Here is a 57,671-nt window from a genome sequence, read left to right as displayed (position 1 = left end):
CGACGGCGTTGTAAATAAATTTGATATTCGTTTTTGCCAGCCAAACAAACAAGCAATGAAGCCGGACGTTATTCATACGCTAGAGCATTTATTAGCTTTTAATATTCGTACTCATGTAGAAAAATACGATCACTTTGATATTATTGATATTTCGCCTATGGGATGTCAAACAGGGTACTATTTAGTAGTGAGCGGTGAGCCGACTGTACGTGAAATTATTGATTTGTTAGACGATACGTTAAAAGATGCAATTAACATTACTGAAATTCCAGCAGCAAATGAAAAGCAGTGCGGCCAAGCGAAACTTCACGATTTAGAAGGAGCAAAACGCTTGATGAAGTTCTGGCTAGAACAGGACAAAGAAGATTTAGAAAAAGTATTTGGCTAAAAATAAGCAGTCCGCTGGGCTGCTTATTTTATTTGAAAAAAGAGGAAGAAGTTTCTCTAAGTCTAAAGAAAGGGAAATGTCTCTTTTTATGAAAAAAATGTTTTAATCAACTAAAAAAGGGTACAACTATATTATACAAAGAGTTCACAAAGGAGCGAAAAACATGGCAGTAAATGTAAATGAAATCGTTAATAAACAAGTAGCGAATTTTAGTGTAATGTACATAAAACTTCATAACTTTCACTGGTACGTAAAAGGTGAACAATTCTTCACTCTTCATGAAAAGTTTGAAGAGCTGTATACGGAAACAGCTACAATTATTGATGACCTTGCAGAACGCCTTTTAGCATTAGAAGGAAAACCTGTGGCAACAATGAAAGAATCGTTAGAACTTTCTTCTATTAAAGAAGCGGATGGAAGCGAAACGGCTAAAGATATGGTTGCTTCTTTAGTAAGCGATTTTGATACGCTAACTGCTGAATTAAAAGAAGGAATGGACGCAGCCGGTGAAGCGGGCGACGAAACAACAGGAGACATGCTGTTAGCCATTCATCAAAGCTTAGAAAAGCATACGTGGATGTTAAAATCATTCCTAGGCAAGTGATTAAAACCTGCGAGTAATCGCAGGTTTTTTTATGATAAGATGGACGAACACTTTTTTTTCACCGGCATATACTGTAGGGATATGACTGCTGAAAGGGTGAAAAAAGTGGATATGCAGAAGCTTTCTGTCTTGATAATCTCAAGTTTAGGTTCACTGGCTTTTTTTTTATTTGGAGAGTGGGACTATTTACTAATGGCTTTAGTAGCATTAGTGACAATGGATTATTTGACAGGCACGATTGCAGCTTTTATAAATAAACGTTTATCTAGCAAAGTAGGTTTTAAAGGAATTGCCAAAAAGATTTTTATTTTTGCCATGATTGCTGTAGCAAACTTTATCGATTCTGTATTTTGGGAAAACGGTCATATTATTCGAGATGGAGCTATTTTATTCTATATTTTAAACGAAATGATTTCAATTACAGAAAACGCAAGAATTGTAGGGGTTCCGATTCCAGAGCCGTTAAAAAAAGCAATAGCGATTTTAAAAGACCGCTTTAAATCTTAGAGTGTATAAAAAAAGAATAAGATACAAATAAGAAAGATAAGTTGGCACTAGAAAGAAGGAGCTGAATATCTTTCATGACAAAAAAATATTATGTATCTCTGAGTTCAGGGGAAATCAATCAGTCAAATACTGCTTCAGACTGGAATTATGCCATTGAAGCAACAGATGAAGAAGTGGAGCAGCTGAGAACCTATTTAGATCAGCGCGCTTCAAGCGATTGGTCAAGCTTTTGGCGATCACATATTCCGTATCTGGAGTATCATCATGATTCTCAAAATGATATGTACGATAAAACAACAGTTGACATATATGCCATGCTTTATAAGCTGGGAGACGATGAAACAAAATCACATATCAAACAGATGAATATTTTATCTTCAGATAGAATGGAATAAGGGGTAAAAAGCAAATAAAAAAAGTACGAGCATACTTTTCTTATCAGGTATGGCCGTAATGTATGATAAAATAAGGGAAAAATCAAATGGAGTTTGAGTCGACCATGTACACATTTAAGGATGCATATCATAATCAAGTATTTTTATCATTTGAAAAAAATCCATTCTCGAAAACTCCACGTCATGTTTGGGTCGTATGCAGGTATGAAAATCAATGGTTGCTAACGAATCACTCAAAACGAGGTTTAGAATTTCCCGGAGGAAAACTAGAAGGCAATGAAGTACCAGAAGAAGCAGCGGTTCGAGAAGTATTTGAAGAAACAGGCGGAGAAGTCTCTTCTTTGACTTATATTGGTCAGTACAAAGTAGTAAGTAAAGGAAAGACCATTATTAAAAATATTTATTTTGCTACTATTGGAAATGTAATTAAAAAAGAAGACTACATGGAAACAGATGGTCCCGTAATGATTGATCAACTACCTTCGGGCATTCAACAAGATGATGCATACAGCTTCATCATGAAAGATAATGTTTTACAATATGTAATGAAATATGTAAAGCGAACATTTTTGTAAAAGCATCGTATTAATAAAAATCCCCCCGTTTGTACGGGGGGATTTTTTATGAGCGTCGGATCAATTTCTTTTCTAAATAAGCAACGCCTTGGTACATAATCGTAGCGAAAATGGCAATTAATAATAAGCTGAGAAGAACAAGAGTAAAGTTGAAGACTTGGAAACCATAAATAATCATATATCCAAGCCCTTTTGAAGAAACTAAAAATTCTCCTACGATGACGCCTACCCAAGATAAGCCGACATTTACTTTAAATGTGGAAATAATGGCAGGCATGGAAGCTGGAAGAATAGCTTCTTTAAAACAACGGGTTTTCGTTGCCCCGAAGCTTTTTAGTAATTTAATATAGTTTGGATCAACTTCTTTAAAGGCTGTGTAAACGACGATGGATGTAATGATAACGGATATAATTGCTCCCATCGTTAAAATTGAGAAAAATCCTGGCCCGATTGCTACAATTAAAATAGGGCCCAGCGCTACTTTAGGCATGGCGTTTAAAATAACGAGGTAAGGATCTAATATATGTGCAAGCCTAGTTGAATACCAAAGGGCCGTTGCAAGTAAAATACCTAGTAATGTGCCTAGAATGAAGCCGAGAACCGTTTCAAATAATGTAAAACCAATATGTTCTGCCAGCGAGCCGTCAGCAAGTTTAATTAGAAATAAATTCCATACTTTAGTAGGGGAACTGAAAATTAAAGGGTCAATCCACTTTAAACGAGAAGCCAGTTCCCAGAAGCTAAAAAAGGCTAAGAACATGATCAGCTGCACGCTCAGTACTAATCGTTTTTCGCCTCGAACCTTGCGAAGGTAGCTTTCGTGAAGAGTATCTAGGGAGCTAGTGGGTTTCAAGTTGATCAAGCTCCTTCCATATGTCCATAAATAAATCGTTATAGACCGGATGCTGTCGTGCTTCAAACGGAGAAAGGGTTCGTAAAATAGAAGGAACCGTGAATGTTTTTGCAATTTTTCCCGGCTTGGCTGAGAATAAAAAGATTCGGCTGCTCATAGCAATGGCTTCGCCAATATCGTGCGTGACCAAAACAGCCGTTTTTTGATAAGTCATCAGTGTTTTGGAAACAAGTTCTTCAAGCTTGAGTTTTGTTTGAAAATCAAGTGCTGAAAAAGGTTCATCCAAGAGTAAAATAGCGGGGTCAATGGCAAGTGTTCGGACTAAAGCGACGCGTTGTCTCATGCCTCCGGATAACTGGTGTGGATATAGGTCATCTACGCCCTGTAAACCAATTTCTTTTAGGAGTAACAGTGCTTTACTCTCTGTTTTATCTGTTAGCTGTCCTCGAATTTCAAGCCCAAGTAAAATATTTTCTTTAATAGTTTTCCATGGAAACAAATAATCTTGTTGAAGCATATAACCGATGTTTGGGACTGATGTTCCAATATTTTCACCGTCTATTGTGACAAAGCCGGACGTTGGTTCAATCAAGCCTGCAATAATCGATAGAAGCGTCGTTTTTCCACATCCGCTTGGGCCGAGAAAGGAAACAAATTCTCCTTCTTCAATAGACAAATTAATATGTTCAAGTGCAGTGGTAGCGGACTTTGTCGTAAGATACATATGTTGAACATCTTGAATGTGAAGTTTTGTCATATTACTCACTCATTGCATCTTTTGCGAATTTTGTGTTGACTAGCTTGCTGTGATCGATGTGTCTTGGAAGTTCTCCAGATTCGTCCATGATTTTTTGTAAATGATCCCACTCTTTTTGATCTAATAAAGGGTTAGTTGCAAAGGATTTTTGGGATTTATAGCGGTCAATAACAGTTTTCAGCGTTTCTTTAGGTGTATCTTCAAAATACGGTGCAACCACTTCAGCAATTTCATCTGTGTTATGTGTATTTACCCATTTTTGTGCTTTGTAAATAGCTCGAGTAAATTTAGCTGCTGCTTCAGGGTTATCTGTTAAATAGCTTTCTTTGGCCATAAATGTTGTATAAGGAACTGTTCCTGATTCTTTTCCGAAGGAAGCAACGATATGTCCTTTTCCTTGTTTCTCTAAAATACTAGCCGTTGGCTCAAATAATTGAACGTAATCTCCAGTACCAGAAGCAAAAGCATTCGCAACGTTAGCAAAATCAATGTTTTGAATGAGTTTTACATCTTTTTTAGGATCAATATTATGCTGTTTCAACACATATTCTCCTACCATTTGCGGCATGCCGCCTTTGCGTTGACCAAGAAACGTTTTGCCTTTAAGCTGATCCCATGAGAAGTGATCGACTTTTTTACGTGCTACTAGAAATGTTCCGTCGGTTTGGGTTAGTTGTGCAAAGTTGATGACGGGATCACTAGACCCCTGTGCATATACGTAGATTGAAGTTTCCGAGCCGACTAAGGCTACGTCGATGCCGTCAGATAAAAGTGACGTCATTGTCTTATCTCCGCCCCACGTTGTTTTTAAATCCACCTTTAGTCCTTCTTCTTCAAAAAAGCCTTTTGAAATAGCGACGTACTGGGGAACATAAAAGATAGAGCGAGTTACTTCGCCGACACGAACCGTTTGTACAGATGTTGTTTTGCTGCAGCTAATTAGTGGAATGAGTAAAATCATAATAGCAAGCAAAGAAAAAAGCCATTTGATTTGTTTCATAAAGCAAACCTCCTTAAAAGAATAAAATATTTTATGATAATGTATGTAAGAAAGTAGAAGAAGGTGAGTGCCTATATAACTATGTGTAAAATCAAAGAAGTATTAGCCAACAATTGAAAGTACACCTTAGCGGGAGAAAGCAGGCTAGTTATATAAAGAATGGAGGAAAAAAATGAAAGATGGAACAATTCTTCATAAACAGCGTTTCCCATCATCAAACCCTCGTGTGGCGCTGTGGGTGATTACATATGCATGTCAAGGGCTTAAGATTAAAGGAATGCTCGCAGAGCCAAAAGAAAAAGGAATGTATGACGGCTTTTTATACTTAAGAGGAGGTATTAAGAACGTAGGAACGGTTCGTCCTGCTCGACTTATTCAATTTGCTTCTCAAGGTTTTATTGTGATGGCTCCGTTCTATAGGGGAAATCAAGGAGGCGAAGGAAACGAAGATTTTGCAGGAGATGATCGTTACGATGCTTTTGCTGCTTACGATTTACTGAAACAGCTCCCTAACGTCTACCGTGACCGCATTCATATTTTTGGGTTTTCAAGAGGGGGAGTGATGGCTTTACTCACAGCCATTGAAAAAAACGACAGCCGCTCTCTTGTGTTATGGGGAGGCGTCACGGATATGGTGCTGACATATGAAGAAAGAGAAGATTTAAGAAGAATGATGAAGCGGGTGATTGGAGGAACTCCTTCTAAATATCCTGAAAGATACGAATGGAGGACACCTTTGCACCGTGCTCATCTCGTCGAGCCGCCGGTCTTGCTTATTCATGGTTTAGAAGATAAAAACGTATCGATTGATCATTCCTATCAGCTCGAATCTAAACTAAAGAAGTCCAATAAAAAAGTTACCAGCTGGTATTTCGAAAACTTTCCACATGCTTTTCCACCAAAAGAAAACCGAGAAACGGTGAAGAAGTTAACGAAGTGGATGAAAGCGCAATAAAAGATATGCTACGATAGAGAAAACAAGTAGAATAACAGTGAGGAGTGAGAAAAAATGGGGATGCCGCTAGAATTAAATACAATGATTGTGACAAAAGGCAACGAAAAGCGTGTAACGGATAACATTTTTCAAATTGAGAAAAAAGGATATCGCTTGTATCCGTTAGATATTCCATTAAACATTCACAAAACGAAAACTGGAGAATGTATTGGAACTGCTATTGTGCGTAAGGTAGAAATGGAACAGGAAAAAACCATTGTCACATATGAACTGACAAAATTACATTCGACTAATTAAAAAACCGATCGTCTCTAAGACGATCGGTTTTTTATTAGACCCTAGGTCCGCCTAATGTTGAAATGTCAGATGCTACATCATTAAAACGCTTGAAATTAGCTTTGAATTTAGCAGCAAGCTCAGTTGCTTTTTGATTATAAGCTGTTGCATCGTTCCATGCTTTAGAAGGCTGAAGCACTTCATCAGGAACTCCCGGAACATGAGTTGGAATTGATAAACCAAAAATAGCGTCTGTTACTGTTTCGGTATTAGCTAGTTCTCCTTCAAGGGCTGCTTGAACCATAGCTCGAGTGTAACTTAACTTCATTCGTTCTCCCACGCCGTATTCACCGCCGGTCCATCCAGTATTTACAAGGTAGACATTTACATTATGTTCATCGATTTTCTTTCCTAGCATTTCTGCATAAGTTGTTGGAGCAAGAGGTAAGAAAGGCTCACCAAAGCATGTAGAGAAAGTAGCCTGTGGCGATGTTACGCCGCGCTCTGTTCCAGCTAACTTACTAGTGTATCCGCTCAGAAAATGGTACATCGCTTGTTCTTTTGTAAGCTTGCTGATTGGAGGCAAGACGCCAAAAGCATCGGCAGTTAAAAAGACAATAGCTGTAGGGTGCCCGGCAACGCTTGGTAATACTGTATTATCAATAGAGTCAATTGAATAAGCGGCACGAGTATTCTCTGTTAAACTATTATCATTATAATCTGCTACTTTCGTATTTTGATTTAACACTACATTTTCCAGTACGGCGCCGAAGCGAATTGCATTGAAAATTTGCGGTTCTTTTTCTTCGGAAAGCTGAATGCACTTCGCGTAGCATCCTCCTTCAATATTAAATACACCAGAGCTTGACCAACCGTGCTCGTCATCTCCGATTAAACGACGGTTTGCATCAGCAGAAAGCGTTGTTTTACCCGTTCCAGATAAACCAAAGAATAATGCAACGTCACCTTCTTCTCCTACGTTAGCAGAACAGTGCATGGATAGAATATTGTTTTGAGGAAGCAAGAAGTTCATCACTGAGAAAATAGATTTTTTCATTTCACCAGCGTATTCAGTTCCTCCAATTAGCACAATACGTCGCTCTAACGAAAGAATAATGAAGGTTTCAGAGTTCGTCCCGTCTGTTTCAGGATCAGCTTTGAACGTTGGAGCTGCTACAATTGTAAACGGCTTCACATCATCATTTGTTTTGTGTTCGGCTGAAGGGCGAATGAATAACTGCTGAGCGAATAGGTTGTGCCATGCAAATTCATTAACTACTTGAATTGGTAACTGATACTTTTTATCAGCTCCAGCATATCCATTAAAAACAAAAAGTTCATCCTGCTTCTTTAAGTGAGTTAAGACTTTTTTGTATAGCGCATCGAATCGCTGAGCAGAAATTGGCTGATTGACAGGTCCCCATTCAACCGTTTTTGAAGACACAGCATCGCTTACAATAAATTTATCTAAAGGAGAGCGACCTGTATATTTTCCGGTTTCGACTGACACAGCACCTGTAGAAGTCAGCGTTCCTTCGCGTCGAGCTAGAATTTTTTCAACAAGTTGTGGAACAGATAATTGGTGTTTTGTTGTTTTTAATTGAAGCAAACCATTTAATTCGATAGACATATCAACAGTACTCATGTGCACTACCTTCCTTTTTTAGCTATTATTTATTCATTAATGTTTGAAATTTATAATTAGTATAACACATTTATTTAATTATTCTATACTATTTAACTAAAAATGTTTGTGTATTATAAAAAAATGTACGTTATACCTATTTTAGACACATGTATATGTGCTAGAAGCGAAAAAAGTGAAGCTGTTTTAAGTAAAAGCCTCATTTTGATCTGTCTTATTAACCAAACTTAGTGATAATTCTTAATAAGATGTACTATTTCAGAATTTGAGTATGTTACATTAAAACAGATTCAAACATAAAGAGATGATTTCCATTTGAATGTTGTTGACAGTGAAGCGCTTTTTCATGTATTATATGTCCTTGAACGGATACTCTCTTATCCCGAGCTGGTGGAGGGACAGGCCCTATGAAACCCAGCAACCATCGTCATTTTTTTGTGTAGACGATAAGGTGCTAACCTGATGCAAGGGCACAACCTTGATCGATAAGAGTGAAAGGCTTATGTAGAATTTGATACCTTTCCTCGATACAAGGAAAGGTTTTTTTATATTTTTTAACGTGTAATGAAAATAAGGGAATGAGTACCGTATCACAATGTATCGTATTTATAAGGAGGAAAACTGATGTCAACACAACGTCGTCTGTTCACGTCAGAATCTGTTACAGAGGGACATCCCGATAAAATTTGTGACCAAATTTCTGACTCAATTCTTGATGCTATCCTAGCAAAGGATCCAAATGCTCGTGTTGCTTGTGAAACAAGCGTAACAACTGGTTTAGTTTTAGTAAGTGGTGAAATTACAACTTCTACTTACGTGGATATTCCTAAAACAGTTCGTGAAACAATTAAAGGAATTGGCTATACTCGTGCAAAATACGGATTTGATGCTGAAACTTGTGCAGTATTAACATCTATCGACGAGCAGTCAGCTGATATCGCTGCTGGTGTAGACCAAGCGTTAGAAGCACGTGAAGGTCAAATGTCAGATGAAGAAATCGAAGCAATCGGAGCTGGAGACCAAGGGTTAATGTTTGGTTATGCATGTAACGAAACAAAAGAATTAATGCCTCTTCCAATTTCATTAGCTCATAAACTTGCTCGCCGTCTAACAGAAGTACGTAAAGAAGAAATTCTTCCTTACCTTCGCCCGGATGGTAAAACACAAGTAACAGTTGAATATGATGAAAACAACAAACCTGTTCGCATCGATACAATTGTTATTTCAACTCAGCATCACCCAGAAGTAACGTTAGAGCAAATTCAACGTAACTTAAAAGAATATGTTATTAATCCAGTTGTTCCAAACGAGTTAATTGATGAAAATACAAAGTATTTCATTAACCCAACAGGACGTTTCGTAATCGGCGGTCCTCAAGGAGATGCTGGTTTAACTGGTCGTAAAATTATCGTTGATACTTACGGCGGATATGCTCGTCACGGCGGCGGTGCATTCTCTGGTAAGGACGCAACAAAAGTAGACCGTTCAGCAGCTTATGCAGCTCGTTATGTTGCGAAAAACATTGTAGCAGCTGATCTTGCTGATAAATGTGAAGTACAACTAGCATATGCAATTGGTGTTGCACAACCAGTATCTATTTCAATTGATACATTCGGTACAGGAAAAGTTTCTGAAGAAGTACTAGTAGACGTAGTACGCAAAAACTTTGACCTACGTCCAGCAGGCATCATTAAAATGCTTGATTTACGTCGCCCAATTTATAAGCAAACAGCAGCTTACGGCCACTTTGGTCGTACGGATGTGGAGCTTCCTTGGGAGTTCACAGACAAAGCGGAAGCATTAAAAACTCAAGCTTTAGCTAAATAATAAAAAAATCTCCGTGAAAACGGAGATTTTTTTTATGCCCATTGAATACCTGCAGCAGATTTTTCTACGACACCTTCATATTCTGAAAGCAAATGCTGAAAAATGGCGTCCCATGATTGAGTAAGAGCGTATTGCCTCGCTGCATGGCCAAAGTGAAGCCGCTGATGCAAATCATCGAGTAAATCTGTAATAGCCGAACTGAATTCTTCTAAGGAGTGAGGTTTGCAAAGGTAGCCGTTTCGCCCGTGTTGAACCATCTGTTTAACTCCTCCTGCATTTGCTGCCACTACAGGAGTTCCAGAAGCAAGAGACTCCAGTACAACATTTCCGAAGGTTTCTGTTTCTGAAGGAAAAACAAACAAATCAGATGATGAATAGATATGAGCAAGTTGCTTACCTTCAAGGAAGCCTGTAAATGTCATATGCTCAGATGCTTGCTGCTGCATTTGTTCTTTTAAAGGGCCGTCTCCTACAATAACCCAGTGAATTTGATGCCGGATATGATCCGGTAGAGATCGTGCGATTTTTATTAAAAAATCAGCGTTCTTTTCTTTAGCTAATCTTCCTACATACGTTAAAATGTAGGGCTTTTTAATATTATATTTAATACGAATATCAAAGCGGTCATAGTGGGGATGAAATAATTTATGATTTACTCCTCGCGACCAAATAGCTACGTTGTGAAACCCTTGTTCTTCTAGCTGCTGTTTGGTCACTTCAGAGGGAGCGAATATTTTTTGTACAGGTTTATAAAACCATTTCATATATTTTTGCAGTGGTACACGCATTTTTTCAAGTTCATAGTGAGATAAATAATCATCAAAATTGGTATGATAAGAGCCGACAAGAGGAACACCTAATCTTTTCCCGTAATAGGAGCCGCAAAGCCCCATTGTAAAAGGAGTGGCCAAATGAATAATAGAAGGATTGAATTCCTGCAGCTGCTTTTTAATTTTTAGAACATTTGGCAATGAAAAGCGGCTGTTTGGATAAAGAAAAAACGGCATGCTGGGCGAACGGTGAACATACGTTGAAAATGACTGATCATGAGCAAATTCAGGAGCAAATACCTGGATGGGAATTTGCTTTGATTTGACGTACTGAGTAAATTGATAAAGTGTTTTAGCAGCTCCGTTAACTTCTGGAGCAAATGTATCCGTAAATAAAGCAATTCTCATTAGTACTCCTCCTATCAATTAAGTTAAAAATATGTTCAGTGAAACAGCACCTGAAAAGATGCCCAGTATCAGGCCTACCATGACATCCGTCGGATAGTGCAGACCGAGATAAATTCTTGAAATCCCTACCGTTACTGCAAGAGGCAAAAGAACAGCAGCGAAGGCTGGATAAACAATCATAAGAGGGGTAACCAACGAAAAAATAGCTGTTGTATGCCCAGATGGAAATGAATGATCTTTTAATGGATTTTCTAATACTTTTGTATGTTTTAATTGAATATAAGGTCGTTTTCTCGGATATAGTTTTTTAGCAATGGCCACAGGAATATGACTAACGGCTAGAGAAAACGCACAAGCGTAAGCGACGGATGAAGGATGCAGAAATAACAGCAAGCACGCTATCACAATGGTAAACGTGGCTCCGCCGGCGTGAGTGAGTAAACGTAAAAATCTATTTAAGTGCTTTCGATCAAAATGTTGGTTTACGCTTTTGAATAATCGGCATTCGGCATCGTATACATACTGAATTAACTTGGCTTTCATAGAGTCGCTCCCTTTTCAATAAATACGTCTTTATTATTCAGTTTAATCTTTAATTGTGGAGGCAGTACTAAAACGATGTAAATTAATATGGAAATTTCTTTACAATTGTGGAGAGAATAGAACATGATTGGAGAGTTTGTGGAGATACTAAAAAAATTCCCTCAGTATGACTTTCTGAGGGAACGTTTCCTTTATAATGAAGAATCAGATTTCTTAATAGACTTATAATACTGCCCTTTTTCTACATATTCTGTACGAATGCGCTGCATATCTTTTAAATCCTCTTCTGTAAGAGTTCGGATCACTTTAGCAGGTCGGCCGAGTGCGAGAGTATTAGGCGGTATTTTTTTACCGGGAGGCACTAAGCTTCCAGCACCTATAAAAGCACCTTCACCAATTTCCGCACCGTCTAAAATAATAGAACCCATGCCAATGAGCGCGCGTTTGCGGATGATGGAGCTATGTAAAATAACTTGATGTCCTACTGTTACATCATCCTCAATAAGCAAAGGAGCATTTGGGCTTTGATGGAGTGTTGATTGATCTTGTATATTTACTCGTTTACCAATAATCGTAGGTGAAACATCTCCCCTAATAACAGTGTTAAACCAAATGCTGCTTTCTTCACCAATGGTGACATCTCCAGTAATCGTGACATAGTCTGCGATGAAGCAGCTGGGTGCAATGGTAGGCATTTTTTCTTTATACGGATAAATCATCAAATCATCTCCCTTTATTAGTTGAAAAAAAGTAGTAAATCTTCTAATGTAAGTGTACAAAGGTTTTTTAAGCAGGTAAACAAAAAAAGGAAGAAGGAGTAACTCAAATGCATAAATGGGAAGCAGTAAATCCAAAAGGCGTTATTGTCATGGTCCATGGAGCAGCGGAGCATCACGGACGCTATCGCTGGCTGATTGAGATGTGGCGTTCGGTTGGAATGCACGTAATTATGGGAGACCTTCCTGGCCAAGGCTTAACAACAAGAAGAAGAGGACATATCCTATCCTTTGATGAATATGTGTATGAAGTGGAAGAATGGGTACGTGAAGCGCAAAAATATGATTTGCCTATTTTCCTGTTAGGTCACAGTATGGGAGGACTAGCGGTTATTCGTACGCTCCAGACAAAAAACCTCCCTATATGGGGTGCGATTCTTTCCTCTCCTTGTTTAGGATTAAAAGAGCAAGTACCGGCTTATTTAGATATGCTATCTAAAGGGTTAAATAAAGTCATGCCGAACAAACTTTTCGATTTAGGTCTCACTGTTGAAAAAGCAACAAGAAACCAAGAAGTTCGAGATGAAGATGAAAATGACTCACTGTATGTTACAAAAGTTTCTGTAAGATGGTACCGGGAATTGATCCAAGCTGTCAACTTAGCTTTTAAAGATATCGATCGTTTGCCTGATGTCCCGCTTCTTGTGATGCAGGCAGGAGAAGATAAAATTATTGAAAAGCTGATTGTTAGGCAGTGGTTTGATGAAATAGAGCTAAGTGAAAAAATCTACAAAGAATGGTCTCAGCTGTATCACGAAATCTTTAATGAGCCTGAAAGAGAATACGTTTTTACATATGCGAAAAGTTTTGTCGATCTTCACATTTAATAAGTGCGGTAAGAAATTGAGGTGAAAATAAATGAAGATTCCGTCTCATCCTATTTCATTAATGAGAAAAATTTATCGAGAAGTGTTTCCTGTCGTTCATCATGAGCTTAATCATTGGCGTGAACGAGCAAAAGAGATTCCTAATAAAGAATTGCGTACTCAAGCATTGGCAAGTATCGATACAAAAACTTTTCATTGTGAAGGAGGCGGTATCCTATCGATTTTAGCGAAAGAAAACATGATTGAATGCGTGAAATTTATTGTTGCCTATCAAACAATCAGCGATTACTTAGATAACTTATGTGACCGCAGCAATTCGCTAGACCCTAAAGATTTTGCCGCCTTGCATGAATCGATGCCAGATGCGTTGACTCCTCATGCACCTCTTGGAGATTACTATCGTTTTCGAGCGGATAAAGACGACGGAGGATACTTAGCCGGACTTGTCCAGACTTGTCAGCAGTCCTTGCGAAAAGCTTGTAATTACCATATAGTCTCTTCACATTTATTAGAACTAGCTAATTATTATTGTGATTTGCAAATACATAAGCATGTTGAAATCAAGGAAAGAGTTCCACGATTAGAGAATTGGTTCGATGCTCACCGGCACAGTGTTCCTGAAATGGAGTGGTATGAATTTTCAGCGTGCTCTGGTTCAACGTTAGGAATTTTTTGTTTAGTTGCCTATAGCTTTCAAGAAGAGATGACTGAAGAAATGACGCGGAAAATAAAAGCAGGATATTTTCCTTATATTCAAGGCTTACATATTTTACTCGATTATTTAATTGACCAAGAAGAAGATAAAGCAGGAGGAGATTTGAACTTTTGTTTTTATTATCCTCATTATCAGCAAATGATGGATCGCTTTTTGCATTTTATCGTAAAAGCGGACGAATATGCTAAAAAACTGCCCGATTATCACTTTCACTGCTTTATCTATAAAGGACTCTTGGGCGTTTATTTGTCGGATCAAAAAGTGCGGGCACAAAAACATGTTCATGTGAATGCACGTAGGTTAATAAAAGCGGGGGGAGCCCTCAGCTACTTTTTCTATATCAACGGACGCTTGTACCGAATGTTAAAAAGATAAGCCATATACGGCTTATCTTTTTTCAATAGCAATGATGAAGGGAGGGTTGTTTTGCTGATTCATGAAACGATATTGTAAAACGTGAACGTCTTTTTGATCAAGATTTTGGACATATGTTAGTAAATCGTCTCTTTCTTGTTTCCCTTGTTCGTGTCCATGATAAATAACGAGCACAATCACTCCTTCAGGTGCTAGCAAATCAAGTAACTGCTCAATTGCAGAGATTGTTGTTTCAGAAGTGGTGACAATGTCTTTATCTCCACCTGGTAAATAACCTAAATTAAAGACAGCGCCCGTGACTCGTCCTTTAATAGAACGAGGAAGCATGTTTATATTGCTGTGGCTTTCTTGGATAAGTGTTACTCTGTTTTCTACATGGTGTTCGGTCAATCGCTGCTGAGTTGCTTGAATAGCTTGAGGTTGAATATCAAATCCATATACATGACCTGTATCTCCGACTAAGTTAGCTAAGAACAATGTATCATGTCCATTTCCTGCTGTGGCATCAATCGCGACATCTCCTTCGGCCACAGCATTAGTGAGCAATGTGCGGGCAAAAGGCAGGATACGTTCTATTTTCATCTTTCCATCAACTCTTTTTCGTAATATTTTCCTTGATAGCTTTGGCGACGTTGGAGCTCTTGGTCAATGGCATTTAATACGCTCCACTTATTTACGCTCCACATCGGTCCAACCATGAGGTCTATCGGTCCATCGCCTGTAATACGATGAACAATCATCTCAGGAGGGATTACTTCGAGCTGATCGCATACAAGCTTTACGTATTCTTCAAATGAAAGAAATTCAACAAGGCCCTTTTCATACTGTTTGACCATAGGAGTTCCTTTTAGTAAATGAAGCAGATGAATCTTAATTCCTTGAACGTCTAATTTTGCTACTTCACGTACGGTTTTCATCATCATATCAGGTGTTTCTAAAGGCAAACCATTAATGATGTGAGAACAAACGCGAATACCGTGTTTTCGAAGCTTTGCTACCCCATCTACATAGCATTGATGATCGTGTGCCCGGTTAATAAGCAGTGAAGTTCGTTCATGAACAGTTTGCAGTCCAAGTTCTACCCATAGATAAGTTCGTTCATTTAATTCAGCCAAGTATTCCACCACATCGTCGGGGAGACAGTCAGGGCGCGTGGCGATAGAAAGCCCAACAACTCCGGGAAGCTTTAAGACGGCTTCATATTTTTCACGAAGCTCCTCGACAGGAGCATGAGTATTAGTAAATGCTTGAAAGTAAGCAACGTATTTTCCGTCTTTCCATTTATGATGCATTTTTTTACGGATTTCATTAAATTGTGTCACGAGGTCATCCGCTCTGTTTCCGGCAAAATCCCCTGAGCCGGCAGCGCTGCAAAACGTACAGCCGCCGTGAGCTACCGTGCCGTCTCTGTTTGGACAATCAAATCCTCCATCTAAGGCTACTTTAAATACCTTATGGCCAAAGTGGTTACGTAAGTGGTAATTCCAGGTGTGATAACGTTTGTTTTCAGATTTATACGGAAATGGGTTTGTCTGACTCAAATCAGCAACCTCCTTTTTACATGCAATATACATCAACAAATTGTATCAAAAACGTGAAAAAGTGCCAAACAAATTTAAGGATGCTTATATTTAACAGGTTCTTCTTGTCGTAAAGGGAAGTAAAGTTGCGCAAAATAAGACAGAAATGAACGAATAGGAGGAATAGAGAATGACAACTCGTCAAGCAGTGGATCAACTTATGCAACAGTGTGAAGATGCTATTCGCTTTGGACAAGGTCAGTTGCAGGAAGGCATGAAGCAAGAACATTATAACGACACTGAATATACAAAAGCACAGGAAAAATTAGAAAATGCTTATAAAGAAATTGAAGAGTTTTCTCACAGTGCAAATGCACAGCAAAGAGAGCAGCTATATCGCATGCGCCTGCAAGTTCAGCAGCTGCAAAATAAATTGATCACAACTCAGCATTAAGGAGAGGATTTTATGGCAACGCGTTCAAATCAAAATAATCCGGAACAAAAAACAAAAAACGGGATCAACAGCAATGACATTGAGCTAGGAAAAGATTTTGATCCGGTAAAAGAATTAAAAGCACGAAACAGCAAGCGTGCACAGCCGGTTCGTTCGAAGCGAAAATAAGCGATAAAAAGGTGGTTTTGCATGATATTGTCATGTGAAATCACCTTTTTAAATAGTCAGCGAATTTCAAATAAATTGTCTATATGTAAAAGCATTGCGAACCCTTTAAGAAAAGACTAGAATGTACGTTGGCATTCGAATAGATAGGGGGGAGATCAATGCCCAAATCACTTTGGTTTTTGATTATTGGTATGCTTGTAAACGTAACGGGAGCTTCATTTTTATGGCCTCTCAATACAATTTATATAAATGAACATTTAGGAAAGTCGTTATCCGTCGCAGGAGTGGTTCTTATGCTGAATTCTGCGGCAAGCGTAGTAGGAAATTTGCTTGGAGGAACGCTTTTTGACAAAATCGGAGGATATAAATCCATTTTATCAGGAATTATTATTACTCTTATTGCATTAGTGGGACTCGTGTTTTTCCATGGTTGGCCTACATACGTTGTTCTCTTGGTTGTTGTAGGGTTTGGATCTGGTATTGTGTTTCCGTCTATGTATGCAATGGCAGGGTCCGTTTGGCCACAAGGCGGAAGAAAAGCATTTAATGCGATGTACGTTGCTCAAAATGCAGGAGTAGCTATTGGCGCCGCGGTAGGGGGCATTGTAGCGTCTTATTCATTTACGTATATTTTCTTAGCTAATACAATTTTATACGTTATTTTTCTGCTTATTGCTATTTTTTCATATCGTCATATTTCGGTTACCGTTGGACAAACGAATGTCCTTAATGAAGCAGGGAGCATTGGGCATAAAACGAAGCTGACTGCTCTTCTTATTTTATGTACGGGGTATGTCTTATGCTGGGTGGCGTATGTTCAGTGGCAAACAACGATTGCTACGCATACGCGTGAGCTGAATATACCTCTTTCTAGCTACAGTTTGCTTTGGACGATTAACGGGATTTTAATTGTAGTCGGTCAGCCTTTGATTGTACCCATCATTCAAAAAGTAGCAAAAACATTAAAAGTACAGGTCCTAATTGGAACGGTTATTTTTGTGGCTTCTTTTGTTATCGTGGTGAATGCTACAACATTTCCGCAGTTCTTAACAGCAATGATTGTGTTAACAATTGGAGAAATGTTCGTTTGGCCAGCCATTCCGGCTGTTGCAAGTCAGTTGGCTCCATCTGGAAAAGAAGGATTTTATCAAGGTGTAGTTAACAGCATGGCTACTGCAGGTAAAATGATTGGTCCTCTCTTTGGAGGCGTTATTTTCGATGCGTTTAATATGTCTACGCTGTGCTATTTATTAATTGCTCTATTGTTATTCAGCATGTGTACAACATGGATATACGATTATAAATTAAAAGAAAAACGTCAGCGTCCATTAACCATCTCTAAATAAATAGAGATGGTTTTATTTTTGATGGCTTAATAAACGTAGGAATGTCTTCAGTATTCCTTTAATAATATAGTAAGGGTCGTGACAAGCAAAGGAAGGAGTATATACCTGTAAAAATGTAAGCGTTTTCTAATTATATGACTTCATGGGGGGCTAAACATGCTTAGTATGATTGGATTAATTGGAGGATTATTGCTGCTCATTGTATTAACGATGAGAGGCATGAATTTATTTATAGCAGGTCCGCTCAGTGCTTTAGTTGTTGCGTTAACAAGCGGAATGCCTTTATTTCCACAGCTGGTGAAAGAAGGAGAAGTAAATTTTGTTGGAAATTACATGTCTGGTTTCACAGGATTTATTGCTTCTTGGTATTTAATGTTTCTATTGGGCGCCGTCTTTGGAAAAGTGATGGAAGACAGCGGGGCTGCTGATAGTGTTTCTCGCTGGATTGTCAGTAAACTAGGAATGAAAAGAGCAGTGTTGGCGATTGTACTTGCCTGTGCGGTCTTAACATACGGAGGAGTCAGTCTGTTTGTAGTAGCATTCTCTGTCTATCCAATGGCTTTGAGCTTATTCAAACAAGCCGATTTGCCGAGGCGGTTTATTCCTGCTGCTTTAGCATTTGGTTCGGTTACGTTTACGATGACCTCGGCTGGGTCGCCTGAAATCCAAAACTGGATTCCAATTGAATATTTGAAGACTAGTCCGTATGCAGGATGGGAAGTTAGTTTAGTTGTAGCAGTAGTGATGGCTGTATTCGGCTACTGGTGGTTAAAGCGCTTGATTTCAAAAGCAGTTAAAAATGGAGAGCGTTTTATATCACGCGAGAAAGATCCAGCAGTAACGGAAAATCAGTCTCTTCCTAATCCTTTATTAAGTTTGCTTCCGCTTGTGGTCGTGCTCATTATTTCTTTTGCACTTCATAAGCCACTTCAGCAATCTGCGCTGATTGTCGCACTTTTAAGCGGGATCATTGTCACTTATATTGTGAACCGAAAGCATTTTAAAGGATTTTGGAATGCGGCTTCAGAAGGAACGCTGGGTGCGTTAATTGCTATTGGGAATACAGCCGCTGTCGTAGGTTTTGGAGGAGTTGCTAAGGCTGTTCCCGCGTTTGGAGTGGCTGTAGATGCCATGACGCATATTCCAGGAAGTCCGTTGATCGGAGGAGCTATTGCCGTGAGCGTTATCGCGGGGATGACAGGTTCTGCTTCAGGAGGTCAGGCGATTGCTTTGCCAATTTTAGCACCTCATTATCTAGATGCTGGCGTAAATCCAGAAGCTCTCCATCGCGTAGTCGCTATTTCCTCTGGAGTACTAGATTCCTTACCTCATAATGGTTATGTCGTAACAACCATTAATTCTATTTGCGGAGAAACTCATAAAGATGCGTATGGATCAGTTGCAGCAATGACGGTGATTGTGCCGCTTGTTGGTCTTGTACTTGCGATCATCCTGTTTTCTTTTGGATTTGGCATTTAATAATAGCAGCTAAAGAAAGCAGGGACTGGGATAAAAGTATTTTAGTTGAAGGAAGATCCGAACGATGAATCGTTCGGATCTTTTCATGTTTATGGTGAACGTAGATTTCATTTGTTTAGGTGCTTCTAGCTGCGGAGTGGAGGGCAAGACAAAGACTCCTGAAATAGGTGAGACCCCGCATGAGTGTAAGCAACGAGGAGGCTCATCGGCTGCCAGCGGAAAGAGAAGTCTTGCACGGAGATCAACAGCGGTGTAACCAAGAGATTCATACTAGCGCATTTATTCTATTTGTTCGTCTTTAAATTGGATTGATTCAATTATGTCTCAATCCCTTTTTTGTTTGGCCGTTGATGTATGTTTTTGGGAGAAGTTGTTCATATATAAGAATGAAAGAGAGGATTTAGCAACAAAGCAGTGCTGCATTGCAGAAACTTTTACAAAATCCCTTGAACAACTTGCAGTTTACGAACATATTATTTACAATACAAGGTAGTATGATGTAAAAACTATGAAAAGGAATAGTAGTGAACGAAGCGAGCTAAGAGAGCTGACGGGTGGTGCGAGTCAGCAAACGAGCGTTCATGAACTCACCTTGGAGTTGTAAATGTGAAGTAAAGTAACATTTGCCGTCTATCCGCGTTAAGGAAAATGAGTGAGTACATAATTGTGCTAATTTGGGTGGTACCGCGGGAAGTTTATTCAACCTCTCGTCCCTTTGTTTGAGGGATGAGGGGTTTTTTAGTTTAATTAAATACAGCTGGAGCGTACAAGGAGGATTATGTATGGCTTTTAATCATGAAAAGATCGAACAAAAATGGCAAAAAGTTTGGGAAGAAAATAAAACATTTAAAACAACAGAAGATGAAGGAAAGCGTAAATTTTACGCATTAGATATGTTCCCTTATCCATCTGGCGCTGGTTTACACGTTGGGCATCCAGAAGGTTATACAGCAACGGATATTTTATCTCGTATGAAGCGTATGCAAGGATACAATGTACTTCATCCGATGGGATGGGATGCATTCGGATTACCTGCTGAACAGTATGCATTAGATACAGGAAACGACCCGGCTGAATTCACTGAACTTAACATTAATAATTTCCGTCGTCAAATCAAATCATTAGGTTTCTCTTACGATTGGGAGCGAGAAATTAATACAACTGATCCAAACTACTACAAATGGACGCAGTGGATTTTCTTACAGCTATATAAAAACGGCTTAGCTTATGTGGATGAAGTAGCTGTTAACTGGTGTCCTGCTCTAGGAACAGTACTTGCAAACGAAGAAGTTATTGACGGCAAAAGTGAGCGTGGGGGACATCCGGTTGAGCGTCGTCCAATGAAGCAGTGGATGCTTAAAATCACAGCTTATGCAGATCGTTTACTAGAAGATTTAGATGAGCTTGATTGGCCAGAAAGTATTAAAGAAATGCAGCGCAACTGGATTGGCCGCTCTGAAGGAGCTCACGTGCACTTCACAATCGATGGATACGAGGACACATTTACTGTGTTTACAACGCGTCCTGACACGCTATTTGGGGCAACGTATGCCGTTTTAGCACCTGAACATCCGTTTGTAGAAAAAATTACAACAGCCGAACAAAAAGAAGCGGTAGAAGCGTATTTAGATCAAATTAAAAGCAAAAGCGATTTAGAACGTACAGACTTAGCTAAAGACAAAACTGGCGTATTCACTGGTGCTTATGCAATTAACCCTGTAAACGGCGAGAGAATGCCAATTTGGATTGCTGACTATGTTCTAATGAGCTATGGCACCGGTGCAATTATGGCTGTTCCGGCTCACGATGAGCGTGATTATGAATTTGCGGTTAAATTTGAACTGCCGATTAAAGAAGTGGTAGCCGGCGGAGACGTTTCAAAAGAAGCTTATACAGGCGACGGCGAGCACGTTAATTCAGACTTCTTAAATGGTTTAGATAAAGAAGAAGCAATTTCAAATATGATTCAGTGGCTTCAAGCAAATGAAAAAGGTGAAAAACAAGTAACATACCGTCTGCGTGACTGGTTATTCAGCCGTCAGCGCTACTGGGGTGAACCAATTCCTGTTATTCACTGGGAAGATGGCACAACAACGGCAGTTCCTGAAGATCAGCTTCCGCTTGTGTTACCAAAAACGACTGAAATCAAACCGTCAGGCACAGGTGAATCTCCGTTAGCAAACATTGATGACTGGGTGAACGTTGTAGATCCGGAAACAGGCAAAAAAGGGCGCCGAGAAACAAATACAATGCCTCAATGGGCAGGCAGCTGCTGGTATTACTTACGCTACATTGATCCAACAAACAGTGAAGCGTTAGCAGATGCAGATAAATTAAAAGAATGGTTGCCGGTTGATATTTATATCGGTGGAGCTGAACACGCTGTTCTTCACTTATTATATGCTCGTTTCTGGCATAAGTTTTTATATGATATCGGCGTAGTTCCAACAAAAGAGCCGTTCCAAAAACTGTTTAACCAAGGTATGATTCTTGGAGAAAACAACGAAAAAATGAGTAAGTCAAAAGGTAACGTTGTAAACCCAGACGAAATCGTAGAAAGCCACGGTGCAGATACGCTTCGCCTTTACGAAATGTTTATGGGACCTTTAGATGCATCAATCGCTTGGTCAACAAAAGGGCTTGATGGTGCACGCCGTTTCTTAGATCGTGTATGGCGCTTACTTGTTGACGATAACGGTGAATTAAGCAGCAAGGTTCAAGAAAGCAATGACACTACGCTTGAACGCGTGTATCACCAAACGGTGAAAAAAGTAACGGAAGATTACGAAGGCCTCCGTTTTAATACAGGTATCTCTCAGCTTATGGTATTCATCAATGATGCATACAAAGTTGACGTGCTGCCAAAGCAATACGTAGAAGGATTTGTGAAGCTATTAGCACCAATTTGTCCTCATACGACTGAGGAATTATGGAGCAAACTAGGTCACGAAGATACAATTTCGTATGAGGCTTGGCCTGCGTTTGACGAAGCGAAACTTGTAGATGATGAAGTGGAAATTGTCGTTCAAATTAACGGTAAAGTACGTGCAAAAGTTAATGTACCTGCTGAGGCATCTCGTGAAGAGCTTCAAGATATTGCAATGGCTAATGAAGATGTTCAAGAGTTCATTGAAGGTAAGACAGTGCGCAAAGTGATTGCTGTGCCTGGTAAATTAGTAAACATCGTAGCTAATTAAGTATTGGTGTAGAAAAGAACCCCTGACTAAAGAGCAGTCAGGGGTTCTCTTCTAGACCGAAGCGCCTGATGTCCGCCTTTCGGGTTTGACATCAGACGCTTAGTCAAACCTTTAACTACGATTGGAAAAGCTCAGGCAGGCTGCTGCTTAAGCTTTTCTTATTTAGTGGCATAAAGGTATTTGAATTTGCTACAATAGCGATAGCAAGCTGAATGAAAGAATAGAGAGGAATGACGAAGATGGAAGAAGTAAAAGTAATTACGCCTGAGGAACTTCAAAAACGCGTTGAAAATGGAGAAGAACTTCATTTAGTTGATGTGCGTGAAGATGAAGAAGTAGCAGAAGGAATGATTCCAACTGCTAAACATATTCGTATGAATGATATTCCAGCTAGTGTGGATCATTTCGATAAAGACAAAGAATATATTTTCATTTGCCGTTCGGGCCGCCGCAGTGAAAACGTATGTTACTACCTTCAAGAACAAGGATATAAAGTAACAAATATGGTTGGCGGTATGTTAGAGTGGGAAGGAAAAACGGTTAATAAATAAAAAAGAGGCTGGGACAAAAGTATCTTAGCTGAAGTGAAAAATGAACCATTGATCAACATGTTTGATTAGTGGTTCATTTTTTTTGTTATGGTGAACATAGGTTTTATTTGTTTCGTTCCTTCTAGCAGTTGATGGGAGGGTAAGGCCAAGACTCCTGGGGAAAGCGAAGTCTTGCAAGGAAATCGACTCCCCTGTTACAAGCGGTTCAGCTCATGTATCCCATTTGTTCGCCTTTAGATTGGATTCATTTCGTTCCTCTTTTTTGAATGAAACTTCTTCCATCCGACTAAAATGATAGCAAGAAAACAAATGATGACTAAATCTATAAAAGCCCTCATAAAAATAGAAGTAGTAAGAGATTGAAAATCCGTACAAAAACCATCATCAAGAGAAACAGTCCATTCTGATTGAAACAAATTTGATAGGACAAGGTGGTAGAAGCTGTGATACAAGTGAAAATGTTTGATAAAGAGCATGAAAAAGATTTAGAATTTGCGGTGAATCGATTTTTACGGAAATTAGAGGATGAAGACGTCGTTGATATTAAATACCAGGTGACAGTGGATGTTGATCGTGATGAGCAGGTGTACTGTTTTTCAGCCATGGTTATGTATAAAGCCTAGCATATTATGCTAGGCTTGTTGCAAATTCTCCTGCATTACTCCCAGCCAAACGGCCTGTTACAAGAGCGGAAGTGATATTGTATCCTCCAGTGTATCCATGGATATCAAGAATTTCCCCGCAGAAGTAAAGGCCTTGCATAAATTTCGAAGACATTTCTTTTGGGTGAATTTCTTTAACAGATACGCCGCCTCCTGTGACGAATGCTTTTTCTAAAGAAAGCGTGCCGTTTACAGCAAATTCAAATCGTTTGCACAGTTTTGCAAATTCTCTCAGTTTCTCATGCTGAAGCTGTCCTGCTAGCGCTTGGCTATCAATGCCTGCCTGCTCGAGTAAAAACAATAGATAGCGTTCAGATACAAAACCTTTTAAGACATTTTTAATTGCTTTTTTCGGCTCTTCTTTTGTTGTTTTGACTAATTGCTGAAAAATATCTTCTTCGTTTTGGCTAGGAAATAAATCAAGAGACATTTGAACAGTGTTGCTTTTTTGTTTCTTTAACTCTTTAACAACATATTGGCTGCAGCGAAGAGCGGCAGGGCCAGAGATGCCAAAGTGAGTGAAAATCATATCCATTTGATGAGTAATGACAGGCTTGCCTTTTTTATTTAGCACGCTTAGTCCTACATTGCGAAGCGATAGACCTTGAAGCGTTTTGGTTTTAACAAAGTGTTCGCTAGATGTAATAGGAACTTCTGTTGGGTAAAGCTCAGTAATTTTATGCCCCGCATCTTTTGCCCATTGATAACCGTCTCCTGTCGAACCTGTATGAGGTACTGATTTTCCACCTACTGCAATCACAACGCTTTTCGTTTGGATTGCTTCCCCGTTTTGAAGCACAACTTCTTTCACGGTGTTGTTCTCATAGTTTACGCGTTTAACGGCTGTGTTTGTGCGAATCGTCACACGAAGACGGTGAAGTTCGCTAATTAATGCGTCAACAACAGATTGCGCTTTATTGCTGACCGGAAACATACGTCCGTGATCTTCTTCTTTTAATTTAATTCCAAGGCCTTCAAAATAAGAGATGATATCTTCGTTATTAAAAACAGAAAACGCACTGTATAAAAAGCGGCCGTTTCCTGGAATGTGTTTAATAAGTTCATCAATGGGAAGACGGTTTGTCACATTACAGCGTCCGCCTCCAGAAATGGCAAGCTTTCGTCCAAGTTTATTGCCTTTATCAATTAATAATACGTTTGCACCTGACTCACCAGCTGCAATCGATGCCATCAAACCAGAAGGTCCTCCTCCGATTACGACTACATCATATATCATACTTTCACCAACCTGTCTATTCTTAAAAAATTTTAGTTTGTTCACTGACAAATCTCTCAACATTGGATAAAATGGGCTATAGTCTTTGTTTTTTAGTTTGTTGACGAGTGCGAGTGAGTATAAGACCTTTCTTAGTGTATACTGTCACTTGCTTCTTTTCAATTCTATCATTATTATCAGTATGTAACATTAAGTATCGGAGGCAAACGTATGTCTGATTCAAAATTGTTAAGAGGGACCTTTGTGCTGACGCTTGGCACCTATGTATCCCGAATCTTGGGAATGATTTATTTATTTCCATTTGCGATCCTTGTTGGAACCGTAGGGGGAGCACTGTTTGGTTACGGATATAACCAATATGCTATTTATTTAAGTATTGCTACAGCCGGTATGCCAATGGCCGTATCGAAATTTGTATCAAAATATAATGCACTCGGTGATTACTATACGAGTAGAAGAATGTACCGGGCCGGCATGAAATTAATGCTTGTCACAGGAATACTTGCATTTTTACTTTTATATTCGTTAGCTCCTGTTATGTCTAGAATTACACTGGGAGGTTCTGATTTAAATAACTCCTTAGAAGATGTAGTAATGGTTATGCGAATGGTTAGTGTTGCGTTAATTGTAGTACCGATGATGAGTTTAATGCGAGGATTTTTCCAAGGTCACCAGTCTATGGGACCAACAGCTGTTTCACAAGTAGTTGAACAGCTTGTGCGGGTTGTCTTTTTATTGGCATCTACCTATATCGTCATCAAAGTTGTCCATGGAAGTCTTGCATTAGCCGTTGGATTTGCTACGATGGGGGCTTTTGTAGGGGCTCTTGCTGGACTGGCTGTATTAATTTGGTACTGGAAAAAACGAAAGCCTTATCTTGATAAAATGGTGAACGAGCAGACGGTAACGCCTACGCGTATTTCTACCGTATCCATTTTTAAAGAGCTGCTTACGTATTCATTGCCATATGTCTTTGTCAGCTTGGCTATTCCGCTTTATCAGTATGTGGACCAATTCACATTTAACCGTGCAATGGTAGCGGCTGGACAAAAAGAAATAGCAGAGTCAATGAACGGAATTGTTCAGTCTTATGTTCCAAAGCTTGTGATGATTCCCGTTTCATTAGCTACGGCGTTCGGTTTGACTCTTGTACCAACGATTACACGTTCCTTTGTGAATAAAGATTATAACGTACTGCAAAAGCAAATTGATCAAACATATCAAACGATTATGTTTCTTGTACTGCCAGCATCTGTAGGATTAATGGCTTTAGCTGGCCCAGCCTATACGTTTTTCTTTGGAACAGATGCATCGGATGCGGGTGGAAATGTCTTACTTTACTATGCACCGGTAGCTTTATTGTTCTCATTTTTTACGGTTAATGGAGCTATTTTACAAGGAATCAACAAACAAAAATATGCTGTTTTAAGTCTATTATTTGGATTGATTGTGAAGATTGTCGTGAACGTTCCATTTATTCTTATGTTCCACGAGATTGGTTCAGTTTTAGCGACAGCACTAGGCTATATCGTATCTCTTGTTTATATGTTTGCGCTTATTCAAAAACACGCAAAATATAACTACAGTGAGTTTATAAAACGATCTGTGCTTATTCTCATTTTTGTTGCGATTATGGGAATCAGCGTAAAAATTGTTGCAGCAGTGATTGGTCTGTTTACAACGCCAGGACGATTCTCTGCCACTGTTATTACGATTATAGGAGCAGCAGTAGGCGGCCTTATTTACTTTATTATTACCTATCGTTCAAGCCTGCTTGAAAAAGTAATGGGAGCGAGGGTAACAGGTGCAATTGAAAGAAAGATACTGCGCCGAAATAAACAGCGCAGTGCCTAAGAAGATGACTCGTTAGAGTCATCTTCTTTTCAAAAAAGAGGAGGATATTACATGCGTTTGGATAAATTGCTTTCTACCATTGGGTACGGAAGCCGAAAAGAAGTTAAAGGTCTTTTAAAGACTGGAGCTGTTAAGGTAGACGGTACAGCAGTTAAAGATGCTAAGGTCCACGTTAATCCAGATGAACAAGAAATAACTGTGCATGGCGAAGCCGTTTCTTACCGAGAATTTGTTTACTTTATGCTTCATAAGCCGCAAGGCGTCATATCAGCAACAGAAGATTCTCTTCATGAAACAGTTTTGGACTTGCTTGAACTTGACGATGCTGTGTATGACCCATTTCCGGTAGGGCGTTTAGATAAAGATACAGAAGGGCTCTTGCTGCTGACGAATGACGGTCAGCTTGCACATCAGCTTCTATCTCCTAAAAAGCACGTTCCTAAAACGTATTTTGCAAAAATTAATGCACCGGTGACTGAAGAAGATGCTGAAGCATTTAGACAAGGTGTCACTCTTGATGATGGATATGTAACAAAATCAGCAGAGTTAAAGATACTAACAAGCGGTGTGGAATCAGAAATTGAATTAACGATCGTTGAAGGGAAATTTCATCAAGTGAAGCGTATGTTTGAAGCAAGAGGAAAAAAAGTAACGTATTTAAAACGTTTATCTATGGGAGCTTTGCTATTAGACGAGTCGTTAGATTTAGGAGAGTATAGGGAGTTAACGGAAGAGGAACTAGCTTTATTGCAAAAATCAAATGCCTAAGAAGAGGCGAAAGAAAAAGGAACCTAAGTCTAAAATGGTTCCTTTTTTTGTCCACTTTGTCAGACAAGTGAAACATTTCACGTTAAAGCACTTAAACGAGTACCAACTCTGCTTGACGTGCAAATGGAGCGGGGGACTATGCACTCGTCCAAGTCTTGACTTTCTACTGCGTAGAATTTTATCTCTATATATAAATCACTTACTACCCTTGAAATAAACTTACTAGGATGACATCTTGACCTTCTTTTGCGTAGTCGTCCATGTACCGCGACTTGGGCTGCGAACTAAATCATTATATGCTAACACATTCAAGTCACGCTGAATGGTTCTTGGTGTAATACCAAATTCGTCTACGAGCTCTTGCGTTGTAACTGTTCCATTTTTACAAATGAACATATAGACCGATTTGATACGAGTTAGCATTCGATTAGTTGAAGGTTTCAAAAAACCACTTCCTTATTCGTTTTTCGTAAGGCACAACTTCTTTATAACTCTGAGATGTCAAGCACTATTTCAGTCCTTATCCTTATTGTACACAAAATCGACAGAAAAATAAAAGAGAAAACGCAAATTAACACAATATTTACAAAAAATGATATAAATATGTAATCCTTTCGTAACATCTCCTTCCTCTATTTGCACATTTTTTATAGTATATGTAAACAATAAACAAATAGAATCCGTTTTTATCGATTGTGCCTACAATTTATTTCCCGGAATTTTGACTCTGTAAACCTTTGATATGAAAGGAAAGAGACAATTATTTCTTTCTATATAAAGGTATGATAAAGTTAAATTTACCAATAGTAATGATAGATACAATCTGTAAAAGCAGGAAAAGGAGACAAACAGATGACGGCAATTAATTGGAAAGAGGAAGTTCAAAAAAGAGAAGCTGAAATTCTAGCTGAGACGCAGCGTTTTCTACAAATTAAAAGTGTTTTGACAAGCACAGAAAAACAAGAAGAGCCATTTGGACCTGGAATTGCTCAAGCGCTTGACTTTCTTTTAAATAAAGGAAAAAATGACGGGTTTTCCGTTAAGAACGTAGACGGATATGCAGGTCATATTGAAGCAGGAGAAGGGAAAGACCTTCTTGGCATTCTTTGTCACGTAGACGTTGTTCCTGAAGGAGACGGGTGGTCGGTTGATCCATACGGCGGTGAAATAAAAGACGGGAAAATTTTTGCTAGAGGAGCAATCGATGACAAAGGCCCGACGATGGCTGCTTATTATGCGATGAAAATTGTGAAAGATTTAGGGCTTCCTCTATCTAAACGGGTTCGAATGATCATTGGAACGGATGAAGAAAGTGACTGGAGATGTGTGGATCACTACTTCAACCATGAAGAGATGCCAACGATGGGATTTGCGCCGGATGCGGATTTTCCTATCATTTTTGCTGAAAAAGGCATTACAGACGTAGAAATTCGCCAGCAGCCAATTGAAGGAACAAAGGGAAGTGTTCAGCTTACATCATTTGTCTCTGGGCGACGCTACAATATGGTTCCTGATCTTGCAACAGCTGTTCTTGAATTCCATAGTGAAACGGATATTAAAAATAAATATGATCAATTTTTAAAAGATCAGTCTGTAAAAGGTTCAATAACAGAAAAGAGCGGTGTATACACACTTACTTTAGAAGGCGTTTCAGCACATGGCAGTGTGCCTGATAAAGGGAAAAATGCTGGACTTACGCTTCTTCGCTTTTTACACACATTAGAACTTGATGAACAAGCTAATCAGTTTGTAGGTTATGCAAATGCGTATTTAGTCCAAGATGCACTAGGAGAAAAAATGGGCTTAAATCGCAAAGATGAGGTCACGGGTGATTTAACAATAAATGTTGGAATCATGTCTTACAATCAAGAAGAAGCGGGGCATTTTGGTTTAAACATTCGCTATCCTGTATCAGCTCATATTGACGACATTATTGATACGATTAAAGAAAAAAGTGAATCTTATCAAATGACCATCAAACATTTTACAGATTCTAAACCACATCACGTCGATCAAAAACATGAGCTTATTCAAACGCTTCAAAAGGTTTACCAAGAACAAACAAATGAAGAACCTACACTTATTTCAATTGGAGGAGGAACGTATGCCAGAGCATTAGAAGCGGGTGTGGCATTTGGACCTCTTTTCCCAGGCCGTGAAGAAGTAGCGCACGAAAAAGACGAGTACATGGTAATTGAAGATTTATTTCGTGCAACAGCTATTTATGCACAGGCTATTTACGAATTAGCTAAATAAAAAAAGCGAACGCCTTTGCGTTCGCTTTTTTATTATTCAAATGAGAATAGGTCGCTTGATAAATAACGTTCACCTGTATCGCAAGCGATACATACGACCACTTGGTCAGGAGATAATTTTTTGGCTACCTCGATAGCAGCATAGCACGCAGCGCCAGATGAAGGACCGACTAAAATTCCTTCTTCAGAGGCCAAGCGTCGCGTAATATCGTAGGCTTGTTCATCTTTAATTTTTAAAATTTCGTCGTAAACATCTACATTAAGCGTATCAGGAATAAATCCAGGGCTTGTTCCTACAAGCTTGTGCTTCCCAGGTCTTCCTCCAGATAAGACAGGAGACCCAGCTGGTTCCACGACATGAACGGTCATATTTGGGTAGTTTTCTCTTAGGACTTCACCAGTTCCTGTAATCGTTCCGCCTGTTCCAGCAGTAGCCACAAAAGCAGATAGGTCTTTGCCTAACTCGTTCATTGCCTCGATAATTTCCTTAGCAGTCGTTTTCCGATGAGCATCAGGATTTGCGTTATTTTCAAACTGCATGGGCATAAATGCATTTGGAATTTCTTTTGTAAGTTCTTCTGCTTTACGGATTGCTCCAGGCATTTTCTCATCACCCGGTGTTAGAACAACTTCAGCACCATATGCTTTTAACAAGTTAATTCGTTCTTGAGTCATGGTATCTGGCATGACTAAAATAGAACGATAACCTCTTGCCGCTGCATTCATAGCTAAGCCAATACCTGTATTTCCGCTCGTTGGTTCAATAATAGTAGAATTTTCATTGAGCAAGCCTGCTTTTTCAGCTTCCACGATCATATTAAAAGCAGCACGGTCTTTTACACTACGGCTTGGATTAAAAAACTCCAGTTTTAAGTAAACGGATGCTCCATCTGCAGGTTGAAGACGATTCAACTTAACAAGAGGTGTCTCGCCAATCAAATCAGCCATATTGTTAACAACTTTCATTTTTCTCATCCTTTTCTTATAAAAATTCTCTGTATTGTTTCTATGATAACACAAATTCTTATTTTTTAAGCACATGGCAAATTTTCAGAAAAACCTCTCTATTTCATCCGGAAAAACCTTTAAAATAGATCTAGCTCTTTTTGAACATAACCAATTGGGGAAAGATAATGAAAAGAAAAGGAGAGATTTGATGAAAGGTGATAAACACTATTTTATTGGAATCAATGTGCCTGTATCCATTGCACATCAGGCAGAAAATTGGGCAAAGGAATTAATACCTTTTCCTTTCAAACAATGGACATACCCTGACGATTATCATATAACGCTACATTTTTTAGGGTTTTTAGATGAAAAAAAGGAAAAGCTGATTACCTGCTTAAAAGAAGTAGCCTCCCGTCATTCAAGTTTTTCACTGCAGACAGGTCAGTACGATGTGTTCGGTGCTTATAACAAGCCTAGAGTGCTTTATGTAAGCCTTAGGCCAAGTGATAAGCTTATGAATCTGCAAAGGGATATACAGGCCGTATGGGGAGATCTAAGCGGCTTATACGAAAAACGTCCTTATCGTCCTCATATTACGATTGCAAAGAAGTGGGGAGGGGAAGCGGGACTATTGGAAGAACAGTTAAAGCAAACGTCGATTGAAGAAGAGTTTCAAGTAAGTTCTTTTGCCCTTTTTGAAGTTCATCCTGCTAGCAAACCTAAATATAAAAAAATACTATCTTTTTCCTTGCAGTCACAGTAGCATATGAACATACAAGCATGGAGAGAGGTTATTTAAAAATCACTCTTATCAAAGGAAAGAAACCGCCGATGATAATAGAGAAATCATCGGCGAACAAAGTTTTAGAGGAATTTTAATTAGGGGATTGATGTAAACGTGGCGCAGCTACTTAAGGTGCAAGATTATATTTCCCGTTATGAAAAAGACGTTTATCACTACACGTCTCAGTTTAATCACTTAAAAAAGCATAATTGGAAGAAAGCAAAGCAATTATTTGAAGAAGGGCTATTACATGAGCCGCCTGTACAAGAAGAAACGAAAGCTCAACGTTCATTTTTGCAAAAAGCAAAAGAGCGGTTTACAAGAAAAAAAGAAACGTGTGAAGTGGAAGAATCATTCCCTAGCGATAGCGTGGAAAATCAAGAGCTATTGAGGTTTACAACTCTTCCACAAACAGCGGAAGACTTGAAAATATTGTTTTTAGAAAATGTATTTGATCTTCAAATGAAATGGGCTACATCCACTTTATTTGAGTTCTCACAAGCAGATCGTAAATATTACCATGATGAAGCTCTCCGTTATTTTATTCAGCGCTTTCCTGATACGTGTCTCGTGATGTACAAGCCTGTTTTCCTGATTAATAAAGCTCCGGTAGAAGGAGATATCATTATTGTTACTCCAACAGAAACCCTCTGTATTTGTTTAATAGAAACATATAAAAGTGCTGTTTTTCAGTATTCAAAAGAAAATTTTTGGACAGAGTTAAGAGGAAGAGATCAAAAAAAGATATTAAATCCTTTAATTGGGTTAAATCGAACGGAGCAAATTGTCCGAAGCATCTATCGTACTCACGATATTGAACATAACGTAAAGAAAATATTACTGAGCAGAAATGGATACATTGATTACGCTGCGGAGCCTTATCTGGTTGAATTTGTAGATGCTAGAAAGTATGAAGAATGGTTTTATAAACTTAGGAAATCTAAAGCACCTTTAAAGTTTAAGCAGATGAAAGCAGCTCAAGTATTGCTCGAACACAGCCAGAGTATTTATTTTGACCGGGAATTCGAAGCAAGTGAATAATACGAACATTCACGCTATGAAAGTGCTTTCGTTTTTGCGTTTGCTACATATAATGCTACTAAAGAGGTAATTGGCATAAGGAGGAGAAAAGGATGACTGGTGATAATAAGTTTCAGGCTTATTTAGATCAAATAGATCGTATTACTCTTTTAGTTCCAACTTCTTATCATGAAGGTCAAATTGATTTTTTTGTGATTAAAAGTACACAAATACATGAGACCATCTCTATTGAAAACGTACATGAATTAGAAGGTTTTATCAAATATGAAGGCAAGGTTGAAGGTAGCATAGAAATTGGACAGTCGTACATTATCTGTGATAATTACGGGGAGAAAGTTCCGCTGCAGGTAGGGGCTGTTATACGAACCAAAGAGTTTGATGAGAGATTTTATTATAATCAAAATGATTTGGGTGCAGCATTTTATTCAGATCATATTATGATAAAAATTTGGGCCCCGACTGCATCAGCAGTGGTTTTAAAATTAATACATGCAAACAGCGGGAAAGAAGAACTGTACGTTATGGCTCGTCAAAGAAAAGGCGTATGGGAAAAGGAACTTCCTTTGGATAAAGAAGGGTATTATTATCGATTTTTAATAGATGTAAACGGCCGGACAAATGAAGCGGTGGATCCTTATGCCGTTGCAGCTACAGCAAATAGTGAATACGGAGTTCTGATAAACCTTCATACAGCCTATGTTCATCTCCATGAAAAGCCGCCTTTCCTTCAGCCAACGGATGCCGTTATTTACGAAATGCACGTTCGAGACTTTTCAATTCATCCTTCAAGCGGGATAGAAAACAAGGGTACGTACCAAGCTGTTACTGAATCAAGCGGGCAGCCAGGCAAAACAACAGGTCTTCATTATTTAAAAGAGCTAGGAGTGACCCACCTTGAATTTCTTCCTATTAACGACTTTGGCGGAGTAGATGAATTAAATCCTCATGCTTCTTATAATTGGGGGTATAATCCATTGTTGTTTAATGTACCAGAAGGAAGCTACTCCGCTGACCCTTCAAATCCCGCCACTCGTATTGCTGAAGTGAAACAATTAATATCAACACTTCATCAACAGGGATTCCGTGTTATTATAGATGTAGTTTATAATCACGTATTTGTACGAGAAGAATCACCTTTTGAAAAAATTGTTCCGGGCTATTATTTTCGACATGATGAGTTTGGGATGCCTTCGAACGGGACGGGAGTAGGAAATGATTTTGCTTCTGAACGGAAAATGGCGCAAAAGTTTATTATCGATTCAGTATTATTTTGGATAAAAGAGTACGACGTTGATGGGTTTCGCTTTGACCTCATGGGGATTTTAGATATAGAAACGATGAACATCATTCGTGAAAAAATAAATGAAATTGATTCTACTATTTTGGTGTTTGGCGAAGGCTGGGATTTAAATACTCCTCTCCCCTACAATCAAAAAGCAATTATGGCGAATGCCCGCCAAACGCCTCAAATCGGCTATTTTAATGATCGCTTTCGAGATTCTGTAAAAGGAAGCACGTTTGATGTGTATGAAAAAGGTTTTATCAGCGGAAATATTCATCAAAAAGAGACCGTGCAATCCGTGATAGCGGGGAGCATTCTGGATAAAGAAGACAGCCGGGCTTTATTTATAAATCCAGCACAATCAGTTAATTACGTTGAATCACATGATAATCATACGCTGTGGGATAAGTTAATGAATTCAAACGGAGACGAAGACGAAGACACTCGTAGAAGTCGTCACCGTCTTGCTACTGCTATTGTACTTCTTTCGCAAGGCATACCGTTTCTTCATAGTGGTCAAGAGTTTTACCGCACTAAACAAGGCGTAGAGAACAGCTACAATTCACCCGATGATATTAATGCACTTGATTGGAATCGACGGATCAAATTTTCTCCTGATGTGAATTGGGTTCAAGAGCTGATTCGTATTCGCAAACAGCACGGTGCATTTCGCTTGGGAGATGCTTCAGCGATTAGGCAGCATGTCTCTTTCCTAAACACGCCGCAGCCTGTTATTGGCTATTGCTTATCAAACGTATTGGCTTACGGTCCGTGGAAGAATATTATCGTGTTTTTTAATCAAGGCCTAATGGAAGAAAAAGTAGTTTTGCCAGAAGGACCATGGAAAATAGCACTTGATCATTGTAAAGTATATAAAAATGGGTATCCTACTATAGAGAATAATGCTATAAACGTTTCAAAGCTTAGCGTTCTTATTTTATTTCAAACGTAATTATTGTCTTCAACCACTTGACGAAAAAAGTGTGATGGAGATAATATTTATAAAGGATGGCTATTGATACATATCCTCAATAGCCGTCTTTTTTATTTACTAAGAAAATAACGTCATGATGTCTTAATAGATTGCTTTATTGAGTGAAATTTTTAAACGAAATGTGTGTGTTGAAATTGAAGGTGAATTGGTTGGAAGATATATTAGGAAGCGAATGGGAAATTACTCCTGCTGGCGGAGCGACAGGAGAAGCTTATTTTGCAAAATTTCAAGACCGAAAGCTTTTTTTAAAGCGTAATTCATCACCTTTTTTAGCAGTATTGTCAGCTGAAGGAATTGTACCGAAGCTCGTGTGGACAAGACGAATGGAAAATGGAGATGTGATCACAGCTCAGCACTGGCTAGATGGTCGAGAATTAAAACCAAAAGATATGAATTCGAGTCGAGTGACAGAATTGCTTAGTAAAATTCATCATTCAAACGAGTTATTAGATATGTTGAAAAGGTTGGGGAAAACACCGCTTCTTCCCGAAGACGTGCTAGCCGATATTGTAGAGAATGTGGACGAGCGACTTCAAAAAGAAAGTATTGTAGAGCAGGGAATCAGTTATTTACAAGCAGAGCTTCCGTCCGTTCAGACAGATAAATATGTTGTGTGTCACTGTGATGTGAACCACAATAACTGGATGCTTGGAGAGAATACGCAGCTATATTTAATCGACTGGGACGGAGCGATGATTGCAGATCCTGCTATTGATTTAGGTTTACTGCTTTATTGGTACATCAATCCATCTCAGTGGGAAGAATGGCTTGAGCATTATGGGGTTGAACTAACCGAGAACTTGAAAAAGAGAATGAAGTGGTATGTGATAAGTCAAACCATTTTATTCATTGAATGGCATCGTTCGAAAAATGAACATTCTGAAATGAATTACTGGCTTGAATATCTTCGGATGTTGCTCATCAACGACATTCAAGCACAGTAGCAAAGATTATGACAAGGTAGATAGTTCTTGGACCCATTGTGATAAATTTTGTTGATTGGTTTGAATATGTTCGTCTAAATGAGCAGCACTTTTTGCATCTTGCGTGTATTTATACACGTTTTGTAGTGTTGCTTGTACGTCTGTGCTAGCGTATCCTTTTGCTAACATTGATTGAATTAAACGTTCAACCTGTTCACATTCCGCAACCGTTCCGCAGCAATCACTTTGATGATTAGATAAAATATCTTTTAATATATTCATTTGGTGTTCGGCATTTAAAGGCATTAAGCATCATCCTTTCTCGTATGATGCTCTTATTTTTTTCTATCTAAACACAATTATGCATGAGAATGTCGGTTGTTTCGAATAACCGACATTTTCAATGCGTTAAAATACATTAAAGAGGTGCAACATGAGATTACGAAACAAACCTTGGGCAAAAGATAAAATTGCTGAAAATCCCCAATACGTGGTTCCAAACCCAGCAGAGCATAAAGGGAACTGGAAAGAGGTTTTTGGAAACGGAAATCCTCTTCACATTGAAGTAGGAACAGGAAAAGGCCAATTTTTAGTAGGGATGGCTAAACAAAATCCGCATATCAACTATATTGGAATTGAAATGTATGAAAGTGTCATCTTAAGTGCTCTAGAACGTTTGATTGAAGAAGAGCTTCCAAATTTAAAACTGTTGAATGTAGATGCTAACCATCTTAGTGAGTTTTTTGCAAAAAATGACGTGGATCGCGTTTATCTCAATTTCTCTGATCCATGGCCAAAAAAGAGACATGCCAAACGCCGTTTAACATACAAAACGTTCTTAAGCATGTATGAAAACCTGCTGGTTGACGGTGGGGAAATTCACTTTAAAACAGATAATCAAGGGCTATTTGAATATTCATTGACAAGCTTTTCAGAATATGGGCTTCTTCTCAAATACATTAGCTTAGATTTGCATAAAAGCGATTTTGAAGGCAATGTTATGACGGAATATGAAGAGAAATTTTCACAAAAAGGCAGCCGCATTTACCGCTGTGAAGTAAAATACCTGAACGAAAAAGACTGAGTTCCTCAGTCTTTTTTTGTTCAAAAAGAGAAAGAGATAGTGATAAAATAAAAAGGAATATAATGGAGGTGTAAAATGGAAACGTTAACAATAGGCGAATTAAAAGTGACATGGCTTCGTGGAGGGAATAATCATTTAGACGGAGGAGCAATGTTTGGTGTTGTTCCAAAAGAGCTTTGGACAAAAAAGTATCCTATCTCAGAAGGAAATCGAATTCCAATGAGGACTGATCCTTTGCTCGTTCAAACTGAAAAACACCTCATGTTAATCGATGCAGGCATAGGGAATGGTATGTTGGATGAGAAAAAAAAGCGTCATTTTGGTGTAACAGAAGAATCATTTATTGCTGAAGATTTACAAAAGTTAGGGTTCACGTGCGAAGATATTACTCATGTCATTATGACGCATCTTCACTTTGATCATGTGTCAGGCTTAACAAAATGCAGCAACGGACATTTTTCCTCTGCTTTTCCAAATGCAAGAATTTTTGTTAGTGAAATCGAGTGGAATGAAATGAGAAATCCTAATATACGTTCTAAAAATACGTATTGGAAACAAAATTGGGAATTTATTCAGCATCAAGTAATCACATTTAGCGACAAAGATGAAATTGTGCCTGGAGTAACGATTCATCATACCGGCGGTCACAGCGATGGTCATGCTGTAGTTGTATTAAAAGGAAACAATGACATCTTAGTGCATATGGGCGATCTTTTGCCAACACATGCACATCAAAATGTCTTATGGGTAATGGCCTATGATGATTATCCAATGACTTCGATTGAACAAAAGCAGCAGTGGCTAGCTTATGCCTATGAGAATCAAGCTTGGCTAAGTTTTTATCATGATGCTTTTTATCGAGCTGTAAAATGGGATAATAAAGGAGAAATCGTTGACGAAATTAAACGGATGGATTCAGCGTCAATTCAATAATAGAACCGCTTTTTTTATCAATGAAAAACTCGTAATGTTCCTGTTTTGCATCACGTGTTCTGATAATTCCACCCGTATAACCATAAAAAGAGAGACCATGTTTTTGAATGACTTTAGTCGTTGTTTCAATCCATGAGCCGTCAATTGCCCCATTTTGTTTAAAAGCGCTTTTAACAATCGTAAGGGCTTCCGATGAGGAAATTGACGACTTTCTTTTTTGAATAATATAAGCGCTTGCAAATCCGACTGCAGCTCCTGCTATTAGTTGAGTCCATTTCACGTTATTCACCTGCTTTTTAAGGATATGTTTTCATCATTATATCAAATTGTCGAATGCTTTGTTAAGTTGAGTCATAGAAGAGAAGGACTTAACTAGCAACTATTTCCGGTTTTCGATACAATAAAGAAAATGATACATAAAGGAGAGTATATATGAACAATGAAACGCTATCTCTATTTAAAACATTAACGGAGTTACCAGGTGCCGCTGGAAACGAACATCAAGTACGTTCATTTATGCGCTCGCAAATTGAACCCCTTGTAGATGAAGTCATTCAAGATGGGTTAGGAAGTTTATTTGGCGTTCGCTATAATGAAGAAAAAGGTCCTAAAGTAATGGTAGCAGGACATATGGACGAAGTAGGATTTATGGTTACGTCTGTAACAGATAAAGGAATGCTTCGTTTTCAAACTTTAGGAGGATGGTGGAGTCAAGTACTGCTAGCTCAACGCGTCCATGTTGTTACAAAAAAAGGTCCTATCACCGGCGTAATTGCTTCTATTCCTCCCCATTTATTAGACGAATCACAGCGCAACAAGCCAATGGCTATTAAAAATATGATGATTGATGTGGGCGCAGATAGCAAGCAGGAAGTAGCAGAAATGGGCATTCGTCCTGGCGATCAAATTGTACCGATTTGTCCGTTTACGCCAATGGCAAATGAAAAGAAAATACTGGCGAAAGCATGGGATAATCGCTATGGGTGCGGACTTGCGATTGAATTATTAAAAGAAGTAAAAAATGAAAAATTGCCAAATATTTTATATTCTGGAGCTACTGTTCAAGAAGAAGTAGGACTTCGCGGTGCTCAATCAGCTGCGAATATGATTAAACCGGATTTGTTTTATGCACTAGATGCTAGTCCTGCTAACGATACATCAGGCGATAAAAATGCATTTGGACAATTAGGAAAAGGCGTATTACTTCGTATCTTTGACCGTACGATGGTCACACATAGGGGAATGAGAGAATTTATTTTAGATACAGCTGAGACAAACAGCATCCCTTATCAATACTTTGTTTCTCCGGGAGGTACGGATGCAGGGCGCGTTCATACTTCTAATAATGGAGTTCCTTCTGCAGTCATCGGCGTATGTTCACGTTATATTCATACTCATGCGTCTATGATTCATGTAGATGACTATGCAGCCGCAAAAGAATTACTAGTCAAACTTGTACGTTCTACAGACCAAACAATGCTCGATACGATTAAGCAAAACGGATAAAAAAGAACAAAGCAGCTGCGTTTGCGGTTGCTTTGTTTCATAATGACAGGAGAAAAAAATGAAAATTGCGATCGGAACGAAAAATCCAACGAAAGTAAATGCAGTAAAAAAAGTATTTGGAGATACTTTTACATATGTAGAGGTAGCCGTGCAGTCCGGCGTGTCGCCACAGCCTTTTTCTGACGAAGAAACCATCGAAGGAGCGATTAACCGCGCGCGTGCTGCTGTCAAAGAGACAGGTGCTGATATTGGCATTGGGCTTGAAGGAGGGGTGCAGGAAACGCCTCATGGCTTATTCCTTTGCAATTGGGGAAGTCTTGTTACCTCTAAGGACCTTGAACCGATTTTAGGTGGAGGGGCTCGTATTCGGCTTCCTGAAGCGGTAGCCGGTATACTTCGTCATGATAAAAAAGAATTAGCCGAAGCTATGGAAGTGTATACAAACCAAAAGAATATTCGAAAAAAAGAAGGAGCAATCGGTATTTTCACCAACGGAAATTTAGATCGGACCGCTATGTTTTATCAGGTTGTTTTAATGCTAAAAGGACAGCTGGATTTTAGGACAAATCAAGCTGTTCAATAGGAATTTTCTTTGTAACCCTTTATAATAGAAAAGCATCAGTGTATGATAGTTGCAACAACTCATATACTATGTTTTGATGTAGAAGGATTAAATAATGTATAGGGCTTTAGCCGTTTAAATACGAAAGTAAAAGAAAAAGTGGAGGAAAGAAAAATGGAAAAAATGCAAACAATTGAACAATACAAAGAAATCATTAAAGAAGGAAAACATATCATGATGTTTTCAGCAGACTGGTGCCCGGATTGCCGAGTAATCGAGCCAGTGCTTCCAGAAATTGAGGCCAATCATAGCGAGTATACATTTCACTATGTCGACCGCGACGACTTTATCGACCTTTGTGCAGAATTAAGCATCTTTGGAATTCCAAGCTTTGTTGGTTACAGCAACGGAGAAGAAACAGGGCGTTTTGTCAGCAAAGACCGTAAAACAAAAGAAGAAATTGAAGAGTTTATTAACGGCTTAAATGCATAAATCAAGTGAAGACTGATAGCGATCTACAGCTATCAGTCTTCATACATAAAAATGAGAAAAGGAGGCGTAAATATGGCGAAAATGAATAGTCAAAAGATGAGAAAACTACTAGAAGAGCGATTAACGGGTGCGGATTGGTCATTTTTATTTGATCGTGAAAAAGATACGCTGCGCGTTGAACATCAGGAAACGAAAAAAGGTGTAACCATTTCTTTACCTGGGCTAATTGCAAAATGGGAAGAAAAAAAGGAAGCGGCTCTAGATGAAATGGTATATTATATAAAAGAAGCTCTTCGTGTTATGAACGATGAACAGCAGGTAACGGGAAAAGAAAAGCGCATTTATCCAGTTATTCGCTCAACGTCTTTTCCAGATAAATCGAATGAAGACGTGCCGTTGATTTATGATGAACATACAGCTGAAACACGCATTTATTATGCGCTTGATTTAGGCAATACATATCGTCTATTAGATGAGAAACTAATTCGCAAGGAAAATTTAGATCTATCCGCAGTGCGGGAAATGGCTAAATTTAATCTTCGCTCTTTGCCGATTTCACATAAAAAAGATACGGTAGCAGGCAATGACTTTTATTTTGTCAATCAGAACGATGGATACGATGCAAGCCGAATTCTTAACGAGGCATTTTTGCAAGATTTTGCTTCTAGTGTTTCGGGCACAATGGCTGTAGCAGTACCTCATCAAGATGTGCTGATTCTAGCTGATATCCAAAACGAAACGGGTTATGATATTCTTGCGCAAATGACCATGAGCTTTTTTGCAAGTGGACGTGTACCCATCACAGCTCTTTCATTTTTATACGAAAACGGTGAGCTAGAACCTATTTTTATTCTAGGAAAAAATCGCAGTAAAGGACGGGACTAATTATGAATCTTTTTTATAATAAAGAAGGTATCGGCGATACGTTAATCGTCAAGCTAGAAGATATCGCAATTGAAAATCGCACGTTTGAAACAAAAGGTGACGTTGTGCGTATCTTTGATCAAAAATCAAATACAACAGCTGGCTATAACATCTTTCATGCTTCTTCTAAGTTAAAAGTAGAGGGAAATGGTTCTCTTGAATTAACAGAAGAAATGGTGGAAGAAGTAAATCGTGTACTTAGCGAAAGCGGTTTTGAAGGTAAACTCGAAGTGGATTTATCTCCTAAATTTGTAGTGGGATATGTTCAAGAAAAAGAAAAGCATCCAAATGCAGATAAGCTGAACATCTGTAAAGTAGATGTTGGCACAGAAACACTTCAAATTGTGTGTGGAGCACCAAATGTAGACGCAGGCCAAAAAGTCGTGGTAGCAAAAGTAGGAGCGGTTATGCCAAGCGGTATGATCATTAAAGATGCAGAGCTGCGCGGTGTACCTTCTTCAGGTATGATTTGCTCTGCTAAAGAGCTGGCGCTTCCGAACGCTCCTCAAGAAAAAGGGATTTTAGTACTTGAAGACAAATATGAAGTAGGTCAACCTTTTCAAGCATAAAAGCAGAGTGCCATACTGATTTATAGGGCAAAAGCAGGATGTTTTTTTACACGTATATTTCAAAGCGTTACAGTTGCTGAAAAGCAATTGTCAATTCTTAAAAAGGTTTGATAAAATTAAAAGCCACTAGTATATACTAGTGGCTTTTTTCGTGTTTAATTATGAGTGCTAACTAGACGCGAAAAAATATTTTTGTAAAGAGGAATTTTACTGTATAAATAAGGGAAGCAAAATAGTAGATTTTATAGTAAGAGTTCAAGCATACGTGATAGAATGATAAATGAAAAGATAGTATATATATCCATCTCAGAGAATACTTTGAGGCCAAAGGTAAATAAAGGATACATGGATAGCTTTTTGTAGATATCGCAGCACTGCGGTATAAGAGGCTAAACGAAGTAAGATAGTCTGATAGAAAGAGTGATAAAAATGGGTTTTGTACGAAAAGTAATGGATTATTTACTAGGATACGAAGTGAAAGAAATCGTTGTAGACGAACATGGAAATACAACGGAAGAATACCCTTTAAATAGAGAAAAAACAATTCCTAAAAAGAAGGTTCCTAAGCCGAAACAAATGCAGTCAGTTCATCAAAAGCCAGTGATGAAAGCAGCGCCAAAACCTTCTGTTCCACACTCGGCCAGAACGCAAAAGCGGAGTTACAGTGAAGAACAGCAAGATGTTCATACAAAAGTAGCTTATCAATATCCAAAAGGAACATTTCGTTTTCCTTTAATTGATGATACGGGAGAAGCAAAAAAGGCAGCAGCGCCTAAAAATGAACCAAGGCCTGTAGCAAAAAAGGCACCGGCTCCGTTTTATCAAGAGCCTGTTCGCAAGTCGGCGCTAACGCAGCCTAAGTCAGTATCTCAGCCGTTAAAAACGGTATCTGAAAAGAAAGAAGCGGTTCCGCAAGTAAGAAAACGTCCGTTTCGTCCGACTGAAATTCCTTCACCTGTTTATGGGTTTAATAAGCGGCCTTCTAATGTTGTACAAAAAGGAAGTGAGGAAGTAGTAGAATATGAGCTTCCGAGTACACAGTTATCAAAAGCTGCGTTTGAAGATGAAATTTACCGACGAGCGATGAATACAGCTGTTGTAGAGCCGTTAAAAAAACCACTTTCTAAGCCTATAGCCGAAGAAGCACCGATTCAAGAAACAGAAGAAATGATGCAACTATCTTCTCATCGTTTTGCTCAGTGGAAGCAATATGAGGAAAATCAAAAAGAAAAGCTATCATTTCCTGAAGAAAAGCCAAGTTCTTCAGCAGCTGTAAAAGAACAGGAAGAGGTGCCAGCTTTTGAAGAATCACACACGGTCGAACCGTTAGTGGGACAAGAGAGAACTCTTGACTGGGATTTAGCGAAAGGTATGACAGCGGCTGAAGAAGTTACAATTTCAGAGGAACCGCGCCTGTCTGAATCATCAGTTTCTCTCCAACAAGAGATAGGAAATGAGACTGAAGAAGTAGAAGCAGAAACGTTGATGGACGGAAGCGCAGTGTTTTTACAAGCAGCAGAAGAAGTAGAAGCACTAAAGCCTAAAAAGAAAGAAGAAACTCCAGCTGCTGAGAAAGAAAGTGACGTCATTCTAGAAGAGCCAGCAAACAGTGTTCATATGGAAGCAGAACGTGAGCTGAATTCTGAAAGTTTAAATTCATCGCAGCCCGCAGCTGACGAATGGCAACCAGAAGCGGCATCAGCTGTTGTTCACCAAGATCTTGAAAATTCGGTGATAAAAGAGGAAGAGAGCAGTATGCAGGAAAGTCAAGAGTTACAAGAACAAGTACAGCAAGAGTCAGCTGTAGAACCTCTTGTACCTGCAGAACAGCCAGGAAATGCTGAACGAGCTCGCGGTAAGCGATTAGTGCCTTTTAACGTGATGATGCTGAAAAAAGACCGTACAAAGATGAATAACAGCGCTCGAGAAAAAAGTCAGCCGTCTCAAGGTTCATACCAAAGGCAGGAGGCAGAAGCTCTGCAAAAAAAAACGGAAGTAAGTAGGCAAGAAGAAGTTCACGGTGAAAAAACCAAAGAAGCGGTTCCCCAGGCTTCGTTAAAAGCTGAAGAACCTGTAAATGTAAAGGCTTCTTCTCCTTATGCATTTCCTGGAATGAACTTGCTTAACATTCCTCCAGCTGCTATTGAAGAAGATAATCAATGGGCGGATGAGCAGCGTGAGCTTTTGGATATGACATTAAAAAACTTTAACGTTCGAGCTAAGGTCGTAAACGTCACGCAAGGTCCTACCGTGACCAGATTTGAAGTACATCCTGAACCCGGTGTGAAAGTGAACAAAATTACGAATTTAACAGATGATATTAAACTGAGCCTAGCCGCGCGTGATATCCGAATTGAAGCACCAATTCCAGGGAAAAATACGATTGGAATTGAAGTGCCAAATCGTCAAAGTAAGCCGGTGTTAATTCGTGAAATTTTGAGGCATCCTTCTTTTAGAAAAGATAACTCTCCTTTAACGGTGGCGTTAGGGTTAGACATTTCAGGAACGCCGGTTGTGACTGACTTGAATAAAATGCCTCATGGTTTGATTGCCGGAGCGACAGGGTCTGGTAAAAGCGTGTGTATTAATACTATTATCGTCAGCTTGCTTTATAAAGCTGCGCCGCACGAAGTCAAGCTTATGTTAATTGACCCTAAAATGGTTGAGTTAGCTCCTTACAACGGGATTCCGCATTTAGTCAGCCCGGTTATCACGGATGCTAAAGCAGCTACTACAGCTTTAAAATGGGCAGTAGAGGAAATGGAGCGCCGTTATGAATTGTTTGCACATGCAGGCGTACGTGATATTACAAAATACAACGAACGTGTAAAAGAACATAATGAAAAAAGCGGGGAGCTCCCATATCTAGTTATTATTATTGATGAACTTGCCGACTTAATGATGGTATCTCCTGGGGAAGTAGAGGAAGCTATTTGCCGTATTGCACAAAAGGCAAGAGCATGTGGCATTCACTTATTGCTTGCAACGCAGCGTCCTTCCGTAGATGTGATTACAGGCTTAATTAAAGCGAATGTGCCAACGCGTATTGCATTTTCTGTTTCTTCGCAAGTTGATTCACGTACAATTATCGACACAGGGGGAGCAGAGAAGCTACTAGGTAAAGGTGATATGCTGCTTCTTGAAAACGGCTCTTCTAAAAGCGTTCGAATTCAAGGGAACTTTGTTTCAGATGAAGAAATTGACCGCGTTGTAGATCATGTCAAAAAACAAATGAAGCCAACATACCTATTTGATCAAGAAGATTTGTTGAAAAAGCAGCAAAGCTTTGCTTCAAATGAAGAAGATGAGCTTTTCTATGAAGCATGCGAGTTTGTGCTAGACCAAGGCGGCGCTTCTACTTCCAGTCTGCAAAGACGCTTCAGAATGGGGTACAATCGCGCTGCGCGCCTCATTGACATGATGGAGCAGCAAGGCATTATTTCAGAAGCAAGAGGAAGCAAGCCAAGAGATGTGCTCATTACTGAAAATGAGCTTCAGGAAATGGAAAGTCAAACAGCCACTTCTACATTTTAAGCTGTTTTTCTACATGTAGGTTAAAAAAGAGGCTATGCAAAATCAGCAGAATACAGAATGGTGTGAGCTAACGCTCTGTCACTGTATCCGTCGCCTCTTTTTTCCTGCTTTAAGTTCGTTTATACAGAATTTGAGTAGAGATTTTGGGAGAAATCCATCAAGAAAAAAAGGAAAAGGTTTGTCAGAACTAGTAAAATGATTTACTATATGTAAGGATAATGTGTATGTTGCTTTTTTAGCATGTGATAGTTTGCTATCATTTCTCACCGGCAGAAACATATGAGCTGAAGGCGTATAAAGAGGACAAACTAAAATAATTAGAGTACGAGTGAAGAGTAATGACAGAAGAAAATCATGAACTGATTAACTTTAATGAAATTCGTGAACAAAAGCAGCTTCAGTCTGATAATGCTATTTGCGACTTTTACAATCAATATTTCTTTTTTGTGAACCGCTATACGAATATACGAGAAAAAGTGCGGGCTTCACATTTATTTAAAGAGTTAGTAAACTTGCCTCATGAGGCGCCTCTGTCTGATTCCCATGAACAATTATTTTTTCAGTGGTTTGCATTTGAATATGTAACCATTCAGGGGAAAACCCTGCTGCAGCTTTTTTTAGCTGATCAGGCGAAGCAGAAAACAGAGTCGTTTTTGATTCAAGGAGCCTTTTTTTTGACGAGTGTACTAGAGCCAATTATTGTGTCTAAAGTACCTAATTCGTTTTTCTTAAAAGGATATACCCCATTGACAAATGAGCAGGTTATCATCAAAGATGTAAGAGGAAGATTTGCAAATTTAGAGGAACAACAAGTAATTTGGATTCGAAAAATAAAATCAATCGGATATGACGTGTTAATTGACTCTTTCTTTTTAGGACATAAACAACGCATTGAACAGTTAGTAACGCAATATAATGACAAAAAAAATGCAATGACATGGCGCTCGTTTTTAAAACAGCAGGCTATATACTATGTGATGAAGCCAAAATAAAAGGCCGTTTCGCAAGGGAAGAGAGTAGAAATGGAGTCATGGAGTTATGTTATAAGAAGTGATATAATGTACGGATGTTATCGTGAAATCAGCAATCAAACGACATTTATATACGTTTGTAAGAGCAATTCTAGATAACCGTCATATACTGTCTTACAGATAGACGAATGTTGGAGGTTCTTTATATGACAGTTTACCATTTTGTAGGTATTAAAGGAACAGGAATGAGTGCGCTTGCGCAAATCCTAAACGATATGGGCTTTCAAGTTCAAGGATCGGATATTGAAAAAGAAATTTTTACGCAAAAAGCACTAGAGCAGCAGGGAATTCCTGTTTTACCATTTGATAAAAATAATATTAAAGACGGCATGACTGTAATCGCAGGAAATGCTTTTCCTGATACGCATGAAGAAATTGCAGAAGCAGCTTCAAAAGAAGGAGTCAAGCTTGTACGCTATCACCGTTTCTTAGGTGACTTTATGAAACAGTATACGAGTGTAGCCGTAACAGGAGCACACGGAAAAACATCCACAACGGGTATGTTAGCGCATGTGATTCAAGGAGCTGAACCTACTTCATATTTAATTGGAGACGGTACGGGCAAAGGTGTAAAAGACAGCAAGTATTTTGCGTTTGAGGCATGTGAGTATCGCCGCCATTTCTTATCTTATACGCCAGACTATGCAATTATGACGAATATTGATTTTGATCACCCTGATTATTTTGCCAATATCGATGATGTATTCAGCGCGTTCCAAGAGATGGCACTTCAAGTCAAAAAAGGAATTATTGCCTGTGGTGACGATGAACATCTGCAGCAAATTCAAGCGAAGGTACCTGTTCTTTATTACGGATTAGGCGAAGAAAATGATTTCCAAGCACGTAATATCGTAAAAAGCACAACAGGCACAACATTTGATGTGTTCGTTCGTAATACATTCCACGCATCATTTGAAATTCCAGGGTATGGCGACCATAACATCTTAAATGCACTTTCTGTTATTGCACTTTGTCATTATGAAGAAATTGATGTTGCTGTGCTGCAAGAGCGTTTTAAAACATATCAAGGTGTAAAGCGTCGTTTCAGTGAAAAGAACGTTGGCAAACAAGTGCTAATCGATGATTATGCACACCATCCAACGGAAATTAATGCAACGATTTCAGCTGCTCGTCAAAAATATCCAAACCGTGAAGTTGTGGCTGTTTTCCAACCGCATACTTTTACGCGTACACAAACGTTCTTAGAGGACTTTGCAGCAAGCTTACAGCACGCTGATAAAGTATATCTATGTGACATTTTTGGATCAGCTCGTGAGCATCAAGGTAAATTATCAATTGAAGATTTACGAAGCAAAATCAGCGGAGCTGAATTAATTAATGAAGAAACAATTGAATCGTTAAAAGACCATAATGAAGCTGTATTAGTATTTATGGGTGCTGGAGACATTCAAAAGTTTGAAAAACTATATCAGCAAACTGTATCATAAAAAAAGGCACTCAGGAGAGTGCCTTTTTTATTTCAAAGCTCATTTTAAATTTTCAGGATTTAACGCTTTTAATTCCTCAATGACAAATAGCCCGTCTTTACGAATTAACACGTCATCGAAATAAATCTCACCGCCGCCGTATTCTGGACGCTGAATCATCACCATATCCCAGTGAATATTTGACTTGTTTCCATTATACGCATCTTCGTAGCACTCGCCAGGAGTGAAGTGGAAGCTTCCGTCAATTTTTTCATCAAATAAAATGTCTTGCATTGGATGTTGAATATATGGATTTACGCCAATCGCAAATTCGCCAACAAAACGTGCGCCTTCATCCGTATCAAAAATGCCGTTGATGCGTTCTGTATCATTAGCGGTTGCTTCAACAATCTTACCGTTTTTAAATGTTAAAGATACATTTTCAAACGTAAAGCCTTGATAGTTAGAAGGAGTGTTGTAAGAAATTGTTCCGTTTACAGAATCACGTACAGGAGCGGTGTATACTTCACCGTCCGGAATGTTCATTTCCCCCGCACACTTCACTGCAGGAATATCTTTAATAGAGAACGTTAAGTCTGTATTCTCACCTGTTAAACGCACTTTGTCCGTACGGTTCATGAGCTCAACTAAAGCATCCATCGCTTTGCTCATTTTGCCATAGTCTAAGTTACATACATCAAAATAAAAATCTTCAAATGCTTCTGTACTCATTTTAGCAAGCTGCGCCATTGAATCGTTTGGATAGCGAAGAACAACCCATTTTGTTTTTGGAACGCGAATTTCTCTATGTACTTTTTTACCGATCGTATTCCCTTGGATTTTCATTTTATCTGCGGGAACATCTGATTGTTCAAAAATGTTTGAACCGGAACGCAAGCCAATATAAGCATTCATTTCTTTCATCACATTTGCTTCAAAGTCTGCCATCATATTGAACTGCTCTTCTTGTGCACCGTTTAAAAGAGCTCGGTCTACCGAATGATCTTTTAGCAGTACAAATGGATAACCACCCGCCTTGTACGCTTCATCTACAAGTGCTGTCACAAGTTCGCGCTGAAGTCCAAAGTTTTCGATTAATACTTTTTCTCCTTTTTGAAGGCGAACAGAATAATTAATTAAATTTTTAGCTAATGTCGCAATTCTAGGGTCTTTCATAAATAGTGCCTCCTTAAAATAACAATGATTGGTGATTCACTTTCTATTGTACCCCACTGAGCTTATTTTGTTTGTTTTTATGCTTTAAAATCCTTTTTTTCTTTGGGAAGGGAAATAACTCATATATCGCGAAATAATGTAGCAATCTTCCCTTTTTCTGAATAAAAGCAGAGAGAATATGGTAAAGTTAAAGAGTCTATAGGGAATAGAAGGTTTAATTGTTTATAAAATTGGGAAAGTAGTTATAACAAGAGAGAAGAAAATAGGAGGTGCCTTGCACAGATGGTTATTATTCTTTATTTAAGCGCTGCTATTGTTGCCATTGCGATTTTTTACCTGGTGGTTTCCGTGTCCAAAACATTGAAATCCGTTCAGCACACATTAAATTCAGTGGCAGGTACTTTAGACGGTGTAGAAAAGCAAATGACAGGAATCACAGCCGAAACAACTGCACTTTTACATAAGACTAATCTGTTAGCTGAAGATATTCAGCGTAAATCCGAAGCGCTGAACACAGTGGTGGATTCTGTTAAAGGCGTAGGTGACTCAATCCAAGACCTAAATAAGTCTATTAAAAGCGTATCATCAAGCGTTTCAGAGAAAGTAGAAGAAAATAAAGAAACTGTTGCTCAAGTCGTTCAATGGAGCAATGTTGCATTAGACGTATGGGAGCGTATAAAATTAAGAAAACAGAAAAAAGTTGAAGCAGAGCCTGTACCTGTTGAAGTAAAAGAAAAAGCGGTTCAACGCTCACGCTCATTTTCATAAGGATGAACTTTAAAGGAGGAGACGCATATGTCAAACAAACCAAATAAACCAAACAACACTTCAAATAAAGGCTTTTTAGTAGGAACAGTGATTGGAGGAGTTGTAGGAGCTGCAACGGCATTACTACTTGCTCCAAAATCAGGTAAAGAGTTCCGTTCTGATTTAAATGAGCAGGCAGCTTACGTTCGTTTAAAAACGGAGCAAGCGAAAAACAGCGCTGTTGAAAAAGGACAAGGGTTTGCTCAAACGGCTAAGGAAAAAACGGCTGGTTTATCACAAACACTGTCTGAGCAATCTTCACAAGTAGTGGACAAGGTGAAAAACTTCCGTAAAGTAGATCCTGAACACGAAGCATTACCGCCAACAAGCTTAGAAGTGCTTGCTGATGAAGTTGAGTCTCAAAGCAACGAAGACGTTCAGCAGAAGCTAACAGAAGCTCAAAAAGCACTAGATGAAGTGGAAAGCACAGTGCCACGACCATAATAAAGAATCAAAAGCGTTTACCCTATAGGGTGAACGCTTTTTTTGTATGTAATGTAGGTGGGATAACAGCAAGTAAATAATTTTTTCATTGCAGAAAAAAACTCCACCTTATAAATGAATTTATGAGTATCATACATAAAGCTGAGCACTCTTTTTGTATGGAAACGGTCAAACCATGTAAACTTAAGAGTAAGTGCAGAAAGGGTGAAAAATATGAAAAAAATTTCAACAGTTGAAGAGTTCGAACAAGTTGTAAAGGAAAACAATCGCTTTTTATTTTTAAAACACAGCACAACGTGTCCAATTAGTGCAGCTGGTCATGAGGCATTTTCAGCGTTTGCTTCTAGTCATGAAGACATTCCTTCTTATTATCTTCATGTTCAAGATTCACGTGATGTATCTAACTATATCGCTGAGACGTATGAAGTGAAGCATGAATCACCTCAAGCGCTTCTGTTTGAAGATGGAAAAGTGAAGTGGCATGCTTCTCACTGGAACATTAACGAAGACGAATTAGCGAAAAACGTAGCTCACTAATCAAAAAAGTATTTTAGTGAAAGAAAAATCCGAACATTAATCGTTCGGATTTTTTCATTGGCATGGTGAACGTAGGTTTACTGTATGACAAGCAATCCATAATAGATTGTTTATCCCATTTGTTCGCCTTTAGATTGGAGCGATTTAGCTATGACTCAACCTCTTTTTTTTTATAAGCTGATTGCGGTTTCATCCGCTTTTTCGTACAATAGATGTAGTTTAGCACATAAAAGCAGAGAAGCCCCTTACATATATCCTCCATCATCTATCATCTTATGTAGTAACCCTGCTAAACGGATTTTTTAAAATCAGTGAAAGGGTGGACGTACATGACGAATTCAGATCTTCAGCGTTTGCGATCTCAAATTGACGAAGTAAATATGAAATTGTTAAAGCTTATTAATGAGCGAGGCGAGCTTGTTCAAGAAATAGGAAAGTTAAAAGGAATGCAGTCAACCAAACGGTTTGATCCCGTTCGTGAACGAGCAATGCTTGATGCGATTTTAAGCAAAAATGAAGGACCGTTTCAAACGTCTACGCTTCAACATATTTTCAAAGAGATTTTCAAAGCTCATTTAGAGCTTCAAGAAGATGATCATCGTAAAGCACTTCTTGTATCCCGTAAAAAGAAGGCGGAAAATACAATTGTTACGGTAAAAGGAGAAACAATTGGTGACGGACTTCAGCGTTTTGTAGCAGGACCTTGTTCCGTTGAAAGCTATGAGCAAGTAGCAGCCGTAGCAAAAGTGGTGAAGCAGCAGGGCGTGCGGATGCTTAGAGGCGGAGCTTACAAGCCAAGAACATCTCCTTATGATTTTCAAGGCCTTGGCTTAGAAGGACTGCAAATTTTAAAAAGAGTAGCTGACGAATACGATTTAGCTGTTATTAGTGAAATTGTCGACCCCGCTGATATTGAAACAGCTGTAGAATACGTAGATGTGATTCAAATTGGTGCTCGTAATATGCAAAATTTTGAGCTGTTAAAAGAAGCGGGTGCGGTGAAGAAGCCTGTCTTATTAAAGCGAGGCTTAGCCGCTACGATTGATGAGTTTATTAATGCTGCTGAATACATTGTTTCAAAAGGAAATGATCAGCTGATTTTGTGTGAACGAGGAATTCGTACGTATGAGCGAGCAACGCGAAATACGTTGGATATTTCAGCTGTTCCCATTTTAAAACAAGAAACTCATTTACCTGTTTTAGTCGACGTCACGCATTCAACGGGAAGACGAGATTTACTTGTTCCAACGGCTAAAGCGGCTCTTGCCATTGGAGCAGATGGAATTATGGCGGAGGTTCATCCAGATCCTGCGGTAGCACTTTCAGACTCAGCTCAGCAAATGGATATCCCGCAATTTACAGAATTTATGAAGCAGCTAAAACCTATATGTAACTTAAATTTATAAAAAAACGTAAAAATGAAAAATTCGTATACTTTTATGACAAGTTTGAAGCACTTAATGGTTTCAAGCTTGTTTGCCTTTCGTTATAATAAAGATAAGCGAAATTATCCCGTATTTTGAAAACAGTCGATAACTTTTGTCAAAATAGGAAAGAATAAGTGCAAATCCAAAAAACAAGAATTTATGAAATTCTCGTGAAACTTGTCGGAAAAAGGCGGTAAATACGTTGCGATGAAGCACATAGTATCGTATAGTAGTTACAGATATTCGCTATCATTCTGTGAGTGCATATGATATAAATTCGCGATTCACTTTTTTTATTTACTTAATATACACCGTCTTTTACATTGTTACATATAAACTGGTAAAATTGTCTTTGCCACGTAATAATAAGGGCATAACAGGAATGATTTAGATGCATACAGGGTATCTAGGCTGTATGTAAGAGTGAAGGAGCTAGAAATAGCCATTCTATAAAGGAAGATGGATTTATATACGTAAATACAAGAAATGAAATAAGGATAAAATAAACGAAATGTTTTTCGATAAGGAGTGTTTGTTGTGAACGTAACAATTTATGATGTAGCAAGGGAAGCAAGCGTGTCGATGGCAACGGTTTCTCGTGTGGTAAACGGAAATCCAAATGTAAAACCATCAACTAGAAAAAAAGTATTAGAAACAATTGAAAGACTAGGCTATCGTCCGAACGCAGTAGCGCGTGGATTAGCAAGTAAAAAAACAACGACAGTAGGAGTTATCATTCCTGATATCTCAAATATTTTCTATGCAGAATTAGCGCGTGGAATCGAAGATATTGCAACGATGTACAAATATAATATCATCTTAAGTAACTCCGACCAAAATCAAGATAAAGAACTTCACCTTTTAAATAACATGCTTGGCAAACAAGTAGACGGAATCATCTTCATGAGTGGGAACGTAACGGAAGAACACGTAGAAGAGCTAAAAAAATCACCGGTTCCAGTTGTACTTGCAGCATCAATCGAATCAACTAACCAAATCCCATCTGTAACTATTGACTATGAACAAGCAGCTTTTGATGCAGTGCAATCACTAATTGACAGCGGTCATAAAAATATTGCATTCGTTTCAGGTACGCTAGAAGAACCAATCAATCATGCGAAAAAAGTAAAAGGGTACAAGCGTGCTCTTACTGAAAGCGGATTGCCTGTACGTGATTCTTATATTGTAGAAGGAGACTACACGTACGATTCAGGTATTGAAGCGGTTGAAAAACTATTAGAAGAAGCTGAAAAGCCAACTGCTATTTTCGTTGGAACGGATGAAATGGCATTAGGTGTTATTCACGGGGCACAAGATCGCGGGTTGAATGTACCAAACGATCTAGAAGTTATCGGTTTTGATAACACAAGACTTTCAACAATGGTTCGTCCTCAGTTAACATCTGTTGTACAGCCAATGTATGATATTGGTGCAGTAGCGATGCGTCTCTTAACGAAATACATGAACAAAGAAACGGTAGACAGCAGCATTGTACAGCTTCCTCACCGCATCGAGTTCAGACAATCAACAAAATAATACCTGTGAATGAATAAGAATGAATCCAAAGTTCAGACACGGGGAGATAGAATATGAAAAAAGTTGATATGCTCACACCTATAGGGATACTAATTGGTATCTCTATGGTTGTGTTTGGGGTTATTTCAAGTGGAGGAATGAGCGGTTTTTTAGCTTTTATTGATGTACCATCGATTTTAATTGTACTGGGAGGCGTTTTTGGTACGCTTTGCGTGAGCTTTCCTTTAAAACAATTAAAAAATATGGGAAGAGTAGGGAAACAAGCGTTTCAATCTAAAGAAATAAACGTAGAAGAAATTGTAGGAACATTTGTACATTTATCGGAAAAAGCGCGTCGAGAAGGACTTCTATCGTTAGAAGCAGAGCTTGAACAAATCGATGATTCATTTGTGAAAAAAGGTATTTTGCTAGCCATTGATGGAGTAGAACCGGAAATGATTCGAGAGCTGCTTGAAGCTGAAGTAGCTGCAGTGGAAGAAAGACATGCGAGAGGTCGAAGTATGTTTGAAAAAGCAGGCGATTATGCCCCCGCTTGGGGAATGATTGGGACGCTCGTTGGGCTAGTGCTAATGCTTAAAAGCCTTAACACTCCTTCATCGCTTGGGCCTAACATGGCAATTGCTCTTTTAACGACTTTCTACGGGGCGCTGCTTTCAAACTTGTTTTTTCAGCCAATCGCAGCTAAATTAGCTGGTAAAACGGAACATGAGCTTTTTGTTAAAGAAGTAATTATTGAAGGTGTCATCGGCTTGCAGGCGGGTCAAAATTCTCGCTTTGTGCAAGCAAAGCTAAAAGTATTTGCCCCTGTTGAAAAACGAAAGCTGGAAGAAAAGAGAGAACACGTTCGTGAAGCGTAGAAGAAAAAGGTATTCGGCACAGTCGCCAAAATGGATGGTAACATTTGCTGATTTGGTGACGTTAATATTAGTTTTTTTTATTTTACTATTTTCAATGTCTAGCGTTGATAATCAAAAGTTTCAGACCGTTGTCAATTCGCTTACAAACGGTGGCTCATTAGCTTCTGTAGAAAAGAGCCAGCAGTCTCAAAAGCTGGATAACATTTTAGCAAAAGTGCAGGATTACCTGAAGGAAAATAAGCTTCAGAATGTCATTACCGCTAAGCGAGATGAACGCGGAGTTGTGCTTATTTTACAAGAACAGGTGCTGTTTGAGACAGGACAAGCGGACATTTTGAAAAAAGGCACCCCTTTTCTGGATGAATTAGGAAGGTTATTCAGTACTATTCCAAATGATATTAAAGTAGAAGGTCATACCGACAATCGACCCATTCACACCTATCGCTATCCATCTAATTGGGAACTATCGGCAGCGCGTGCTAGCGGCGTCATACGTTATTTAACGAACCATTTTTCTCTTTCTGCTAACCGCTTTGAAGCACTTGGATACGGAGATACGAAGCCGCTTGTTCCGAACACGTCTAATGGAAATCTACAAAAAAATAGACGCGTCGAAATTATTATTTCAGATCCCGAAGCACAGTGAAAAAGGCCATACGCTTGTATAGCCTTTTTTTAAGAATGAGATGTATGAGAACGAATAGGATAAAGAGCGCGCTCAAGAGTTTGAGCGTTTTTTTCTGTTATTTCGGGTTTTCTTGGAATTGGCTGATAGATATTAGGTTCATCATCCCACTGCGTGCAAACGGGGTGAGGCGATATTTTTGTCCATTTTTCAAGCCATGACAGAGGAAGCATGCCTTCTGCCTTTCGTTCAATCATTTCAAGCCAAATGAATGACCAAGCCCGAGGAACAACCCGCCAAATATCATAACCTCCTCCACCAACCGCAATCCATCTTCCCTGACAGTATTCATGGGCAATTTCATGAGCAATTTTAGGAATCTCACGGTATATTTTCGTGGTGCCGCATAAATGAGTGAGCGGATCGTAATAATGAGAATCGGCTCCATTTTGTGTCAAGATAACATCTGGTTTAAAAAAAGCAGCTACTTCTTTTAAAGAGGTCTTATAAACGTCGAGCCAAGACTCATCTTCCGTATAAGCATCAACAGGCACATTAAATGAATAACCATAGCCTTCACTGTGCCCGCGTTCGTTAACGTTTCCCGTGCCTGGAAACAAGTAGCGTCCCGTTTCATGAATGGAAAGAGTACAAACGGAAGGGTCGTCATAAAATGTCCATTGCACACCGTCACCATGGTGAGCATCTGTATCGACATAGAGAACACGCGCGTTGTACTTTTGCTGCATATATTTGATGGCTACCGCGCTATCGTTATAAATACAGAAGCCGGAAGCTTTTCCTCGAAAGCCGTGGTGCAATCCTCCTCCTAAATTTAGAGCATGCTTAGCTTTTCCAGTCATCACATAATCTACAGCAGTAAGCGTACCCCCAACTAAAAAAGCACTGGCTTCATGCATGTTTGGAAACATAGGTGTATCTTCTGTTCCAAGACCAAAATCTGCTGCTTTTTCAATAGAAAGCTCGCCGCTTCCTGCTAATTTTACCGCTTGAATATAGCTAGTATCATGGACAAGCTGAAGTTCTTCATCAGATGCCATCCGCGGTAATACAATATCTTGATTGCCTAAAGCGCCAAATTCCCGTAACAGTTCATATGTTAGTTGAACACGAAGCTGGTTAAACGGATGATTATTGCTGAATTTGTACGAAAGAATATCATCTGAATAAATAAATACAGCATTACTAGTCATTACGTCATCTCCGGTAATTTAGGCCACAACACCTCATAGCCGTTTTCTTTTAATGTATTTATACTAATCAATGGATTAATAGCTTGAATGCGAAGCACAAGGATTTTATATCGTTCATCTACATCAGGGTAGACAAGTACGCTTAAGATGTTTGTTCTCGTTGAAGCAAATAGAGACGTAACTTCAGCGAGAACACCAGCCTTATTTTCTACTTTTATTTCAATTTGTGAACCTGGCTTATTAGTGCCGGTAAGCTGAATAAACGTATGTAATAGATCTCTTTCGGTAACAACGCCTACTAACCGCTTGTTTTTGGTGACGGGAATACAACCGATTTGATGTTCATAAAAAATACTTGCAATTTCTTCAACAAAATCAAGAGGGTGAGCTGTAATGACTTCTGTTTGCATAATCATCCGCACGGGTTCAGATAGAAGAGCAGATGTATAGGTATTATCTAAAATAGATGGACTTGCATCTCTTACGTCTCGATCAGAAATGATGCCAACTACGTGATGAAGGTCATTAACGATAGGGATATGTCTAATCTTATGTGTATCTAAAAGTTTCATAGCTTCAGCAATCGTATGGTCGGGGGTTAAGGTAACGAGATCAGTTTTCATCATCTCTTCAACAATCATCAGACACAGCTCCTTTTCTTAAAGGTCAGCTTAATACATAAAGCGATTTCGAAAGCGTAGGCTATCAAATTCTTGTATGCTTTTTTGAGGTACTCTGCTCCCGATTCTTACCATCAAACAATTAGCAGGGTGGGAGCTAATCTCCGGATCATCTGTGGCAAACCACGTCAGTCCGCCTTTATTCATCATTTTTTCCATAATTTTGCGGTAGTCCCACACATTTAGCCCTGTTCCTTTTAAATCCCAATGCCAATAGTATTCTGTCGTAATGACAATATAATCTTCCATTGCATCATCCATCATAGATACGATAAGCAGGTTTTTACCAACAGCGTAGCTGCGAAATGGAGCGGCTACCTCTATAGCTCCTAATTCGATTAAATTCTCCATATTTCCTTCCGACCATCGTTCTAGAGGATCGGGATATAAAAAGGTTACATAACCAATGATTGTATGATGATGGCGAGCAATAATGATTCTACCTTCAGGCAAGTTGGCAATCTCGATCAATGCTTCTTTTTGCTGTTCAGGTGGACGAAAGGCCGTTAGTTGCTCATGAAAATCAAGTTGTTGCAAGGTCTTGGAGGAGACAGGTCCTTCAATAACAATTGCTCCAACAGCTGTTTTTAGTTCTTTCATATTGTATGTTTGGGAATGTTTCACATGAATCACCACCTTCAAGCAGT

At 38.9% G+C, this 57,671-nt stretch carries 60 protein-coding genes, 1 riboswitch and 1 other annotated feature (1 of these 62 running past the window's edge); of the genes, 42 read left to right on the top strand and 18 right to left on the bottom strand.

Annotation, left to right across the window (positions count from 1 at the left end):
* The 5 genes from AC3WJG_RS08380 to ytkD form a co-directional block, all read left to right on the top strand.
* Positions 1-388: the 3' portion of an S-ribosylhomocysteine lyase gene (locus AC3WJG_RS08380; protein ID WP_013059547.1), read on the top strand. It extends 86 nt beyond the left edge of the window; 388 of the gene's 474 nt are visible here — the last part of the coding sequence; the start codon falls outside the window, past its left edge; the stop codon is at positions 386-388.
* A 163-nt stretch (positions 389-551) separates the two neighbouring features.
* Positions 552-992, top strand: coding sequence for a Dps family protein (locus AC3WJG_RS08375; protein ID WP_013085268.1), 441 nt, complete (start codon positions 552-554; stop codon positions 990-992).
* An 81-nt stretch (positions 993-1,073) separates the two neighbouring features.
* Positions 1,074-1,499 (top strand): phage holin family protein, encoded by a 426-nt coding sequence (locus AC3WJG_RS08370; protein WP_028410466.1) that lies wholly within the window; start codon positions 1,074-1,076, stop codon positions 1,497-1,499.
* 74 nt (positions 1,500-1,573) lie between these two features.
* Positions 1,574-1,894, top strand: a complete 321-nt coding sequence (locus tag AC3WJG_RS08365; RefSeq protein ID WP_028410467.1) for a hypothetical protein — start codon at positions 1,574-1,576, stop codon at positions 1,892-1,894.
* Positions 1,895-1,998: 104 nt separating this feature from the next.
* Positions 1,999-2,469 (top strand): RNA deprotection pyrophosphohydrolase, encoded by a 471-nt coding sequence (ytkD, locus tag AC3WJG_RS08360; protein WP_028410468.1) that lies wholly within the window; start codon positions 1,999-2,001, stop codon positions 2,467-2,469.
* A 46-nt stretch (positions 2,470-2,515) separates the two neighbouring features.
* Here the strand turns inward: ytkD and AC3WJG_RS08355 are convergent, their stop codons facing one another.
* Genes AC3WJG_RS08355 through AC3WJG_RS08345 form a run of 3 tightly spaced genes read right to left on the bottom strand, consistent with a single transcriptional unit; the run spans position 2,516 to position 5,079 of the window.
* Positions 2,516-3,322 carry an ABC transporter permease gene (locus AC3WJG_RS08355; protein WP_060747087.1) on the bottom strand — a complete coding sequence of 269 codons (807 nt, stop codon included), beginning with the start codon at positions 3,320-3,322 and terminating at the stop codon, positions 2,516-2,518.
* Positions 3,309-4,079, bottom strand: coding sequence for an ABC transporter ATP-binding protein (locus AC3WJG_RS08350; RefSeq protein WP_057233120.1), 771 nt, complete (start codon positions 4,077-4,079; stop codon positions 3,309-3,311). Before AC3WJG_RS08350 ends, AC3WJG_RS08355 begins: the two co-directional genes overlap by 14 nt.
* Before the next feature lies 1 nt (position 4,080).
* Entirely contained in the window at positions 4,081-5,079 is a 999-nt protein-coding gene (locus AC3WJG_RS08345; RefSeq protein ID WP_337133896.1) for an ABC transporter substrate-binding protein, read from the bottom strand.
* Positions 5,080-5,251: 172 nt separating this feature from the next.
* On the opposite strand from AC3WJG_RS08345, the gene AC3WJG_RS08340 reads away from it, so the two are divergent.
* Together AC3WJG_RS08340 and AC3WJG_RS08335 are read left to right on the top strand one after the other, a co-directional pair.
* Positions 5,252-6,034: an alpha/beta hydrolase family protein gene (locus tag AC3WJG_RS08340; protein WP_098331536.1), complete on the top strand. Its 783-nt coding sequence runs from the start codon at positions 5,252-5,254 to the stop codon at positions 6,032-6,034.
* 54 nt (positions 6,035-6,088) lie between these two features.
* Positions 6,089-6,331 carry a DUF2584 domain-containing protein gene (locus AC3WJG_RS08335; RefSeq protein ID WP_028410471.1) on the top strand — a complete coding sequence of 81 codons (243 nt, stop codon included), beginning with the start codon at positions 6,089-6,091 and terminating at the stop codon, positions 6,329-6,331.
* A 34-nt stretch (positions 6,332-6,365) separates the two neighbouring features.
* Here AC3WJG_RS08335 and pckA read toward each other — a convergent pair whose 3' ends face one another.
* On the bottom strand, positions 6,366-7,955 hold the full coding sequence (gene pckA, locus AC3WJG_RS08330) for a phosphoenolpyruvate carboxykinase (ATP) (protein ID WP_102813613.1): 1,590 nt from the start codon (positions 7,953-7,955) through the stop codon (positions 6,366-6,368).
* Positions 7,956-8,329: 374 nt separating this feature from the next.
* Positions 8,330-8,447, top strand: a riboswitch (SAM riboswitch).
* A 132-nt stretch (positions 8,448-8,579) separates the two neighbouring features.
* On the opposite strand from pckA, the gene metK reads away from it, so the two are divergent.
* Positions 8,580-9,782 (top strand): methionine adenosyltransferase, encoded by a 1,203-nt coding sequence (metK, locus tag AC3WJG_RS08325; RefSeq protein WP_013059536.1) that lies wholly within the window; start codon positions 8,580-8,582, stop codon positions 9,780-9,782.
* A 32-nt stretch (positions 9,783-9,814) separates the two neighbouring features.
* Here metK and AC3WJG_RS08320 read toward each other — a convergent pair whose 3' ends face one another.
* From AC3WJG_RS08320 to AC3WJG_RS08310, 3 genes are all read right to left on the bottom strand, one after another.
* Positions 9,815-10,960 (bottom strand): glycosyltransferase family 4 protein, encoded by a 1,146-nt coding sequence (locus tag AC3WJG_RS08320; RefSeq protein ID WP_098249357.1) that lies wholly within the window; start codon positions 10,958-10,960, stop codon positions 9,815-9,817.
* A gap of 18 nt (positions 10,961-10,978) precedes the next feature.
* Positions 10,979-11,503, bottom strand: a complete 525-nt coding sequence (locus tag AC3WJG_RS08315) for a phosphatase PAP2 family protein (protein ID WP_014457968.1) — start codon at positions 11,501-11,503, stop codon at positions 10,979-10,981.
* Positions 11,504-11,694: 191 nt separating this feature from the next.
* Complete coding sequence (locus AC3WJG_RS08310) at positions 11,695-12,222, bottom strand: gamma carbonic anhydrase (protein WP_014457969.1); 528 nt, start codon at positions 12,220-12,222, stop codon at positions 11,695-11,697.
* 107 nt (positions 12,223-12,329) lie between these two features.
* On the opposite strand from AC3WJG_RS08310, the gene AC3WJG_RS08305 reads away from it, so the two are divergent.
* A complete protein-coding gene (locus AC3WJG_RS08305) occupies positions 12,330-13,106 on the top strand; it encodes an alpha/beta fold hydrolase (protein WP_013059532.1) in 777 nt (258 codons plus the stop codon).
* A gap of 31 nt (positions 13,107-13,137) precedes the next feature.
* On the top strand, positions 13,138-14,196 hold the full coding sequence (locus tag AC3WJG_RS08300) for a tetraprenyl-beta-curcumene synthase family protein (RefSeq protein WP_492588111.1): 1,059 nt from the start codon (positions 13,138-13,140) through the stop codon (positions 14,194-14,196).
* 12 nt (positions 14,197-14,208) lie between these two features.
* Here the strand turns inward: AC3WJG_RS08300 and mnmM are convergent, their stop codons facing one another.
* The gene (mnmM, locus tag AC3WJG_RS08295; RefSeq protein ID WP_028410475.1) at positions 14,209-14,778 is read right to left on the bottom strand and encodes a tRNA 5-(aminomethyl)-2-thiouridylate-methyltransferase MnmM; all 570 of its coding nucleotides are present in this window, start codon (positions 14,776-14,778) and stop codon (positions 14,209-14,211) included.
* Positions 14,775-15,737, bottom strand: coding sequence for a tRNA modification radical SAM protein MnmL/YtqA (mnmL, locus tag AC3WJG_RS08290; protein ID WP_028410476.1), 963 nt, complete (start codon positions 15,735-15,737; stop codon positions 14,775-14,777). Before mnmL ends, mnmM begins: the two co-directional genes overlap by 4 nt.
* 169 nt (positions 15,738-15,906) lie before the next feature.
* On the opposite strand from mnmL, the gene AC3WJG_RS08285 reads away from it, so the two are divergent.
* From AC3WJG_RS08285 to AC3WJG_RS08250, 8 genes are all read left to right on the top strand, one after another.
* Entirely contained in the window at positions 15,907-16,170 is a 264-nt protein-coding gene (locus AC3WJG_RS08285) for a YtzC family protein (RefSeq protein WP_013059528.1), read from the top strand.
* Positions 16,171-16,182: 12 nt separating this feature from the next.
* Positions 16,183-16,338, top strand: a complete 156-nt coding sequence (locus AC3WJG_RS08280; RefSeq protein ID WP_028410477.1) for a hypothetical protein — start codon at positions 16,183-16,185, stop codon at positions 16,336-16,338.
* Between the two features lie 158 nt (positions 16,339-16,496).
* Positions 16,497-17,684, top strand: coding sequence for an MDR family MFS transporter (locus AC3WJG_RS08275; protein ID WP_028410478.1), 1,188 nt, complete (start codon positions 16,497-16,499; stop codon positions 17,682-17,684).
* A 156-nt stretch (positions 17,685-17,840) separates the two neighbouring features.
* Entirely contained in the window at positions 17,841-19,163 is a 1,323-nt protein-coding gene (locus tag AC3WJG_RS08270) for a GntP family permease (RefSeq protein WP_337133897.1), read from the top strand.
* 64 nt (positions 19,164-19,227) lie between these two features.
* Entirely contained in the window at positions 19,228-19,419 is a 192-nt protein-coding gene (locus AC3WJG_RS08265) for a hypothetical protein (protein ID WP_337133996.1), read from the top strand.
* A 243-nt stretch (positions 19,420-19,662) separates the two neighbouring features.
* Positions 19,663-19,881 (top strand) — a binding site (T-box leader).
* Positions 19,882-19,945: 64 nt separating this feature from the next.
* The gene (gene leuS, locus AC3WJG_RS08260; RefSeq protein ID WP_028410481.1) at positions 19,946-22,360 is read left to right on the top strand and encodes a leucine--tRNA ligase; all 2,415 of its coding nucleotides are present in this window, start codon (positions 19,946-19,948) and stop codon (positions 22,358-22,360) included.
* Between the two features lie 239 nt (positions 22,361-22,599).
* Positions 22,600-22,911 (top strand): rhodanese-like domain-containing protein, encoded by a 312-nt coding sequence (locus AC3WJG_RS08255; protein WP_028410482.1) that lies wholly within the window; start codon positions 22,600-22,602, stop codon positions 22,909-22,911.
* Between the two features lie 443 nt (positions 22,912-23,354).
* Positions 23,355-23,534, top strand: a complete 180-nt coding sequence (locus AC3WJG_RS08250) for a sporulation protein Cse60 (RefSeq protein WP_013059521.1) — start codon at positions 23,355-23,357, stop codon at positions 23,532-23,534.
* Positions 23,535-23,538: 4 nt separating this feature from the next.
* Here the strand turns inward: AC3WJG_RS08250 and AC3WJG_RS08245 are convergent, their stop codons facing one another.
* Positions 23,539-24,810: a BaiN/RdsA family NAD(P)/FAD-dependent oxidoreductase gene (locus tag AC3WJG_RS08245; protein ID WP_098249352.1), complete on the bottom strand. Its 1,272-nt coding sequence runs from the start codon at positions 24,808-24,810 to the stop codon at positions 23,539-23,541.
* A gap of 210 nt (positions 24,811-25,020) precedes the next feature.
* Between AC3WJG_RS08245 and AC3WJG_RS08240 the strand changes: the two genes are divergently transcribed.
* Both AC3WJG_RS08240 and AC3WJG_RS08235 read left to right on the top strand, forming a co-directional pair.
* The gene (locus AC3WJG_RS08240; RefSeq protein ID WP_013085248.1) at positions 25,021-26,664 is read left to right on the top strand and encodes a putative polysaccharide biosynthesis protein; all 1,644 of its coding nucleotides are present in this window, start codon (positions 25,021-25,023) and stop codon (positions 26,662-26,664) included.
* A 51-nt stretch (positions 26,665-26,715) separates the two neighbouring features.
* Positions 26,716-27,432: a pseudouridine synthase gene (locus AC3WJG_RS08235; RefSeq protein ID WP_028410484.1), complete on the top strand. Its 717-nt coding sequence runs from the start codon at positions 26,716-26,718 to the stop codon at positions 27,430-27,432.
* Positions 27,433-27,654: 222 nt separating this feature from the next.
* Here AC3WJG_RS08235 and AC3WJG_RS08230 read toward each other — a convergent pair whose 3' ends face one another.
* On the bottom strand, positions 27,655-27,876 hold the full coding sequence (locus tag AC3WJG_RS08230) for a DeoR family transcriptional regulator (RefSeq protein WP_013059517.1): 222 nt from the start codon (positions 27,874-27,876) through the stop codon (positions 27,655-27,657).
* Between the two features lie 408 nt (positions 27,877-28,284).
* Between AC3WJG_RS08230 and pepV the strand changes: the two genes are divergently transcribed.
* The gene (pepV, locus tag AC3WJG_RS08225; RefSeq protein ID WP_102813610.1) at positions 28,285-29,688 is read left to right on the top strand and encodes a dipeptidase PepV; all 1,404 of its coding nucleotides are present in this window, start codon (positions 28,285-28,287) and stop codon (positions 29,686-29,688) included.
* A gap of 32 nt (positions 29,689-29,720) precedes the next feature.
* On the opposite strand, the gene cysK is transcribed toward pepV, so the two are convergent.
* Positions 29,721-30,653: a cysteine synthase A gene (gene cysK, locus AC3WJG_RS08220; RefSeq protein ID WP_013085245.1), complete on the bottom strand. Its 933-nt coding sequence runs from the start codon at positions 30,651-30,653 to the stop codon at positions 29,721-29,723.
* A 190-nt stretch (positions 30,654-30,843) separates the two neighbouring features.
* Between cysK and thpR the strand changes: the two genes are divergently transcribed.
* The 4 genes from thpR (at position 30,844) to AC3WJG_RS08200 (ending at position 35,680) form a co-directional block, all read left to right on the top strand.
* A complete protein-coding gene (gene thpR, locus AC3WJG_RS08215) occupies positions 30,844-31,398 on the top strand; it encodes an RNA 2',3'-cyclic phosphodiesterase (RefSeq protein ID WP_060747099.1) in 555 nt (184 codons plus the stop codon).
* Between the two features lie 135 nt (positions 31,399-31,533).
* Complete coding sequence (locus tag AC3WJG_RS08210; protein WP_337133898.1) at positions 31,534-32,460, top strand: hypothetical protein; 927 nt, start codon at positions 31,534-31,536, stop codon at positions 32,458-32,460.
* Between the two features lie 92 nt (positions 32,461-32,552).
* Positions 32,553-34,694: a type I pullulanase gene (pulA, locus tag AC3WJG_RS08205; RefSeq protein WP_337133899.1), complete on the top strand. Its 2,142-nt coding sequence runs from the start codon at positions 32,553-32,555 to the stop codon at positions 34,692-34,694.
* A 191-nt stretch (positions 34,695-34,885) separates the two neighbouring features.
* On the top strand, positions 34,886-35,680 hold the full coding sequence (locus AC3WJG_RS08200; RefSeq protein ID WP_337133900.1) for a phosphotransferase: 795 nt from the start codon (positions 34,886-34,888) through the stop codon (positions 35,678-35,680).
* Between the two features lie 6 nt (positions 35,681-35,686).
* Here AC3WJG_RS08200 and AC3WJG_RS08195 read toward each other — a convergent pair whose 3' ends face one another.
* Positions 35,687-35,965 (bottom strand): YtzH-like family protein, encoded by a 279-nt coding sequence (locus AC3WJG_RS08195; RefSeq protein WP_013059510.1) that lies wholly within the window; start codon positions 35,963-35,965, stop codon positions 35,687-35,689.
* A 127-nt stretch (positions 35,966-36,092) separates the two neighbouring features.
* On the opposite strand from AC3WJG_RS08195, the gene trmB reads away from it, so the two are divergent.
* On the top strand, positions 36,093-36,743 hold the full coding sequence (gene trmB, locus AC3WJG_RS08190; protein WP_060747102.1) for a tRNA (guanosine(46)-N7)-methyltransferase TrmB: 651 nt from the start codon (positions 36,093-36,095) through the stop codon (positions 36,741-36,743).
* Positions 36,744-36,818: 75 nt separating this feature from the next.
* Positions 36,819-37,676 (top strand): YtnP family quorum-quenching lactonase, encoded by an 858-nt coding sequence (locus tag AC3WJG_RS08185; RefSeq protein ID WP_028410491.1) that lies wholly within the window; start codon positions 36,819-36,821, stop codon positions 37,674-37,676.
* Here the strand turns inward: AC3WJG_RS08185 and AC3WJG_RS08180 are convergent.
* Complete coding sequence (locus AC3WJG_RS08180) at positions 37,645-37,956, bottom strand: PepSY domain-containing protein (RefSeq protein ID WP_028410492.1); 312 nt, start codon at positions 37,954-37,956, stop codon at positions 37,645-37,647. The two genes, AC3WJG_RS08185 and AC3WJG_RS08180, sit on opposite strands and share 32 nt — an antisense overlap.
* Positions 37,957-38,108: 152 nt before the next feature.
* Here AC3WJG_RS08180 and AC3WJG_RS08175 point away from each other — a divergent pair, with 152 nt between their 5' ends.
* The 8 genes from AC3WJG_RS08175 to murC all read left to right on the top strand — a co-directional run bounded on the left by AC3WJG_RS08175 (position 38,109) and on the right by murC (position 47,742).
* Positions 38,109-39,182 carry a M42 family metallopeptidase gene (locus tag AC3WJG_RS08175; RefSeq protein ID WP_214987566.1) on the top strand — a complete coding sequence of 358 codons (1,074 nt, stop codon included), beginning with the start codon at positions 38,109-38,111 and terminating at the stop codon, positions 39,180-39,182.
* Between the two features lie 58 nt (positions 39,183-39,240).
* Positions 39,241-39,765, top strand: coding sequence for a DUF84 family protein (locus AC3WJG_RS08170; protein ID WP_098249347.1), 525 nt, complete (start codon positions 39,241-39,243; stop codon positions 39,763-39,765).
* Between the two features lie 153 nt (positions 39,766-39,918).
* Positions 39,919-40,236, top strand: coding sequence for a thioredoxin family protein (locus AC3WJG_RS08165; RefSeq protein ID WP_013059504.1), 318 nt, complete (start codon positions 39,919-39,921; stop codon positions 40,234-40,236).
* A gap of 72 nt (positions 40,237-40,308) precedes the next feature.
* The gene (locus AC3WJG_RS08160) at positions 40,309-41,121 is read left to right on the top strand and encodes a DUF1444 domain-containing protein (RefSeq protein ID WP_014457994.1); all 813 of its coding nucleotides are present in this window, start codon (positions 40,309-40,311) and stop codon (positions 41,119-41,121) included.
* A 2-nt stretch (positions 41,122-41,123) separates the two neighbouring features.
* Entirely contained in the window at positions 41,124-41,729 is a 606-nt protein-coding gene (gene ytpR, locus AC3WJG_RS08155) for a YtpR family tRNA-binding protein (protein WP_013085234.1), read from the top strand.
* Positions 41,730-42,158: 429 nt separating this feature from the next.
* Positions 42,159-45,263, top strand: coding sequence for a DNA translocase FtsK (locus AC3WJG_RS08150; RefSeq protein ID WP_337133901.1), 3,105 nt, complete (start codon positions 42,159-42,161; stop codon positions 45,261-45,263).
* A gap of 338 nt (positions 45,264-45,601) precedes the next feature.
* Positions 45,602-46,255: a hypothetical protein gene (locus AC3WJG_RS08145; RefSeq protein WP_013059500.1), complete on the top strand. Its 654-nt coding sequence runs from the start codon at positions 45,602-45,604 to the stop codon at positions 46,253-46,255.
* A gap of 185 nt (positions 46,256-46,440) precedes the next feature.
* Complete coding sequence (gene murC / locus AC3WJG_RS08140) at positions 46,441-47,742, top strand: UDP-N-acetylmuramate--L-alanine ligase (protein ID WP_013059499.1); 1,302 nt, start codon at positions 46,441-46,443, stop codon at positions 47,740-47,742.
* A gap of 39 nt (positions 47,743-47,781) precedes the next feature.
* On the opposite strand, the gene AC3WJG_RS08135 is transcribed toward murC, so the two are convergent.
* Positions 47,782-48,897, bottom strand: coding sequence for an aminopeptidase (locus AC3WJG_RS08135; protein WP_013085232.1), 1,116 nt, complete (start codon positions 48,895-48,897; stop codon positions 47,782-47,784).
* A 282-nt stretch (positions 48,898-49,179) separates the two neighbouring features.
* Here AC3WJG_RS08135 and AC3WJG_RS08130 point away from each other — a divergent pair, with 282 nt between their 5' ends.
* The 7 genes from AC3WJG_RS08130 to motS all read left to right on the top strand — a co-directional run bounded on the left by AC3WJG_RS08130 (position 49,180) and on the right by motS (position 55,151).
* Positions 49,180-49,665 (top strand): DUF948 domain-containing protein, encoded by a 486-nt coding sequence (locus AC3WJG_RS08130; protein ID WP_013085231.1) that lies wholly within the window; start codon positions 49,180-49,182, stop codon positions 49,663-49,665.
* A gap of 27 nt (positions 49,666-49,692) precedes the next feature.
* Positions 49,693-50,148 (top strand): YtxH domain-containing protein, encoded by a 456-nt coding sequence (locus AC3WJG_RS08125; protein ID WP_013059496.1) that lies wholly within the window; start codon positions 49,693-49,695, stop codon positions 50,146-50,148.
* 213 nt (positions 50,149-50,361) lie between these two features.
* A complete protein-coding gene (gene ytxJ, locus AC3WJG_RS08120) occupies positions 50,362-50,685 on the top strand; it encodes a bacillithiol system redox-active protein YtxJ (protein ID WP_013059495.1) in 324 nt (107 codons plus the stop codon).
* A 329-nt stretch (positions 50,686-51,014) separates the two neighbouring features.
* Positions 51,015-52,091 (top strand): bifunctional 3-deoxy-7-phosphoheptulonate synthase/chorismate mutase, encoded by a 1,077-nt coding sequence (locus tag AC3WJG_RS08115; RefSeq protein ID WP_028410497.1) that lies wholly within the window; start codon positions 51,015-51,017, stop codon positions 52,089-52,091.
* A 558-nt stretch (positions 52,092-52,649) separates the two neighbouring features.
* Positions 52,650-53,648, top strand: a complete 999-nt coding sequence (ccpA, locus tag AC3WJG_RS08110; RefSeq protein WP_025750682.1) for a catabolite control protein A — start codon at positions 52,650-52,652, stop codon at positions 53,646-53,648.
* Positions 53,649-53,701: 53 nt separating this feature from the next.
* Positions 53,702-54,505: a flagellar motor protein MotP gene (gene motP, locus AC3WJG_RS08105; RefSeq protein ID WP_028410498.1), complete on the top strand. Its 804-nt coding sequence runs from the start codon at positions 53,702-53,704 to the stop codon at positions 54,503-54,505.
* Positions 54,495-55,151 (top strand): flagellar motor protein MotS, encoded by a 657-nt coding sequence (motS, locus tag AC3WJG_RS08100; protein WP_098249344.1) that lies wholly within the window; start codon positions 54,495-54,497, stop codon positions 55,149-55,151. The genes motP and motS overlap by 11 nt, the downstream gene beginning before the upstream one ends.
* 29 nt (positions 55,152-55,180) lie before the next feature.
* Here the strand turns inward: motS and AC3WJG_RS08095 are convergent, their stop codons facing one another.
* The 3 genes from AC3WJG_RS08095 to AC3WJG_RS08085 are packed head-to-tail and all read right to left on the bottom strand — an operon-like array spanning position 55,181 to position 57,648.
* Positions 55,181-56,344, bottom strand: a complete 1,164-nt coding sequence (locus tag AC3WJG_RS08095) for an acetoin utilization protein AcuC (protein ID WP_028410500.1) — start codon at positions 56,342-56,344, stop codon at positions 55,181-55,183.
* Positions 56,344-56,985 (bottom strand): acetoin utilization AcuB family protein, encoded by a 642-nt coding sequence (locus AC3WJG_RS08090; protein ID WP_028410501.1) that lies wholly within the window; start codon positions 56,983-56,985, stop codon positions 56,344-56,346. Before AC3WJG_RS08090 ends, AC3WJG_RS08095 begins: the two co-directional genes overlap by 1 nt.
* A 30-nt stretch (positions 56,986-57,015) precedes the next feature.
* Positions 57,016-57,648, bottom strand: coding sequence for a hypothetical protein (locus AC3WJG_RS08085; RefSeq protein ID WP_028410502.1), 633 nt, complete (start codon positions 57,646-57,648; stop codon positions 57,016-57,018).
* Between the last annotated feature and the right edge of the window lie 23 nt (positions 57,649-57,671).

Source organism: Priestia sp. FW507-14D1A (assembly GCF_058781295.1).
Note: the sequence above shows the minus strand (reverse complement) of the source record. Positions and strands in the feature narration are given on the sequence as shown.

Bases quoted from the DNA above. Each gene is read 5' to 3' on its own strand.
- thpR (WP_060747099.1), top strand. From the start codon at position 30,844: ATGAAAGGTGATAAACACTATTTTATTGGAATCAATGTGCCTGTATCC.
- AC3WJG_RS08340 (WP_098331536.1), top strand. From the start codon at position 5,252: ATGAAAGATGGAACAATTCTTCATAAACAGCGTTTCCCATCATCAAAC.
- AC3WJG_RS08235 (WP_028410484.1), top strand. From the start codon at position 26,716: ATGCGTTTGGATAAATTGCTTTCTACCATTGGGTACGGAAGCCGAAAA.
- ytxJ (WP_013059495.1), top strand. From the start codon at position 50,362: ATGAAAAAAATTTCAACAGTTGAAGAGTTCGAACAAGTTGTAAAGGAA.
- AC3WJG_RS08255 (WP_028410482.1), top strand. From the start codon at position 22,600: ATGGAAGAAGTAAAAGTAATTACGCCTGAGGAACTTCAAAAACGCGTT.
- AC3WJG_RS08130 (WP_013085231.1), top strand. From the start codon at position 49,180: ATGGTTATTATTCTTTATTTAAGCGCTGCTATTGTTGCCATTGCGATT.
- murC (WP_013059499.1), top strand. From the start codon at position 46,441: ATGACAGTTTACCATTTTGTAGGTATTAAAGGAACAGGAATGAGTGCG.
- ytkD (WP_028410468.1), top strand. From the start codon at position 1,999: ATGTACACATTTAAGGATGCATATCATAATCAAGTATTTTTATCATTT.
- AC3WJG_RS08280 (WP_028410477.1), top strand. From the start codon at position 16,183: ATGGCAACGCGTTCAAATCAAAATAATCCGGAACAAAAAACAAAAAAC.
- AC3WJG_RS08170 (WP_098249347.1), top strand. From the start codon at position 39,241: ATGAAAATTGCGATCGGAACGAAAAATCCAACGAAAGTAAATGCAGTA.
- AC3WJG_RS08375 (WP_013085268.1), top strand. From the start codon at position 552: ATGGCAGTAAATGTAAATGAAATCGTTAATAAACAAGTAGCGAATTTT.
- AC3WJG_RS08090 (WP_028410501.1), bottom strand. From the start codon at position 56,985: ATGATTGTTGAAGAGATGATGAAAACTGATCTCGTTACCTTAACCCCC.
- AC3WJG_RS08300 (WP_492588111.1), top strand. From the start codon at position 13,138: ATGAAGATTCCGTCTCATCCTATTTCATTAATGAGAAAAATTTATCGA.
- AC3WJG_RS08195 (WP_013059510.1), bottom strand. From the start codon at position 35,965: ATGCCTTTAAATGCCGAACACCAAATGAATATATTAAAAGATATTTTA.
- pulA (WP_337133899.1), top strand. From the start codon at position 32,553: ATGACTGGTGATAATAAGTTTCAGGCTTATTTAGATCAAATAGATCGT.
- cysK (WP_013085245.1), bottom strand. From the start codon at position 30,653: ATGAAAGTTGTTAACAATATGGCTGATTTGATTGGCGAGACACCTCTT.
- trmB (WP_060747102.1), top strand. From the start codon at position 36,093: ATGAGATTACGAAACAAACCTTGGGCAAAAGATAAAATTGCTGAAAAT.
- AC3WJG_RS08115 (WP_028410497.1), top strand. From the start codon at position 51,015: ATGACGAATTCAGATCTTCAGCGTTTGCGATCTCAAATTGACGAAGTA.
- metK (WP_013059536.1), top strand. From the start codon at position 8,580: ATGTCAACACAACGTCGTCTGTTCACGTCAGAATCTGTTACAGAGGGA.
- AC3WJG_RS08125 (WP_013059496.1), top strand. From the start codon at position 49,693: ATGTCAAACAAACCAAATAAACCAAACAACACTTCAAATAAAGGCTTT.
- AC3WJG_RS08175 (WP_214987566.1), top strand. From the start codon at position 38,109: ATGAACAATGAAACGCTATCTCTATTTAAAACATTAACGGAGTTACCA.
- AC3WJG_RS08270 (WP_337133897.1), top strand. From the start codon at position 17,841: ATGCTTAGTATGATTGGATTAATTGGAGGATTATTGCTGCTCATTGTA.
- leuS (WP_028410481.1), top strand. From the start codon at position 19,946: ATGGCTTTTAATCATGAAAAGATCGAACAAAAATGGCAAAAAGTTTGG.
- ytpR (WP_013085234.1), top strand. From the start codon at position 41,124: ATGAATCTTTTTTATAATAAAGAAGGTATCGGCGATACGTTAATCGTC.
- AC3WJG_RS08160 (WP_014457994.1), top strand. From the start codon at position 40,309: ATGGCGAAAATGAATAGTCAAAAGATGAGAAAACTACTAGAAGAGCGA.
- AC3WJG_RS08265 (WP_337133996.1), top strand. From the start codon at position 19,228: ATGAATCGTTCGGATCTTTTCATGTTTATGGTGAACGTAGATTTCATT.
- AC3WJG_RS08370 (WP_028410466.1), top strand. From the start codon at position 1,074: ATGACTGCTGAAAGGGTGAAAAAAGTGGATATGCAGAAGCTTTCTGTC.
- AC3WJG_RS08350 (WP_057233120.1), bottom strand. From the start codon at position 4,079: ATGACAAAACTTCACATTCAAGATGTTCAACATATGTATCTTACGACA.
- AC3WJG_RS08335 (WP_028410471.1), top strand. From the start codon at position 6,089: ATGGGGATGCCGCTAGAATTAAATACAATGATTGTGACAAAAGGCAAC.
- AC3WJG_RS08095 (WP_028410500.1), bottom strand. From the start codon at position 56,344: ATGACTAGTAATGCTGTATTTATTTATTCAGATGATATTCTTTCGTAC.
- AC3WJG_RS08165 (WP_013059504.1), top strand. From the start codon at position 39,919: ATGGAAAAAATGCAAACAATTGAACAATACAAAGAAATCATTAAAGAA.
- AC3WJG_RS08365 (WP_028410467.1), top strand. From the start codon at position 1,574: ATGACAAAAAAATATTATGTATCTCTGAGTTCAGGGGAAATCAATCAG.
- AC3WJG_RS08275 (WP_028410478.1), top strand. From the start codon at position 16,497: ATGCCCAAATCACTTTGGTTTTTGATTATTGGTATGCTTGTAAACGTA.
- AC3WJG_RS08145 (WP_013059500.1), top strand. From the start codon at position 45,602: ATGACAGAAGAAAATCATGAACTGATTAACTTTAATGAAATTCGTGAA.
- AC3WJG_RS08245 (WP_098249352.1), bottom strand. From the start codon at position 24,810: ATGATATATGATGTAGTCGTAATCGGAGGAGGACCTTCTGGTTTGATG.
- AC3WJG_RS08240 (WP_013085248.1), top strand. From the start codon at position 25,021: ATGTCTGATTCAAAATTGTTAAGAGGGACCTTTGTGCTGACGCTTGGC.
- AC3WJG_RS08305 (WP_013059532.1), top strand. From the start codon at position 12,330: ATGCATAAATGGGAAGCAGTAAATCCAAAAGGCGTTATTGTCATGGTC.
- mnmM (WP_028410475.1), bottom strand. From the start codon at position 14,778: ATGAAAATAGAACGTATCCTGCCTTTTGCCCGCACATTGCTCACTAAT.
- AC3WJG_RS08320 (WP_098249357.1), bottom strand. From the start codon at position 10,960: ATGAGAATTGCTTTATTTACGGATACATTTGCTCCAGAAGTTAACGGA.
- pepV (WP_102813610.1), top strand. From the start codon at position 28,285: ATGACGGCAATTAATTGGAAAGAGGAAGTTCAAAAAAGAGAAGCTGAA.
- motP (WP_028410498.1), top strand. From the start codon at position 53,702: ATGAAAAAAGTTGATATGCTCACACCTATAGGGATACTAATTGGTATC.
- AC3WJG_RS08345 (WP_337133896.1), bottom strand. From the start codon at position 5,079: ATGAAACAAATCAAATGGCTTTTTTCTTTGCTTGCTATTATGATTTTA.
- AC3WJG_RS08135 (WP_013085232.1), bottom strand. From the start codon at position 48,897: ATGAAAGACCCTAGAATTGCGACATTAGCTAAAAATTTAATTAATTAT.
- pckA (WP_102813613.1), bottom strand. From the start codon at position 7,955: ATGAGTACTGTTGATATGTCTATCGAATTAAATGGTTTGCTTCAATTA.
- AC3WJG_RS08285 (WP_013059528.1), top strand. From the start codon at position 15,907: ATGACAACTCGTCAAGCAGTGGATCAACTTATGCAACAGTGTGAAGAT.
- AC3WJG_RS08310 (WP_014457969.1), bottom strand. From the start codon at position 12,222: ATGATTTATCCGTATAAAGAAAAAATGCCTACCATTGCACCCAGCTGC.
- AC3WJG_RS08315 (WP_014457968.1), bottom strand. From the start codon at position 11,503: ATGAAAGCCAAGTTAATTCAGTATGTATACGATGCCGAATGCCGATTA.
- AC3WJG_RS08150 (WP_337133901.1), top strand. From the start codon at position 42,159: ATGGGTTTTGTACGAAAAGTAATGGATTATTTACTAGGATACGAAGTG.
- AC3WJG_RS08185 (WP_028410491.1), top strand. From the start codon at position 36,819: ATGGAAACGTTAACAATAGGCGAATTAAAAGTGACATGGCTTCGTGGA.